At 71.7% G+C, this 50,329-nt stretch carries 37 protein-coding genes and 1 riboswitch; of the genes, 17 read left to right on the top strand and 20 right to left on the bottom strand.

Going from position 1 to position 50,329, the window contains the following annotated elements; genetic code table 11:
• From VGO20_RS04225 to VGO20_RS04215, 3 genes are all read right to left on the bottom strand, one after another.
• Window positions 1-11,940, bottom strand: an 11,940-nt coding sequence (locus tag VGO20_RS04225) for a cadherin-like domain-containing protein (protein WP_327501043.1), incomplete at its 3' end; no start/stop codon positions are given.
• A gap of 446 nt (window positions 11,941-12,386) precedes the next feature.
• Window positions 12,387-14,108 (bottom strand): SpoIIE family protein phosphatase, encoded by a 1,722-nt coding sequence (locus VGO20_RS04220; protein WP_327501042.1) that lies wholly within the window; start codon window positions 14,106-14,108, stop codon window positions 12,387-12,389.
• A gap of 4 nt (window positions 14,109-14,112) precedes the next feature.
• Complete coding sequence (locus VGO20_RS04215; protein ID WP_327501041.1) at window positions 14,113-14,853, bottom strand: substrate-binding periplasmic protein; 741 nt, start codon at window positions 14,851-14,853, stop codon at window positions 14,113-14,115.
• 204 nt (window positions 14,854-15,057) lie between these two features.
• Here VGO20_RS04215 and VGO20_RS04210 point away from each other — a divergent pair, with 204 nt between their 5' ends.
• From VGO20_RS04210 to VGO20_RS04195, 4 genes are read left to right on the top strand one after another with little or no spacing between them, the layout of a single operon-like run.
• Window positions 15,058-16,896, top strand: a complete 1,839-nt coding sequence (locus VGO20_RS04210) for a hybrid sensor histidine kinase/response regulator (protein WP_327501040.1) — start codon at window positions 15,058-15,060, stop codon at window positions 16,894-16,896.
• Window positions 16,897-16,943: 47 nt separating this feature from the next.
• On the top strand, window positions 16,944-17,495 hold the full coding sequence (locus VGO20_RS04205) for a SiaB family protein kinase (RefSeq protein ID WP_327501039.1): 552 nt from the start codon (window positions 16,944-16,946) through the stop codon (window positions 17,493-17,495).
• A gap of 7 nt (window positions 17,496-17,502) precedes the next feature.
• Complete coding sequence (locus VGO20_RS04200; RefSeq protein WP_327501038.1) at window positions 17,503-17,892, top strand: DUF1987 domain-containing protein; 390 nt, start codon at window positions 17,503-17,505, stop codon at window positions 17,890-17,892.
• Window positions 17,893-17,914: 22 nt separating this feature from the next.
• Window positions 17,915-18,958, top strand: a complete 1,044-nt coding sequence (locus VGO20_RS04195) for a sensor histidine kinase (protein WP_327501037.1) — start codon at window positions 17,915-17,917, stop codon at window positions 18,956-18,958.
• Here VGO20_RS04195 and VGO20_RS04190 read toward each other — a convergent pair.
• The gene (locus VGO20_RS04190; RefSeq protein ID WP_327501036.1) at window positions 18,948-19,709 is read right to left on the bottom strand and encodes a response regulator transcription factor; all 762 of its coding nucleotides are present in this window, start codon (window positions 19,707-19,709) and stop codon (window positions 18,948-18,950) included. The two genes, VGO20_RS04195 and VGO20_RS04190, sit on opposite strands and share 11 nt — an antisense overlap.
• 293 nt (window positions 19,710-20,002) lie before the next feature.
• Here VGO20_RS04190 and VGO20_RS04185 point away from each other — a divergent pair, with 293 nt between their 5' ends.
• Together VGO20_RS04185 and VGO20_RS04180 are read left to right on the top strand one after the other, a co-directional pair.
• Complete coding sequence (locus VGO20_RS04185; protein ID WP_327501035.1) at window positions 20,003-20,755, top strand: O-methyltransferase; 753 nt, start codon at window positions 20,003-20,005, stop codon at window positions 20,753-20,755.
• 170 nt (window positions 20,756-20,925) lie between these two features.
• Entirely contained in the window at window positions 20,926-23,172 is a 2,247-nt protein-coding gene (locus VGO20_RS04180) for an esterase-like activity of phytase family protein (protein WP_327501034.1), read from the top strand.
• 50 nt (window positions 23,173-23,222) lie between these two features.
• Here the strand turns inward: VGO20_RS04180 and VGO20_RS04175 are convergent, their stop codons facing one another.
• The 4 genes from VGO20_RS04175 to VGO20_RS04160 form a co-directional block, all read right to left on the bottom strand.
• Window positions 23,223-23,783, bottom strand: coding sequence for a Fic family protein (locus tag VGO20_RS04175; protein WP_327501044.1), 561 nt, complete (start codon window positions 23,781-23,783; stop codon window positions 23,223-23,225).
• Window positions 23,784-23,901: 118 nt separating this feature from the next.
• The gene (locus tag VGO20_RS04170; RefSeq protein WP_327501033.1) at window positions 23,902-24,078 is read right to left on the bottom strand and encodes a hypothetical protein; all 177 of its coding nucleotides are present in this window, start codon (window positions 24,076-24,078) and stop codon (window positions 23,902-23,904) included.
• Window positions 24,079-24,272: 194 nt separating this feature from the next.
• On the bottom strand, window positions 24,273-25,412 hold the full coding sequence (gene zapE / locus VGO20_RS04165) for a cell division protein ZapE (RefSeq protein ID WP_327501032.1): 1,140 nt from the start codon (window positions 25,410-25,412) through the stop codon (window positions 24,273-24,275).
• 85 nt (window positions 25,413-25,497) lie between these two features.
• On the bottom strand, window positions 25,498-26,382 hold the full coding sequence (locus VGO20_RS04160) for a DMT family transporter (RefSeq protein WP_327501031.1): 885 nt from the start codon (window positions 26,380-26,382) through the stop codon (window positions 25,498-25,500).
• Window positions 26,383-26,520: 138 nt separating this feature from the next.
• A riboswitch (TPP riboswitch) is annotated at window positions 26,521-26,617 on the top strand.
• On the opposite strand from VGO20_RS04160, the gene thiO reads away from it, so the two are divergent.
• The 4 genes from thiO to VGO20_RS04140 all read left to right on the top strand — a co-directional run bounded on the left by thiO (window position 26,612) and on the right by VGO20_RS04140 (window position 29,404).
• On the top strand, window positions 26,612-27,781 hold the full coding sequence (thiO, locus tag VGO20_RS04155; protein WP_327501030.1) for a glycine oxidase ThiO: 1,170 nt from the start codon (window positions 26,612-26,614) through the stop codon (window positions 27,779-27,781). It overlaps the preceding riboswitch by 6 nt.
• On the top strand, window positions 27,778-27,984 hold the full coding sequence (thiS, locus tag VGO20_RS04150; RefSeq protein WP_327501029.1) for a sulfur carrier protein ThiS: 207 nt from the start codon (window positions 27,778-27,780) through the stop codon (window positions 27,982-27,984). The genes thiO and thiS overlap by 4 nt, the downstream gene beginning before the upstream one ends.
• Before the next feature lie 23 nt (window positions 27,985-28,007).
• Window positions 28,008-28,778: a thiazole synthase gene (gene thiG, locus VGO20_RS04145; protein ID WP_327501028.1), complete on the top strand. Its 771-nt coding sequence runs from the start codon at window positions 28,008-28,010 to the stop codon at window positions 28,776-28,778.
• Entirely contained in the window at window positions 28,775-29,404 is a 630-nt protein-coding gene (locus VGO20_RS04140; RefSeq protein WP_327501027.1) for a thiamine phosphate synthase, read from the top strand. Before thiG ends, VGO20_RS04140 begins: the two co-directional genes overlap by 4 nt.
• On the opposite strand, the gene VGO20_RS04135 is transcribed toward VGO20_RS04140, so the two are convergent.
• Window positions 29,391-31,064 carry an alpha-amylase family protein gene (locus tag VGO20_RS04135; protein WP_327501026.1) on the bottom strand — a complete coding sequence of 558 codons (1,674 nt, stop codon included), beginning with the start codon at window positions 31,062-31,064 and terminating at the stop codon, window positions 29,391-29,393. The two genes, VGO20_RS04140 and VGO20_RS04135, sit on opposite strands and share 14 nt — an antisense overlap.
• Before the next feature lie 133 nt (window positions 31,065-31,197).
• Here VGO20_RS04135 and VGO20_RS04130 point away from each other — a divergent pair, with 133 nt between their 5' ends.
• Entirely contained in the window at window positions 31,198-31,836 is a 639-nt protein-coding gene (locus VGO20_RS04130) for a gamma carbonic anhydrase family protein (protein WP_327501025.1), read from the top strand.
• On the opposite strand, the gene VGO20_RS04125 is transcribed toward VGO20_RS04130, so the two are convergent.
• The 6 genes from VGO20_RS04125 to VGO20_RS04100 form a co-directional block, all read right to left on the bottom strand.
• Window positions 31,811-32,857, bottom strand: a complete 1,047-nt coding sequence (locus VGO20_RS04125; RefSeq protein ID WP_327501024.1) for a zinc-dependent alcohol dehydrogenase family protein — start codon at window positions 32,855-32,857, stop codon at window positions 31,811-31,813. The two genes, VGO20_RS04130 and VGO20_RS04125, sit on opposite strands and share 26 nt — an antisense overlap.
• Window positions 32,854-33,315: an NUDIX hydrolase gene (locus VGO20_RS04120; RefSeq protein WP_327501023.1), complete on the bottom strand. Its 462-nt coding sequence runs from the start codon at window positions 33,313-33,315 to the stop codon at window positions 32,854-32,856. The genes VGO20_RS04125 and VGO20_RS04120 overlap by 4 nt, the downstream gene beginning before the upstream one ends.
• Window positions 33,312-33,767: a carboxymuconolactone decarboxylase family protein gene (locus VGO20_RS04115; RefSeq protein WP_327501022.1), complete on the bottom strand. Its 456-nt coding sequence runs from the start codon at window positions 33,765-33,767 to the stop codon at window positions 33,312-33,314. The genes VGO20_RS04120 and VGO20_RS04115 overlap by 4 nt, the downstream gene beginning before the upstream one ends.
• Before the next feature lie 24 nt (window positions 33,768-33,791).
• Window positions 33,792-34,514, bottom strand: coding sequence for an acetoacetyl-CoA reductase (phbB, locus tag VGO20_RS04110; RefSeq protein WP_327501021.1), 723 nt, complete (start codon window positions 34,512-34,514; stop codon window positions 33,792-33,794).
• A gap of 198 nt (window positions 34,515-34,712) precedes the next feature.
• The gene (locus VGO20_RS04105) at window positions 34,713-35,888 is read right to left on the bottom strand and encodes an acetyl-CoA C-acetyltransferase (RefSeq protein WP_327501020.1); all 1,176 of its coding nucleotides are present in this window, start codon (window positions 35,886-35,888) and stop codon (window positions 34,713-34,715) included.
• Between the two features lie 172 nt (window positions 35,889-36,060).
• Entirely contained in the window at window positions 36,061-37,317 is a 1,257-nt protein-coding gene (locus VGO20_RS04100; protein ID WP_327501019.1) for an alpha/beta fold hydrolase, read from the bottom strand.
• Window positions 37,318-37,674: 357 nt separating this feature from the next.
• On the opposite strand from VGO20_RS04100, the gene phaR reads away from it, so the two are divergent.
• Window positions 37,675-38,280: a polyhydroxyalkanoate synthesis repressor PhaR gene (phaR, locus tag VGO20_RS04095; RefSeq protein WP_327501018.1), complete on the top strand. Its 606-nt coding sequence runs from the start codon at window positions 37,675-37,677 to the stop codon at window positions 38,278-38,280.
• Window positions 38,281-38,314: 34 nt separating this feature from the next.
• On the opposite strand, the gene VGO20_RS04090 is transcribed toward phaR, so the two are convergent.
• From VGO20_RS04090 to VGO20_RS04070, 5 genes are all read right to left on the bottom strand, one after another.
• Window positions 38,315-39,997, bottom strand: coding sequence for a putative bifunctional diguanylate cyclase/phosphodiesterase (locus VGO20_RS04090; protein ID WP_327501017.1), 1,683 nt, complete (start codon window positions 39,995-39,997; stop codon window positions 38,315-38,317).
• A gap of 91 nt (window positions 39,998-40,088) precedes the next feature.
• The gene (locus tag VGO20_RS04085; protein ID WP_327501016.1) at window positions 40,089-40,754 is read right to left on the bottom strand and encodes a cupin domain-containing protein; all 666 of its coding nucleotides are present in this window, start codon (window positions 40,752-40,754) and stop codon (window positions 40,089-40,091) included.
• Window positions 40,751-41,359: a sigma-70 family RNA polymerase sigma factor gene (locus tag VGO20_RS04080; protein WP_327501015.1), complete on the bottom strand. Its 609-nt coding sequence runs from the start codon at window positions 41,357-41,359 to the stop codon at window positions 40,751-40,753. The genes VGO20_RS04085 and VGO20_RS04080 overlap by 4 nt, the downstream gene beginning before the upstream one ends.
• 63 nt (window positions 41,360-41,422) lie before the next feature.
• On the bottom strand, window positions 41,423-41,788 hold the full coding sequence (locus VGO20_RS04075; protein WP_327501014.1) for a response regulator: 366 nt from the start codon (window positions 41,786-41,788) through the stop codon (window positions 41,423-41,425).
• A gap of 11 nt (window positions 41,789-41,799) precedes the next feature.
• On the bottom strand, window positions 41,800-43,260 hold the full coding sequence (locus VGO20_RS04070; protein ID WP_327501013.1) for an ATPase domain-containing protein: 1,461 nt from the start codon (window positions 43,258-43,260) through the stop codon (window positions 41,800-41,802).
• Between the two features lie 326 nt (window positions 43,261-43,586).
• On the opposite strand from VGO20_RS04070, the gene VGO20_RS04065 reads away from it, so the two are divergent.
• The 5 genes from VGO20_RS04065 to VGO20_RS04045 form a co-directional block, all read left to right on the top strand.
• The gene (locus tag VGO20_RS04065) at window positions 43,587-44,747 is read left to right on the top strand and encodes an efflux RND transporter periplasmic adaptor subunit (RefSeq protein ID WP_327501012.1); all 1,161 of its coding nucleotides are present in this window, start codon (window positions 43,587-43,589) and stop codon (window positions 44,745-44,747) included.
• Window positions 44,748-44,756: 9 nt separating this feature from the next.
• Window positions 44,757-47,906: an efflux RND transporter permease subunit gene (locus tag VGO20_RS04060; protein WP_327501011.1), complete on the top strand. Its 3,150-nt coding sequence runs from the start codon at window positions 44,757-44,759 to the stop codon at window positions 47,904-47,906.
• Window positions 47,907-47,929: 23 nt separating this feature from the next.
• On the top strand, window positions 47,930-49,324 hold the full coding sequence (locus tag VGO20_RS04055; RefSeq protein ID WP_327501010.1) for an efflux transporter outer membrane subunit: 1,395 nt from the start codon (window positions 47,930-47,932) through the stop codon (window positions 49,322-49,324).
• 37 nt (window positions 49,325-49,361) lie between these two features.
• Window positions 49,362-50,051, top strand: coding sequence for a helix-turn-helix transcriptional regulator (locus tag VGO20_RS04050; RefSeq protein ID WP_327501009.1), 690 nt, complete (start codon window positions 49,362-49,364; stop codon window positions 50,049-50,051).
• 63 nt (window positions 50,052-50,114) lie between these two features.
• Window positions 50,115-50,329: VOC family protein (locus VGO20_RS04045; RefSeq protein WP_473964853.1), on the top strand; the 215-nt coding region annotated here is incomplete at its 3' end.

The raw sequence follows: 50,329 nt of genomic DNA, 5'->3' as shown, positions 1-50,329 counted from the left end.
CGTCGCGGTGTCGGCGACCGCCACCGGCGGGCTGTTCGCCCCCTGGATCGTGACCGTCAGCGTCGCCGTCGCCGTGCCGCCGTTGCCATCCGAGATCGTGTAGACGAAGGCGTCCGTCAGCGTCTGCCCGGCCGCCAGCGCCTGCACGGCAGGCTTCGTGTTGTCGACGGCATAGGCATAGGTGCCGTCGGCCTGCTGGGTCAGCGTGCCGTAGGTGCCGGCCAGCCCGGTGCCCACCGTGCCCACCGTGCCGCCCTGGGTCCGGATCGCCGTGACCGTCAGCGTGTCGGCGGTGTCGGTGTCGCTGTCGTTCGCGCGCACCGTGCCGGTCGTGGGAACCGTGGCGCCCTCGACGATCGTCGCGGTGTCGGCGACGGCCGCTGGCCCGTCGTTGGCGCCCTGGATCGTGACCGTCAGCGTCGCCGTCGTCGTGCCGCCGTTGCCGTCCGAGATCGTGTAGACGAAGGCGTCGGTCAGCGTCTGGCCGACCGCCAGCGCCTGCACCTCGGGCTTGGCGTTGTCGATCGCGTAGCTGTAGGTGCCGTTCGCCTGCTGGGTCAGCGTGCCGTAGGTCCCCGCAAGCCCGGTCCCTATCGTGCCGACCGTGCCACCCTGCGTCCGGATGGCCGTGACGGTCAGCGTGTCGGACGTGTCGGGATCGCTGTCGTTCGCCAGCACCGTGCCGGTGGCGGGCGCCACCGCGTCCTCGGCGATCGTCGTGGTGTCGGCGACCGCCACCGGCGTATCGTTGGTGCCCTGGATCGTGACCGTCAGCGTCGCCGTGGCGGTGCCGCCGCTGCCGTCCGAGATCGTGTAGACGAAGGCGTCGGTCAGCGTCTGGCCGACGGCCAGCGCCTGCACCGCCGCATCGGCGTTGTCGATGGCGTAGCTGTAGGTGCCGTCCGCCTGCTGCGTCAGCGTGCCGTAGGTGCCGGAGAGGCCCGTGCCGATCGTGCCCGTCGTGCCGCCCTGGGTGCGGATCGCCGAAACCGACAGCGTCTCGCCGTCGTCGCTGGTCTGGTCGTTCGCAAGTACGGTGCCGGTGGCCGGCGCCGCCGCGTCCTCTGCGATCGTCGCGGTGTCGGCGACCGCCACCGGCGGGCTGTTCGCCCCCTGGATCGTGACCGTCAGCGTCGCCGTCGCCGTGCCGCCGTTGCCATCCGAGATCGTGTAGACGAAGGCGTCCGTCAGCGTCTGGCCGACCGCCAGCGCCTGCACCTCGGGCTTCGTGTTGTCGATCGCGTAGCTGTAGGTGCCGTCGGCCTGCTGGGTCAGCGTGCCGTAGGTGCCGGCCAGCCCGGCGCCCACCGTGCCAACGGTACCGCCCTGGGTGCGGATCGCCGTGACCGTCAGCACCGTGTGATCAAGGTCGCCGTCATTGGTCCGCACGGACCCCGTGACCGGCGCCACCGCGTCCTCGGCGATCGTCGCGGCGTCGTTCGCCGCGGTCGGCAGGTCGTTCTCGCCGACCAGGTCGATATGGCCCGTCAGCGTGTTGGTCGCGTCCCGGCCGGGTGCCGGAGAATTGCCGCCGTCGTTGAAGACGATCTGGAACTCGCGCCGTGTGTCGGCGCCGTAGGCCGTGGGGTTGTCGCCGGTGTTCTCGTAGCGGATGGCCTCCAGGATGGCGCCGAAATTCGCCTGGGTGGCGCCGGCGTCGAGTGTGATGACCAGCTCCGCCGCACCGCCGCCGGCCACCGACGCCACTCCCGTCGGCGTCGAGGCGAGGAACAGCCGGTCGCCGGCCTGGTAGCCGTCCGTGAAGCGGACCCGGATCACCGCGCCCGCGAAGGTGACGGCGTCGGGATCGGTCACGCCGCCGCCGGTGACGAGCTGCACGGCGTTGGTGCCGGTCCCGCTCTCGGTCGCGGTCGGCGTCTGGCCCGTGCCCGACAGTGTCGGCGCGTCGTTGACCGGGGTGATCGCGACCGCGACCGTCTGGGTGACCGAACCGGGGTTGTCGCCGGTGCCCTGGGCATTGCCGGCGTTGCCGTCCGCGAAGGTGACGGCCAGCGTCACCGAGGCCGGGGGCGTGTCGCTGCTGTTGGCGTAGGTGACGTGCCGCAGCACGTCGTTGACGAGGTCCCGCGTCGCCGTCGCCGCCGTGCCGGTGAACTCCACCGTCAGGACGCCGCCCGTCTGGGTATAGGTCGCGAAGGCCTGCCCGCCGGAGGTCAGCGTGCCGCTCGCCGCCGTGCCCGACGCCGCGAACAGCGCCCCGCCGGTGCTGAAGCCTAGCACGTCCTCGGCGTTGGCGCCGCCGGAGCGCTGGATCGAGAGCCGCGTGCCGTTGTAGCTGGCGGTCCCGCCGGTGCCGAGATCGGCATCGGAGATGGTGGCGTTGCCGTCGATCACGACCGCGGGGCCGTCCTCGACGAAGGTGGCGCCGCCGTCGAGGCCGGTGATCGTCGGCGGGTCGTTCACCGCCTCGACCGTGACGGTCGCGGTGTCGGTATCGGTGTCCTGGCCGCCATTGGCGGTGCCGTCGCCGTCGACCAGCGTGAAGGTGACGGTCCGGGCGGTGGTGCCGGGGTTCTGGGAGTCGTTGTAGAAGGTGACGTTCCGGATCAGGGCCGCCACCGCCGCCTGCGACGCGCTTGCGTTGAAGGTGACGGTCATGTCGCGCGAGCCGGCATTAAGGACCGTGCCGATCTCCACGCCCTGGTAGTAGACCTTGCCCCCGGTATGGCCGATCTGGCCGGCGCCGCTGCCCTGGTTGCGGATCGAGAGCTGGTCGCCCGTGGTTGCCGCCGAGACCGGGATCTGGACGCGCAGGCTGCCGCCGTCGAAGTCGGCGCTGTCGTCGTCGGCCAAGGTGACCGACCCGTCGACGTCGATCACCTTGGCGGCGTCACCCTCGCGGAAGGCCAGCGTGTCGCCGAGCCCGTTGGCGCGCGGCGCGTCGTTGACCGGCGTGACTGCGATGGTCGCGGTCGCGGTGTCGGTATCGGCCCCGCCGTCGCCGTCGACGACGGTGAAGGTCGCGGTGCGGTTGCCCCCGGTCGGGTTCTCCGAGGTGTTGGAGAAGGTGACGTTCTCGGCCAGGGCCTTGACCGCGGCGACGGTGGCGTTCGCCGTGTCGAAGGTGATCAGCAGGTCGCTGCCGTTGGCGCCGTTGAACGTGGCATGCACGCTGCCGATCCGGACGCCGCCGTAGAAGACGTCGCTGCCCGCCAGCGTGATGTTGGTTCCTCCAGCCCCCTGGTCGCGGATGGCGAGCTGGTCGGCGGCGGTCGCCGTGCCGCCGAGCGAGACGCGCAGCGAGCCGCCGTTGAAGTCCGGCGAGTCCAGGTCCGTCAGCGTCGTCGACCCGTCGATCACGGTGTGGCCGGCGTTCTCGAGCCAGGAAAGCGTGCCGCCCATGCCGTCGAGCTGCGGCGTGTCGTTGACCGGCTGGATCAGGACCGTCTGGGTCCCGGTGCCGCTCCAGGCACCGTCCTGGTCCTGCACGCGGAAGTCGACCGTCCGGTTCGCGGTGTCGGGAGTGTCGCTGGAATTGGTGTAGGTGACGGCGCGCAGCGCCGCCTGGAACTGGGCGAGCGTCGCGGTCGCCCCGGCGGAGGTCAGGGTCAGCGTCCCGGTCCCGGCGTTCCAGCTCGCGGTGATGTTGCCGAAGGTGGCGGCATTGCCGTTCGTGAAGGCAAGCAGGTCCTGGGCGGCGTTGTAGTTGCCGGTGATGCGCACCTCGGCCTGGGCGAGCGTCGCGTCGTCGACGTCGCCGACCACGATGCCCCCGTCGACCGTGACCGGGGTCGAGGTCACGTTGTTGGCTTCGGTGAAGGTCGTGTTGCCGGCGGTCGCGGTCAGCGTCGGGGCGTCGTTCTCGGCCGTGAAGGTGATGGTGCCGGTGATCGCGGCGGAGGAGAGCGCGCCCGGCGAGCCGACATTGCCGCCGTCGCTGAAGACGATCTCATACGCCCGGTTGAGGTCGGTGCCCTTGGCCGTGGGGTTGTCGGTCGTGTTCTGGTAGCGCAGCGCGTTCACGACCGCGGCGACGGCTGCCGCGTCGGCGCTGGCGGTGAAGGTGATCGTCAGCGCGCCGGCGTCCCCGCCCGAAAACGTGCCGACCGTCGTGCCGCCATAGGTGACGTTGGAGCCCGACACGCCGACCTGGCCGGCGGCCGTCCCGATATTCGCGATGCTGAGGCGGTCGCCGGCCTGATAGGCGTCGGTGAACCGGACCGTCAGGGTCGCGCCCAAGAAGCCGGTCGCATCCCGCGGCACGTCGATGTCGGCCAGGGTCGCGCCGGTGACCAGCGTCAGGACGTCGGTCTGGTTGCCGGTCTCGGTCGCGCTCGGGTTCGCCGCCGTACCGGCCAGCACCGGCGTGTCGTTGACGGCGGTGACCGTGATGGCGGCGGTGGCGGTCGTACCCGAATAGGCGGTGGTCCCCCCGGTCGCGGTCACGCCCTCGGTATGGGCAATCTGCCCAGCCGCCCCTCCGTTCGTCGTCCGGTCCCAGGCCCGGAACGTGATGCCGCCGGTGCTGCCGTCGGCGAGGTTGCCGGAGTTGAAGTGCTGATCGGGAACGAAGCGCACCCGGTCGGTCGCGCGCAGCAGCAGGCCGAAGCCCGCCGTCACCTGGGTCGAGACCCGCGTCCAGGTCGTCCCGTTGGTCGAATACTCGTAGTAGCCGTTGGTGTCGGTCACCGCCGTCACGAGGATGCCGGCGTTCGTATTATCCGCGTCCGTGACCGTGCCGGAGTTCGATGTCAGGATCGCCGACACCAGGGTGCCCGTGCTCGTGGTGTTGTCCTCGGCGATCGAGGTCAGGTTGCGGTTATGGGCGCTCAGCACCGGCGCGTCGTTCTCGCCCACCACGGTGATCGTGCCGGTCAGGCTGGCCGAGGTCAGGGCGCTGCCGCCGACATTGCCGCCGTCCTCGAACGCGATGCTGAAGGTACGCGACGGGGATGCGCCCTTGGCCGTCGGGTCGTCGCCGTCGTGGCGGAAGCGCACCGCCTCGACGATCGCCTGGGCGGCCGCGGCGCTCGAGCTGTTGTTCAGCGTGATCGTCAGCGCATTGCCGCTGCCGCCGGAGATCGTCCCGACCGCCGCCCCGAGATGGGAGATGGTCGAGCCGGACACCGTCACGTCGCCCGCATTCGTGACGATCAGCCGGTCGCCGGACCGGTAGGCGGTGAAGGTGACGAGGATCCTGGCGCCGTTGAAATTGGTGGCGTCGCGCATCACGTCGGGATCGGCGATCGCGATCGCTCCCGCCTGGACGAGGGCCACCTCGTTGGTCGTGCTGGCGCTTTCCGTCACGGTCGGGCTGGCGGCCGTGCCGGTCAGCACGGGCGTGTCGTTGACAGCCGTGACGGTGATGGCGGCGGTGGCGGTCGTGCCCGAATAGGCGGTGGTGCCGCCGGTCGCGGTCACGCCCTCGGTATGGGCGACCTGACCCGCGGCGCCCCCGTTCGTCGACTGGTCCCAGGCCCGGAACGTCAGCCCGCCGGTGCTGCCGTCGGCGAGGTTGCCGGAGTTGAAGTGCTGGTCGGGAACGAAGCGCACCCGGTCGGTCGCGCGCAGCAGCAGGCCGAAGCCCGCCGTCACCTGGGTCGAGACGCGCGTCCAGGTCGTCCCGTCGGTCGAATACTCGTAGTAGCCGTTGGTGTCGGCCACCGCCGTCACGAGGATGCCGACCGCGGCGTCGTCCGCGTCCGTCGCGGTGCCGGAGTTGGAGGTCAGGAGCGCCGATACCAGGGTGCCCGTGCTCGTGATGTTGTCCTCGGCGATCGAGGTCAGGTTGCGGTTATGGGCGCTCAGTACCGGCGCGTCGTTCTCGTTCACCAGCGTGATCGTGCCGGTCAGGACCGTGGCGGCGGCCTTCGGCCCGCCGGCGCCGATATTGCCGCCGTCGTTGAAGACGACGCGGAAGGCGCGCGTGCCGTCGGTCCCCTTGACCAGCGGGTCCTCGCCCGTGTTCCGGAACTGGATCGCCTCGACGACCTCCGCGATCGCGGCGTCGGTCGCCTCTCCGTTGAAGGTCACGACCAGCGATGCCGCATCGCCGCCCGAGACGGTGCCGACGATGGTCCCGCCGTAGCTGATGTCGCTGCCCGAGACGCCGACCTGCCCGGCTCCCGTGCCTTCGTGGGCGATGCTGAGCAGGTCGCCGGGCCGGTACTCGTCGGTGAAGGAGACCGTGACCGTGGCGCCGGAGAAGTTCTTCGTGCCGGCGGTCACGTCGGGATCGGCGACCGCGGCCGAGCCGTCCTGGACCAGGCGCACGTTCGGCGTCCCGGAACCCGACTCGGTGGCGGTCGGCGACGCGGCCGTGCCGGCGAGGGTCGGCTGGTCGTTGACCGGGCGCACCGTGATCGCGATGGTCTTGGTTGCCTGCTGGTCCGTGCCGGTACCGGTCTCGGGCGTCGCGACCGTCTGGCCGTCGAGCGCCTGCCCGGAGCCGGTCAGGCCGGCGAGGACGGACGGGTCGGTACCGGTTCCGCCGAGGTCGCTCACCGTCACCACGAGGTTGTCGGTGCCGCTGAAATCGGTGCCGCCGCGGTAGGTGAGGCCGCCCGACGCCGCGAGCGTCGCGTTGATCGCGGCGACCGTTCCCGACAGGGTGACGGAGCCGCTGGCGTTGTTCGCGACGCCCGCTCCCGTCAGTCCGCCGGCGACGTCGGTGCGCACGGTGAGCACGCCGCTCGCCACGGCCAGCGTCACGGTGACGGTGCCGGAGCTGCCGACGTCGACGTCGGAGACGCTGATCCCGGTGAGGGCCAGGGTCGTGTCCTCGTCGACCGCGTAGCCGTTCGGGGCGGTCAGCACGGGGCTGTCGTTGACGGCCTGCACGTTGATCGTGACGGTGCCGGCGGGCTCGGCGCCGCCGCTGCCGTCCGACACGATGATCCCGAAGCCGTCGGCGTGGTTCTCGCTGCCGTCGTGGATGTATTTCAGGTGGCCGTTGAGCACGTCGGCCATGGTGAAGACGCCGTTAACGCCGAGCGGGCGCACCGTCGTGCCGTTGTCGACCACCAGGCGGCCGTGCTGGACCGCGCTGGTCAGCCGGAACTGCACCAGTTCCGGGCGCTGGGTCAGGGTCGGGTCGGACGGGTTGTAGGTCTCGGGATCGACGGCGCTCAGGATCGTGTCGGTCAGCACGACCGCCTGGCCTTCATAGGCGGCCGAGACCGGGACCACCTGCAGCCCGGCCAGCCCGGGCGCCTCGTTGCCCGGCCGGATGAAGACGCTCACCGTGGCGTCGCCGCTCTCCAACCCCGGGCCGGGCTCGACCGCGCGGACGCGGAAGCTGTCCTCGAACACCTCGTTGCCGAGATGCGTATAGCGGACCTTGCCGTCCACCAGGTCCTGCCGGGTGAAGGTGCCGCCGACCGAAAGCGCCTCGCCGTCGTCGTAGGTGCCGTTGCCGTTGGCGTCGAGCCACAGCCTGGCGGCGGTCGCGCCCGGCCCCTGGGTGACGCGGTAGGTCAGCGTCTCCGGGTCGGTATCGCTGTCGGAGACGTCGATCTCCGTGTCGTAGCCGAGGACGCGGGTGGCCCCTTCCGCGATCGTGAAGCTGCCGCCGCTGGCGCCCGGGGCGTCGTTGACGGGCGTCACGTTGAAGGCGACGGTGGCGTTGGCGCTGGTCGCCTCGCCGCCGCCGGTCGAGCCGCCGTCGACCAGCCGGACCACGACGCGGTCATGGCTCGCGTCGGGCTCCTTGGCGGGATCGTGGAAATAGGCGACGTTGCCGGCCGCAAGCTCGGTCTGGGAGAAGCGGCCGCCGTCGGTGAGGGTCTGCCACGCCCCGCTGCGCCAGACCTTGATGTCCCCGCCGCCCGGCTTGGTGACGACGACGTAGACGTACTGGTCGTTCGAGGTCGTCGCCGACTCGGCGTCCGAGACGCCGAGCACCGCCGTCGTCAGCTTGACGGCGTTCTCGACGCCGGTCAGGTCGAAGGCGGCGGAGTCGCCCGCGGTGCCGCCGTCGTCATGTTCGGCGACGGGCAGCGTGCCGCCGTTGGGAACGATCGCGGGCGCGTCGTTGACCGGCGTCACCAGGATCGAGAAGCTGCGGCCGGCCAGCACGTGGTTGCCGTTGCGGTCGACGACGTCGAAGGTGAACTGGTCGGACGTCGTCTCGCTGCCGTCGTGGTCGTAGCGCAGCTTGCCGTCGTCGATGTCCTTCTGGGTGAAGGTCCCGCCGTTGGCCAGCGCCTCCCCGCCGCCCTGGATGCCGTTCCCGTCCGCGTCGAGCCAGAGGGTGCCGCGGGCCGGCGCCGTCTGGAGGGTGTAGACGACGTCCGCCGGACCGTCCTCCCGGTCGTCGGTATAGAGCAGCGTGCCGCCGATCGCGTTGCCGGTGCTGCCTTCCGCGACCACGAGGGGGGCGTTGGCCGTGACCTCCGGCGCCTGGTCCGTGCCGCCGCTGCCGCCCGAGACGACGTGGATGGTCAGGGTCGGCAGCGCCACCAGGGTCGTCCCGTCGCTGACCGACACGTTCACGGTGAAGGTGCCGGTGGTCCCGGTGGCGTCGTGATAGGTGACGCGGCCGGCGCTCACCTCGGCCTGAGTGAAGGTGGTGACCTCGGTGCCGTCCAGCCGGAAGCTGCCCCGGCCGGCGAGGCCGGTGACGGTGTAGGTCAGGCTGGCCGCGGCGGTGTCGGGATCGGTCGCGAACAGGTTCCAGTCGGAGACGCCGGTGTTCCCGCTGACGCCGACATAGACGTCGCGCGCCGTGGGCACCGGCGCGTCGTCGACCGGCGTCACGAAGATCTCGAAGGTGCCGGCCGAGGAGCCGCCGTGCACGTCCCGGACGACGTAGCCGAAGCTGTCGTCGGCGGTCGCGGGATTTGCGTCCGGCGTGTCGTCCTCGTGGATGTAGCGCACCAGCCCCGCGTCGAGGTCGGCCTGGCTGAAGGTGGAGCCGACGCCGAGCCGGACGCCGTCGCGGTAGAGGCCGCCCTTGGTGGTGGCGGTCGTGATCGTGTAGGTCGCCTCGGCGGTGTTGCTGTCGCTGTCGACCACCGACAGGTGGACCGCCGGCGTCGTGTTGTCGGCGGCACGGTTGAGGACCCGGTTGTCGCCTTCCGTGATGGTCAGCGCCGTCGCCGACGGGTCGTTCGCCGGCGGGTCGTTCCAGGCGGAGATGTTGACGCGGACCGCCTGGGTGTCGGTGCTGCCGCGCCCGTCCGACGCCGTGACGGAGAAGTCCGTGTAGGCGTTGGCGCCGCTCGGCTCGGGGGCGTCGGCCGTCTGGACGAAGCGCAGCTGCAAGGTGGCGAGCTCGGCCGCATCGAAGGTCCGGTCCGCCAGCAGCGACGTCCAGGTCGTTCCGTCCAGGCTGTATTCCAGGCGCCCCAGCGCCGGCTTGTCGACCGGCCCGATGGTGACGCTGCGCGACCCGGCCGCGGCGTCGGCGTCGGTGAAGGACAGCGTGATCGAATGGATCTGGTCGGTGGTCCCCGCAACGTATTCGGTGACCGTGACCGAGCTGGTGGCGACGTCGATCGCGGCGTTGACGTCGGTGACGGTCACGGTCAGGAAGCGCTGCGGGTCGGCCGCCGCGGACGGGTTCTCGTCGCCGAGCACCGCGCCTGCGCCGTCGCGCAGGGTGAAGCGGAACTGCTGGACGGCGTCGGCCGCGAGCTCGGCCCCGGTGTAGCGGTACCGGACATTGCCCGCGGCGACGTCGGCCTGCGTGAAGGTGGAGCCGACCTCCATCGCCACATAGGCGGTGCCGTAGCGCATCAGCAGCTCGCCCCCGGCGGCCAGCGCCTCGACCCGGTAGACGAGCTGCGCCGGGTTCGTGTTGTCGACGTCGGTCGCGCCGAGCATCGTCGCGTCGAGCTGGATGCCGGTGCCCGACCGCGCCGCCGTCTCGGAGACGGTGAGGCCGGACGTGCCGATCACGGGATCGTCGTTGACGGAGGTGACCGGCAGGATCGAGGTGATCTCGCCCGTCGACAGCGGCGCGGTCCCGCCGGTGCCGAGCGTCGCGACCGCCGCGGTCGCGAACGCCGTCCCGGAGGAGGCATCCCACGCCCGGTACGTGATCGTCGCCTCGCCCGAGCTGTCCGGCCCCGGCTTGAACCGGACGAAGGCGCCGCCCGACAGCAGCAGCGCGTTGCCCGCGGCGATCGTCGGGAAATCGGTCCACGTCGTGCCATTGGCGGAATACTGCCACGTCCCGCCGAGGCCGCCGGTCGCGGTGATGGCGACGCCGAGGCTCGCCCCGGTATCGATGTCGGTCACGAGGTCGCCGGTCGCGTCCAGCGACAGCAGCCGCGTCACCGGCATGCCGGCGTTGGAGCCGTCGGCGACGTCCTCGGTGATTGCGGGCAGGATCAGCCCGGTGCCCGACAGGACCGGCGCGTCGTTGACGTCGACGACCTGGATCGTGGCGGTCGCGGTATTGGCGCTGAAGGCGCTGCTGCCGCCCGTGGCGGTGACGTCATGGGTGCCGCCGGAGGCGCCCTCGGTCTTGTCCCACAGCCGGAAGGCGAAGGTCGCCGTGCCCGCGTAGTCGGTGTCCGCCGGGACGAAGCGCACCCGGGTGGAAGCGTCGCTTGCCAGCAGCAGCGCGTTGCCCGCCGCGCGCGGCCCGACGTCCAGCCAGGTCGCCCCGTCGGTCGTGTATTCCCAGGTGCCCCTGGTGGCGTCCGTCAGCACGATCGCGATGCCGATCGCCGTCCCCTGCTCGGCGTCGGTGACGCCGGCCGCGCCGATCAGCGCCGACACCAGCGTCCCGGTGTTGCCGGTGCGCTGCGTTCCCTCGTCGATCGGCGAGAGGGTGACGTTGCCCGGGTCCGACGGGGCGTCGTTGACCTCGGCCACGGTCACGGCGCGGGTGTCGGAGACGGTCTGGTTGGCGGACCCGTCGTTGTAGGTGAACTCGAAGCTCAGCGTGCGCGAGGTGCCGGTGGCGGTCGGGTGGTCGCCGGTGATCTCGAAGGTCACCGCCCGCAGCGCTGCCTGGTAGTCGGCGACCGTCGGCGTCCCGCCGGAATGCGACAGGGTCAGGGTGCCCGTCACGGCGTTCCAGGCGCCGCTGATCCCGTTGGTGGTGGCGAGCTGCAGCCGGTCGCCGGCGCCGAAGCCCGCCGTGATGCGGACCTGCGCGCCGACGGGGTTCGCGGTGCCGGTGCCGGGCGCCGTCAGGGTGAGGGCGGAATCGGCCGCGACCGCGCCGCCGCCTTCGGTATAGGCGAGCGCCGCGTTGGTGGCATCGAAGGCCGGGGCCGCCAGCAGATGGCCGTAGTCGGCGGCAGTCACCGCGAGCCCGGCCTCGATCGTGCCGGTGCGCAGTTCCAGCACCCAGTCGCCGCCAAGCTCCGCAGCGCCCGTCGCGTCCTGCGAGGCCGCGACATCGGCGCCGGTCAGGTCGGCCAGCAGCCCGACGAACGCGCGGCCGGTCTCGCTGCCGGCGACCTCGCAGCCGTACAGGACGATGTCGGCGCCGTCGGCGAGCGCGTCGCCCCAGGCCGCGACCTGGTCCGAACGCGCCATCAGCACGGCGGAGTTCAGGGTTCCCGTGCCGAGCGTCAGCGTCCCCTCGCCGCCATGGGACAGGATGTGCAGCGCCGCGACGTCATGCCGCCCCGCGAGGGTACCGGTGATCTGGTCGACGGCGTCCCGGCCGACATCCAGACGGACGACCTCGACCCAGTCCGGCAGCGCCCCCAGAAGCACGTCCGCGTCGCGCACGCGGCTGTCGACGAAGACGATCTCGCGCACGCCGGAAACGTCCCGGGCGGCGAAGGAACCGTCGGAAGGAGCCGGATCGCCGGCGGCCGGCTCCGGCGGCGCCACCGTGTCGGCGACGGTTTCGGAAGGGGCGTCCTGCTCGACCGCGTCCAGCGCCGTATCCAGCGCGGTGCCGGCGAGGGCCGCGTCGAAGACGAGTCGCGGCTCGAGCGCGATCGCCAGCGGGGTCGCCCCGCGCCTGCGGCCGGCCGGACGTACGCTGGGACCGGACTTCGTCTTGGACATGGAAACCCCCGGGCTTTCGAAAGTGTCGCCTGGCATGCACTATCCCAAAGGACGCGCATATACGATCGGATATCATCCTTCGGTCGCGAAGCATACCACGGTCGATGCTCGGCAAATTGTGACGAATTGTATCTAAGTTTAACCCTTTCGAGAACCCTGGATGACAGGCGTCACATGTCCGTCACATTTCGTGACGCTTCGTCGATTCCCCTGCCCGCCGGCCTGCGCTCTTCTGGTAACGACGCGCCGCCGACCACTGGGAGCGACGATGAGGCTGATACGGCATTGGGTGGGCTATGCCTTCACGGTCGGCCAGAGGGTCGTCTTCGACGACCGCGAGATGGCGGGCCACGTAGGGTACATCGAACGTCTGGTGTCGCCGGAGGTCGCCCGGGTACGGTGGAAGAAGCCGCAGGCGGCGACCTTCTCCGTCCTGCTCCGCGACCTCAGGCCGGCTCCGCTGATCCCGGTTGGGGCGGAGGGGGAGGGAGAGGAAGCAGACCGATGAAGGTCACGTCGTCCCGGACCGCCTCCTCGCTCCTGTAGGCGTCGAAGTCCGCGAAGACGCGCGTCATCCGGTCGTCCATCGCAAGCCCTTCCGAGGCGGCCAGCGCCTGCTGAAGGCGCCGGTAGCCGAAGCTGCGCCGCCCGGCCCCGCCCACCTGGTCGACGATGCCGTCGGTGCACAGGAAGAAGGCCATGCCCGGTTCGAGCGCGACGTCGTGCCGCCGGAAGGCGAAGCCGGGCGCGTCCGACCGGTGCCCCAGCCCGCGGCGGTCGCCGCGCACGCGCGACACGCTCCCCCCCGCCGAGACGTAGAGCGGGATGTTCGCCCCGGCGTAGGAGACGATGCGGCGCCCGCTGTCGACGACGCAGACCGCCGCGTCGAGCCCGTCGTCGGAACCGGCGTCCTGGCGCAGGCTCCCGCGCACCGCGAGGTCCAGCGCCGACAGCATCGCCGCCGGGTCGCTCCAGTCGCATTCCGACAGGACCCGGCCCAGCACGGAGGCGACGATCGCGGTCATGAAGGCGCCGGGCACCCCGTGCCCGGTGCAGTCGACCACGATCGCGAGGCCCAGGCCGTCCCGATGGTCGAGCCAGTAGTAGTCCCCGCCGACGGAATCGCGGGGATGCCAGCCGACGGCCACCTCGTGGACCGTCGGCCCGAGCGCGCCGGGTCGCGGCAGAAGCGACGTCTGGATGCGGCGCGCGTAGCGGATGCTCTCGTCGATGTAGCGGCTCGCCCGGTTCAGTCCGGCGAGCGCGCGCTCGACCTCCTCCTTCTCGCGCGCGAGGTCGTCATGGGCCGTCTCGAGCGCGCGGGTCCGGTCGGCGACCCGGTGCTCCAGGTCGCGGGCGAGCGCCGTCAGCTCCTTCTCCGCCCGGTCGCGCTCGGCGAGGCCGCGGCCGAACGCGCGCAGCAGGTCGTTGAGCGTGCCGACCAGCAGGCCCAGCTCGTCCGTTCGGTGCCGGGCCGGCACCGGGACCGGGCGTTCCGCCGGCCGGGCCGGGTCGACCCGGGTCACGGCGGTCGCGATGCCGAGCAGGGGCCGCGTGATCATCAGGTAGAAGACCAGCACCATGACGGCGCAGATGCCGGCCGCGCGCAGCGTCTCGGCCACCGCCGCCCTGCCCGCGCGGCGCAGGAAGTCCTCCGCCAAGCCCCGCTCGTCGAGCCAGACCTCGATCACGCCGACCGTCCCGGCCGCATCGCCGGTCCCGGCGGGGTCGTGCTGGACCAGGCGGATCGAGTGGTGGGCGATGTCGCCGAACAGGCGCTCGGCGAGCCAGGCGGGCGCCGCGGCGCCGCCCGCCCGCTCGCGCTCGCCGAGCAGCCCGCCGAAGTCGTCCGTCAGCACGACCTTGCGGACCGTCGGCTGCTCGAGCAGGCCGGCGACCACGCGCTCGCCGAGCGTCGGGTTCATCTGGAACGCCGCCTCGGCGGCCGACTCGGAGACCATGGCGAAGGACTGGGCGACCGTGCGCCGGACCTCCTCGCGCGCGGCGTACCAGTCGGAGACGAGGCCGATCGCGCCTGCGAGCAGGCCGAGCGTCAGCGCGACAGCGAGCGTGATCCCGGCCTGCCTGACCGTGAGGCCGGCCCGCACGCGGCGCGGCGCGGCGCCGGGGATCGCGATCCCGGCCGCCTCGGAACCTGCGGAGGCCACCGCGTCACTCCTCCCCGTCGATGCCGAACCGGCGGCGGATCTCCGCGACGCGGCCGGCGTTGGCGGCGAGCCACGCGTCGAACTCCGCGATCACGTCGGGATGCTTCGTGGTCGAGAGATGATAGGCGCCGCGGACATGCGGCAGGTCGGGCGCGAAGACCAGCGCGCCCGGTCGCCCGAGCCGGTCGAGCTGGTGGCGCACGACCGCGACGTTCGCGTAGGCGGCATCGACCCGGCCGTTCAGCACCTGCGCCAGCAGTGCTTCGAAGCTGCCGTTCTCCGACAGGACGGCGCCCCCGGAACCGAGGTCGTCGGCCCAGGCCCAGGGCGTGAAGCCCGCGACCGTGCCGAGCGTGCGGATCTCGTCCTTCGCCGCCGGCTTCCCGGCCGGCACGATCGTGCCGTCGACGTAGTCCGCGACCGGGGCGCTGTAGGCGATCTCGTGGCCCGCCCTCAGCTCCTGGCGCCATTCCGGGGCGTCCGGGAATTTGAAGTCGACGGTGCCGTCCAGGAAACGGGCGTAGAGGCGCTGGATCGGCAGCGGGCGGTACTCGAAGGCGTATCCCCGGTCCGCGGCGAAGGCGTCCAGCACCGCGCGCACGAAGCCGCCGTAGCGCCCGTCCTCGTAGGCATAGTAGGGCATGTAGGCGATGTTCTCGACCCCGACCACGTAGCGCGTCTGGGCGTGGACCGCGGACGCTGCGGCGAGGAGCATCGCGAGGGCCGCACCCAAGGTCCTGAACATCGGGCCTCCTTCGGCGTTGCAGGCGACTGCCCGGCCGGTGTACCTCAGCCGGCACGCGCAATACAAGCACCGGCGCGCCGGGGACGGAACGAAACGTCCGGCACGCCGGTCGTCACATTTGGTCACGAATGGCGGTTTGACCGGGGATCGGGCGTTGTGGCCTGCTATTCGCGAGACCGAAACCGCCGGGGACGCACGAACCGCATGTACCAGAACGGCACTTCCATCGCCGGAACGGACGCGTTCGGCCGGACGGAGCCGACGATCCCGGCCTCCGCCGCGTCGCCCGACGACGATGCCCCGCTTTTCGCGCCGGACGGGCCGGACGACACGTCGCGGGCTCGGGAGGCCGCGGACCCCTGGCTGATCCTGGTCGTCGACGACGACCCGCAGGTGCATGCCATGACGCGGGTGCTGCTGCGCGACTACGCGTTCGAGGGACGGCGTTTCGAGGTCGTCAGCGCACGCTCGGCCCAGGATGCCCATTCCATCCTCGCGGAATGCCCGGACATCCCGGTCACGCTGCTCGACGTCGTGATGGAGGCGGACGATTCCGGCCTCGTCCTGGTGCGCCGCATCCGCGAGGAGCTCGGCAACCGCCGCATCCGCATCATCCTGCGCACCGGGCAGCCCGGCGAAGCGCCCGAGCAGGACGTGGTCGTCGACTACGACATCAACGACTACAAGAGCAAGACCGAGCTCACCTCCCAGAAGCTGTTCACGGCGATCGTGGGGGCGCTGCGCTCCTGGCGCGACATCGTCACGATCGAGCGCCACCGGCTCGGCCTGGAGCGCATCCTGAACGCCTCGGCCCCGCTGTTCGAGAAGCGGTCGATGCGCACGCTGATCGAGGGCATCGCCGGGCAGCTCCACCGCGTGCTCGACAGCGCGGAAAGCTCGGTGCTGGCGTGCCGGGACAGCGACCGGGCGGGCACGCGGCAGATCACGGCCGTCGCGGGGTCGGGCCGGTATGCCGGCCTGGTCGGGCAGCCGGTCGCCTCCGGCCTGCCGGGGGACCTCGCGAGGCAGCTCGAGGAGACCTTCAGGACCCAGAACAGCCGGTACGAGCGCGACCGCTGCATCCTCGCCTTCCGCACCCTGGAGCACGGCACCACGGTCTTCCTGCTCGAGCGGCCCGACCCGTTCACGACCGACGACCACCGGCTGCTGGAGCTTTTCTGCAGCCGCGTCGCGGTCGGCTTCGACAATGTGTGCCTGTACGAGGACCTGACCGCGCTCACCGACACGCTGGAGTGGCGCGTCGCCGCCCGGACCGCGGAGATCGCGGCCAAGCAGCAGGCCCTCGCCGCCGCCAAGGAGCGGACGGAAGTGGCGCTGCAGCGCGAGCTGGAGGCGACCGACAGGCAGCGCCAGTTCCTGTCCATGGTCTCGCACGAGTTCCGCACGCCGCTTGCCGTGATCGACAGCGCGGCGCAGATGCTGGCGCTGCGCATCGACGAGCAGGACCTCGGCACGCGGCCCCGGCTGCAGTCGATCCGGAGCAGCGTGCGCCGGCTGAACGGGCTGATCGAATCCTACCTCGCCGACGACCGGCTGCACACGGGCACGCTGGCCGTCGAGGCGCGGCCGTTCGACCTGGCCGGGCTGCTGGCCTCCCTGGTCGAGAACCACGGCGCCATCTCCCCGGACGCGCGCTTCACGCTCGACGTCGACGGGCTGCCGGAGGCGGTGACGGGCGATCCGGAGCTGCTCTCGCTCGCCTTCAACAACCTGATCGCCAACGCGGTGAAGTATTCGGCCGCGGACGCGCAGGTCGAGATTTCGGCCCGGCCCGACCCCTTCGGCCTCGCGGTCGCGGTGCGCGACCAGGGCATCGGCATCCCGGCGAACGAGCTGCCGCGCGTGTTCGACCGCTTCTTCCGCGGCTCGAACGCCGCCGGCGTCACCGGGACCGGCATCGGCCTCCACCTCGTCCGGCACGTCGTCGAGCTCCATGGCGGCTGGGTCGCGGTCGAAAGCGTCCCCGGCGCCGGCACGACCTTCACCGTGACGCTGCCGCTGCCCGCGGGGACGCGGCAATGACCGGGGCCGCCGGCCCCGCCCCTCTTTCCGGCTTGGAAACACAGACCATGCTCGCCGAGACCTACTCCTCCTTCAAGAAGGCCCTGGATGCCAACGGGATCGTCTTCTCGTTCAGCGGATACGTCTCCGAGGGCATCCTCTACTCGCTGGGCGAGGCGCTGCGGCAGAAGATGGCGCTGGAGGAGGCCGACACCGGGACCGTGAAGCGGGTCTTCTCGGTCTTCGTCGAGCAGGTCCAGAACATCATCCGCTACTCCGCGGACAAGGTCAGCGGCAGCCTCGACCGCGAGGTGGAGCTGAGCGCCGGGATGGTGACGATCGGCATCGAGGGCGGCCGGTTCTTCATCGTGTGCGGCAACGCCGTGCGCGAGTCCGAGGTGCCGAAGCTGGAAGCCCGGCTCAAGCACCTGCGCAGCCTCGACAAGGACGGGATCAAGGCCTACTACCGGGAGCAGCTCCGCGCCGCTCCCGACGACGACAGCCGGGGAGCGACGATCGGGCTGATCGAGATCGCGCGACGCGCGAGCGAGCCCATCGAGTACGATTTCGCCCCCGCCGGCGACGGCAGGGTCTTCTTCTGCCTGAAAGCATGCATCTGAGGACGGTATGAGCGCGATGAGGATTGCGGCGACCGAGCGGTCGCCCGAAGTCGATTTCGACTTCGAGACGGGCGAACTGACGCTGCGGGGCGAATCCTATCCCGAGGACGCCGCCAGCTTCTTCGGGCCCGTCGTCGCCGAGCTGCGCGGGTTCCTGGAGCGTCGGGACGGCCCCCCCGTCCGCCTGACGGTGGAGCTGATCTACTTCAACAGCAGCACGGCCAAGGTGCTGATGAACCTGCTGCAGATGCTGGAGGCCGAGGCGGCCCGCGGCCGGCCCGTGCGGGTCGACTGGCGCTACGCGCCGGGCGACGATACGATGCAGGAGTTCGGCGAGGACTTCTCCGAGGATCTCGACCATGTCGATTTCCGGCTGGCCGAGGTCCCGCCGGCCTGACCGGCCGGGAGCATCCTTCGCGATGACCTTCAACCTCTTCGACACGGAGGAGCGCGTCCTCGACGAGGCGAGGCTGCTGAGAGGCAGGCTGGCCGATGCCGACCCGGCGGTGAGGGACGGCGTCGAGGCGCTGATCGGCGCCTACGAGCGCGGCTACCGCGAGCAGCGGCGCCTCGTGCGGGTCAGCGACCGCCTCCAGGAGCAGCTCGCGACCGTCAACCAGGAGCTTGCGAACCGCCGCCGCGAGGCCGAGGACGCGCTGAAGCGCCTGGAGGAGGCCCAGGAGACGCTGGTCCAGTCCGAGAAGCTCGCCTCGTTGGGAGCCCTCGTCGCCGGGGTCGCGCACGAGGTCAACACCCCGGTCGGCATCGCCCTGTCCTGCGCCTCCCACCTCTCCGACGCGACCGACCGGCTCCGGCGCTCGGTCGAGGCGGGCGGCCCGGGGCGCCAGGAGTTCCGCCGCTACCTGGAGACCGCGGGCGATACGGCCGACCTGATCCTCGCCAACTGCCGCCGCGCGGCCGAGCTGATCCAGGGCTTCAAGCAGGTGGCGGTCGACCGCGTCAGCGCGGAGCGGCGGCGCTTCGACCTGCGCTCCTACCTCCAGGAGGTCCTGCTCAGCCTGCAGCCCCGGCTGCGCCAGGCCGGGCACGCGGTCCGCGTCGAATGCCCGGAGGGCCTGAAGGTCGACGGCGATCCCGGAGCCCTGTCCCAGATCGTCACCAACCTGACCTTGAACTCGCTGCTCCACGCCTACGGCGAAGGCGACCGGGGCACGATCGCGATCACCGTCGACCGCCCCTCGCCGGACATGGTCCGGCTGGTCCACCGCGACGACGGCAGGGGGATCGCGCCGGAATGCCTCCCCCATGTCTTCGACCCGTTCTTCACGACGCGGCGCGGCAGCGGCGGGACGGGCCTGGGGCTGCACATCGCCTACAACCTCGCGACCGGGCCGCTCGGCGGCAGGCTGAGCCTGGACAGCACGCCCGGCCAGGGCACGGCCGTGACGCTCGTGTTTTCCGAGACGGCGCCGGGGGGCGCGGACGGGGAGGTCAGCGCATGACGACGGGGGCGGTGAAGGCGTAGCCGATCGCGTGGACGGACTGGACCGGCAGGTCCTCGCCGGTCTGCCGCTCGACCTTGGCGCGCAGCCGGCGGACGAGCGAGTCGACCGAGCGGTCCCCCGCCTCCCACTGGCGCTTGCCCAGCATCCGGAACACTTCCGCGCGCGAGACCGGCTGGGCCGGATGGCGGGTCAGGAGGGCCAGGAACTGCCTTTCGGCCGCGGTGAGCCGGACGGCGGCGCCCGACGGGGCGACGAGGCGCCAGGTCACCGGCTCGAACGTCCAGCCCGGCACCGGGGACGCGGCGGCATCCGGCACGCCGGAGGAACGGACCCGGCGCAGCAGCGTCCTCGCCTGGGCCTCGAGCTCGCGCAGTTCGACCGGCTTGACCATGTAGGCGTCGGCCCCGATCTCGAGGCCGGAGATGCGGTCGGCCGACTGGCCGCGCGCGGTCAGCATCACGATGCCGATCCCGGAGCGCTCGCGCAGGCGGCGCGCGATCGCGAAACCGTCCTCGCCCGGCAGGCCGACGTCCAGGATCGCGAGGTCGAAGGCGCTGCGCCCGAGCAACTCGTCCAGCACGGCGCCGCTGGGCACCCCGACCGCGAAATGGCCGCAGTGGCGCAGGTACTCGACGAGGTCCTCGCGCAGCGCCGTCTCGTCCTCGACGACCACGATCCGCGCCCCGCCGGAGACCGATGCCCCGGCGCCGCCGGGCTGCGGCGAATGCCATTGACCGAGGAGCCCCATCCCCATTCCTCGTGCCGGCGCGGGAGGCGGCCCGCTCGCGCGGCCCCTGCCCGTCTTGGAGGTTCGAACTCTAATGCATAGAACTGAATGGTTGACGAGAGATTAATAGGGCGGGATGGCGGGCGACCGGAACGGGTACGGCAGCCATCATCGCGGGAAGTCCGATTTGCGAGGATGAAACATCCTCCGACCCTGTTAGCACAGAGCAAGCCGGGCGGACATACCGTCGCCGGCATGAGGCACCCCGGGCCGGGAGCATTGCTCGGATGATGAGCTTTGGCATATTCGCTTTCATGTCCGTCGGCCTGGCGGGCCTGGCCATGCTCGGCTGGCTGGCGTTCAAGGTCCGCAGGATCCATCTGAAGACGTTCGAGATCGAGAATCGGACGACGCTGACGCTGAAGCGGATCAAGAACGAATCGGCTCACCAGTTCCAGCAGACGCAATCGTTGCGACTGCTGGAACACACGCTGGGGGTGGATCGCCCGCTGCCGCCGATGCGGGGCTGGGCGGCCTCGCCGGACATTCTCCTGGCTCTCGTCAAGCACGTGCTCGAACGGCGGCCGGAGTGCATCGTGGAATGCGGCAGCGGGGTTTCCACGCTGGTGCTCGCCCTGGCCTGCCGCAAGGTCGGCCGCGGGCGGATCGTCAGCATCGACCACGCGCCCGAATTCGCGGCCAGGACCAGGGCAATGCTCGAAGAATGGGGCGTCGGCGACCGCACCGAGGTGCTCGGCACGCCCATCGTGGAACGCTGGGTGGAGGGGCGGACGGCGCCCTGGTACGGCGAGGTCTCCTTGCCGGACCGGATCGACCTGCTGTTCGTCGATGGCCCGCCCGCCCGGACCGGACCCGAGGCGCGCTGGCCGGCGGGGCCGTTGTTGATCCCGCGGCTTGGTCCCGGAGGGGCCGTCTACGTGGACGACGGCGACCGACCGGACGAGCAGGCAATGATCCGGGACTGGATGGACCGGTTTCCTCACCTGACGCTGGAGGATCTCCACTGCGAGAAGGGCGGATACCGCCTCTCCGCCCCACCGGGCTGATGGCGCATGTCGCTCAACCTTCCCTGAAGCGTCACGAAAGGGTCACGGGAGCCGATGCACCTTTCGGCCGCCTCGCCGCATGCGGCGCTGCCTGAAACGAGGCGCGGCCCGTGCGCCCGCCCATGGCCGGCCGCGGCATCGGGGTTCATCCGGGATGGAGCCTCGAAACCATGAAACCCTTCCTCGGCCTGATGGCCTTTTCCCTGGCGCTCGGCGTCGCCGGTCGCCCGACACTCGACGCCCCTGGCGGCGCGCAGGCGGCGCAAGCTCCGTATTTCGACCGCATCGCCACGCTTCCGGTTCACGAGACGCTGCCCGAGGGCACCGATCGCGCGACCGAGACCGTCGCCGAGATCGTCTCCGTCACCGGAGACGGCATGACGCTCGTGCACACCGACAGCCCCGGCGCGGCGATCGCGTTCGTCGACATCGCCGATCCCTCGGACCCGCGCCCGCTGGGCCGCACCGCGCTCGACGGCGAGCCGACCTCGGTGACGGTCGTGGGCGGCCACGCGCTGGTCGGGGTCGTCACGAGCGCATCCCATGCCGAGCCGTCCGGCCACGTTGCGGTGGTGGATGTCGCGAGCCGCGAGGTTGTCGCCCGCTGCGACGTCGGCGGCCAGCTGGACTCGCTCGCCGCCGGCCCCGACGGCCGCTTCCTTGCGGTCGCCGTCGAGAACGAGCGCGACGAGGACCTGGACGGCGGCGCCCTGCCGCAACCGCCGGCCGGGTATCTGGCCGTGTTCCGCCTCGGCGGGGACGGTATGCCGGCCGACTGCGGCGGGCCCGCGAAAATCGCGCTGACCGGGCTGGCCGAGGTGGCGCCGGAGGACCCGGAGCCGGAATTCGTCTCGATCAACGCCGACAACGTCGCGGTCGTGACCCTGCAGGAGAACAACCATCTCACGCTCGTCGACCTCGAGGCGGGCGCGGTGACCGGCCATTTCTCCGCCGGCACCGCGAGCCTGTCGGCGATCCCGACCGCCGAGGGGCGGCGGGTCGACGGCACCGGCAGCCTCGCCGACGTCCGGCGCGAGCCGGACGCGGTGGCGTGGCTCGACGGCGCACGCTTCGTGACCGCCGACGAGGGCGACTACCAGGGCGGCTCGCGCGGTTTCACGATCTGGACCGCCGGGGGCGAGGTGGCATACGAGAGCGGCGCCTTGATGGAGCACCTGGCGATGGCGCATGGCCACTACCCCGCCAAGCGCGCGGCCAGGAAGGGCGTGGAGCCGGAAGGCGTGGCGGCCGGCGTCTATGGCGGCACGCCGCTGTTCTTCGTGAACGCCGAGCGCGCCGGCCTCGTCGCCGTGTTCGAGGACCGCGGCGCCGGCGTAGCACCGGAGCTGCTCCAGGTCCTGCCGACCGGCACCGGCCCCGAGGGCGTCCTCGCGATCCCGTCGCGCGACCTGCTGGTGGTCGCCTCCGAGGAGGACGACGCCGAGGAGGGCGTGCGCGCCACCATCGGCATCTACCGGCGCACCGCCGCCGCCCCCGCCTACCCGACCATCGTCTCGCAGGCCGATCCGGCGACCGGCGCCCCGATCGGCTGGGGCGCGCTGTCCGGCCTCGCCGCCGACCCGCGCGACGCGAACCGGCTGTACGCGGTCAGCGACAGCTTCTACGACGTCGCCCGCATCTTCACGATCGACGCGGCGCACACGCCGGCGCGCATCGTCTCCCATGTCGACGTGACCGGTGGTGCCGCCGGGAAATACGACCTGGAAGGCATCGCGGTGGCCGCCGACGGCGGCTTCTGGCTCGCCAGCGAGGGCAACCCGGACAAGGGCATGGACAACCGCCTGCTCAAGGTCCGCGCCGACGGCACGGTGGTCGAGGAGGTGCCGCTGCCCGAGCCCGTGGCCGCCGCGGCCAGCCGCTTCGGCTTCGAGGGGGTCAGCGAATACGTCGATGCCGGCGGCACGACCCGCGTCGTCCTCGCCGTGCAGCGGTCGTGGAAGGACGACGCCAAGGGCATGGTGAAGCTGGCCGTCTACACCCCGGCCGACGGCGCCTGGGGCTTCGTCGCCTACCCGCTCGACGCGCCGAAGAGCCCGGCCGGCGGCTGGGTCGGCCTGTCGGAGATCACCCATCTCGGCAAGGGCGAGTTCGCGGTGCTCGAGCGCGACAACCGCGGCGGCCCCGACGCCGCGCTGAAGATGGTCTACCGCGTCTCGCTGGCGGACGTCGCGCCGGCCCCGGCCGGCGAGCCGGCGCCCAGAGTGGAGAAGGCGGCGATGCTCGACCTGCTGCCGGCGATGGCGGCGGCCAAGGGCTGGACTCCGGACAAGGTCGAGGGCTTCGCCGTGACCGCCGACGGCACCATGGTCGCGGTCACCGACAACGACGGCGTCGACGGCGCGGTCAGCGAGACCCAGTTCCTGCGCCTGGGCCCGGTGCGAACCGCGGCGAAGTGAGGAGCGGGGAGCGGCCGCCGCGAGGCGGCCGCTCTCCGAAGTGCCCGTACCTATTCTTCCTTTTTCAAGTCGATGCTTTGACCGTATGCCCGCTCAACCACGTGCAGTAGCTGAGCCGCCAACATGTCGGCGAGAAGCTTTTCCATTGCAGAGATATCAGGAACACCGGTTTCAGCGAAGCTCGCATCGGCAGCTTCCAACGCCGTGTAATAAGGCTTGCGGTTGCTGACAATTTGATCCGGGATTGTCGGCTCGCCTGGAGGACGGAAGCCCAGTCTCGTACACAGCACTAGATAGGCGACTGCTCTAGCAGTGCGGCCATTTCCGTCGTCAAAAGGGTGGATCCAATTCAGCCGCCACATGACGTAGCTGGCCAAATGTATGGCTGGGCGATCCCAGTGACTATTGACATAGTCGCAGAGTTCTTCAATGAGCCCCGCCACGAGGTGAGCTCCAGGCGGGTTATGACGACTGCCATGGATATCGACACCACCTGGGCGCCATAATCCAGCAAATAAGCTAAGCCCGTCCAACGCAGGCCTATGAAGCTGTAAGATCCGCGAAGGGCGCAACTGGAAGATACGACCCGGCTGCAACCATTCGTCGATCATCTCGTACAAGACGCGAACCTGCCCAACGCCATTGAGCGATTCACGCTCGGCTCGTTGATGCGGGTCGGTGATTAGATCAGGAGTACGGCCCTCGCTGTGGCGGTCTCCCTCCCTCCCTTCAGTTGCCATGGCTCCGCAAGGTTTCCGCAGCACGGTCTATCATCTCGCGCGTGACGAGGGGATTCTCAAACGCCACATTCCCATATGCGAAGCTTCGCCGCTGCGACTCTTCCTGCTCCGGAGTCATTTTCACCCGGCGCGCCATTTCAACCAGCGTGTCAAGTGAATATTCCATCTACATGTTCCTCCACAATTCTTAGCTGCATCCGGCATGCCGACACGAGCAGTTAAATCTACCGGATATAAAGTCCGATAGCCACATCCTAGTGAACAAGCCGGCACTTGCGAAGTCACGAGAGCCGGATAGAATTCCCCGCTTCCTCCAGCATCCCCTGAGCACGTCGTAGATCGCGCCCCGCGTTGCTATCCTCACGTCAGGTGCTGCGCCTCGATGTAGTCCTCGCTCTGCATCTCCATCAGGCGGCTGACGGTGCGCTGGAACTCGAAGGCGTGGGTGCCTTCTTCGTAGATCCGCTCGGGCGGGACCTCGGCGGCGATCACGGTCTTGACCTTGTGCTCGTAGAGCGCGTCGATCAGGGTCATGAAGCGCTTGGCCTCGTTGCGCTGGGCCGCCTTCAGGCGCGGCACGCCGTCGACCAGCACCGTGCCGTAATGGGTCGCGATCGCGATGTAGTCGGCCGCCCCCAGGGGACGCGAGCACAGCTCCTCGAAGGAGAACCAGGCGACCGAGCCCGAGGCGCGCCGCACCTCCACCTTGCGGCCCTGCGTCCACAGCGCCGCCGGCTTCGGCTCCCTGCCGTCCGACAGCCGGGCGAAGACGTCCGCCATCGCCTGCCGGCTCGCCGGGCCGAGCGGGTGGAAATAGACCGCCTGCCCCTTCAGACGCTCCAGCCGGTAGTCGACCGGCCCCGACAGCTCGACCACGTCCATCCGCTCCTTCAGCAGCGCGATGAACGGCAGGAACAGGTGGCGCTGGAGGCCGTCCTTGTAGAGGTCGTCCGGCGGCCAGTTCGAGGTCGCGACGACGACCACGCCGCGCTCGAACAGCGCCGTGAACAGCCGGCCCAGGATCATCGCGTCGGCGATGTCGGTGACGTGGAACTCGTCGAAGCACAGCAGCCACGCCTCCTCCGAGAGCTGGCGCGCCAGTTCGGGCAGGCTCTCGTCGACGCTGCGGTCGGCCTTGCCGGCGCGCGCGTTGCGCATCTCGTGCAGGCGGCGGTGGACCTCCAGCATGAAGGCGTGGAAATGCACCCGGCGCTTGCGCTCGACCGTGGACGCCTCGAAGAACAGGTCCATCAGCATGGACTTGCCGCGCCCGACGTCGCCGTAGATGTACAGGCCCTGGGGCGGCTCCGGCTCCGCTTGGCGGCGGCCGAGGCCGAAGCGCTCGCGCCAGCCGGCCTTGCCGGTCGAGGGCCGGTATTCCTTCAGCGCGGCGTGCAGGCTCTGCAGCCGTTCGGCCGCGTATTCCTGCGCGGCGTCCGCCTTGAGCGTGCCGGTGCCCCGGCGTTCGCGGTAGAGGGCCAGGGGGCCTTGGCTGGGCATGGGCTGGATCTGGTGCGGTCGTTCGCGGGCGGCCATTGGTAGCGCAAACCCGGCGGCCGTGCAAAGACCGCGGCCAAGCCGGGCCTCAGCTGCGCGTGCCCAGGCGGACCCCGAGGGCGGCAAGCGCGAAGCCGGCCACCGTCGCGAGGCCGGGCATCTCGGCGAGGACGACGGAGGCCATCAGCGCCGTCATCGGCGGGATCAGGTAGAACAGGCTCGCGACCCTGGTCGCCTCGCCGCGCCTGATCATCACGAACAGCAGGCTGACCGCCCCGATCGAGTTCATCACCGCGAGCCAGGCGAGCGAGCCGACGAAGCCGGCGGTCCAGCGGATCTCCATCGTCTCCGCCATGCCCGCGAGGACGAGCAACGCGAGGGCGCCCACCGCCATCTGGATGAACCCGCCGGTCCGCAGGTCCATGCCGGCGCAGAACTTCTTCTGGTACAGCGTCCCGGCCGTGATGCCGAACAGGGCCAGCCCGACGAGCAGGAACCCGCCGGCGTCCCCGCCCGCGGTGAGGCGGTCGCCGACGACGGCGACGACGCCCGCCAGCCCCAGGCAGAGGCCGAACCACTGCCGCCGGGATACCCGCTCGCCCAGGAACCAGCCGGCACCCAGCGCGGTGAGGATCGGCATCAGCCCCACGATCAGCGCCGACACCCCCGCCGAGACGCCGGCGTTCATCCCGGAATACAGGCCGCCGAACTGGACCGCCTGGATCAGCAGGCCGACCACCGCGATGTGTCCCGCCTCGCGCCGGCTCGCCGGCCACGGCGCCCGGGTCGCGACCGCGATCAGCAGCAGCAGGACACCGGCGAGCGCGAAGCGCAGGAACGTCATCGTGAACGGCTCGGCGTAGTTCAGGCCGACGGCGCCGCCGATGTAGCCGGAACTCCAGAGGACGACGAACGAGAAGGGAAGCGGGACGCCCGGGGCCATCCCGGGCTTTGCGATGCTGTGACAGGCCATGCGACCTCCTGATCGAGGAGGCCACGCTGGCGGATGGGCCTGCGAAAAGACAATGAAATGTTCCGATCGGTCCCACTCGCGTTCCTTATGGGAAGCGCGCCCGAATCCCCTTGCGCGCCGGCCCGCGGCGCGCGAAGGTGGCCTCGGCTGGGGTGCCGCGCGGTCGCGCGGCTGAGATCAGACCCATCGAACCTGCCTGGATAATGCCAGCGAAGGAAGCCCGGAACCGGTGACGCCCTCCCCTCTCTTTCCTCCTCCAGCACCAGGCGCGCGCCCGCGCGTCGCGATCGTCGGCGCCGGCGTGATCGGGCTCGGCATCGCGTGGCGGCTCGCGGCCGCGGGATGCGCGGTCGCGGTGTTCGACCGGGGTGCTGCCGGCGCCGGGGCGAGCCACGCGGCGGCGGGCATGCTCGCCGCCGGGGTCGAGACGGAGCCCGGCGAGGACGCCCTGCTGCGCCTCAACCTGCTGAGCCGCTCGCTCTGGCCCGGTTTCGCCGCCGAGGTCGAGGCCGCGTCCGGAATCGGCGTCCAGCTCCGGACGGAGGGGACGCTGGTCGTGGCGCTGACCGCCGACGACGTCGGCCGGCTGCGCTTCAACCACCGCCTCCAGCAGGACGCCGGGGTCGAGACCCATTGGCTGACCGGCGGCGAGGTCCGCCGGCGCGAACCCTATCTGAGCCCCTCGGTCTCGGCGGCGCTGTACAGCCCGCACGACCATCAGGTCGAGAACCGCCTGCTGGCCGCGGCGCTGCGCCGGGCGGCCGAGGCGGCCGGCGCGCGCGTCCACGAGCACGCGGAGGTCGGCCGCGTCCTGGTCGAAGGCGGCCGGGCGCGCGGCGTCGCCGTCGGCGCGCAGGCGCACGCCGCTGACGTCGTCGTGCTGGCGGCCGGCGCCTGGTCGCGCCGCATCGAGGGCGTGCCCGACGAGGCCCGGCCGCCGGTGCGGCCGATCAAGGGCCAGATGCTGGCGCTGCGGATGCATGAGGGCGAGCCGCTGCTGCGCCACGTCGTGTGGACGCCGGGCGTCTACCTCGTGCCGCGCCTGGACGGGCGGCTGCTGGTCGGCGCGACGGTCGAGGAGCGCGGCTTCGACACCACCATTACCGCGGGCGGCATGCTGGCGTTGCTGGAAGGGGCCTGGCGCACGCTGCCGGGCATCGAGGAACTGGCGATCGAGGAGACCTGGGTCGGCTTCCGCCCGGGATCGCGCGACGACGCGCCGGTGCTGGGGCCGACCCCGGTCGAGGGGCTCGTGCTCGCCACCGGCCATCATCGCAACGGCATCCTGCTGACGCCGGTCACGGTCGACGCGGTCAGCCGGCTGGTCCTGGACGGGACGGTGCCGGACGGGATCGCGGGGTTCGGCCTCGACCGTTTCGCAACCGGAGGAACGAGATGAACGCAGACATCCGGGTCAACGGCCAGCCCGAGCCGCTGTCGGCGGCGACCGTGGCCGAGCTGCTGCGCAGCCGGGGCGTCACGGCGCCCAAGGGCGTCGCCGTCGCCGTCAACGGCGAGGTGGTGCCGTCGTCGCGCTGGGAGGAGCACCGCCTCGGCGCCGGCGACGAGATCGAGATCGTCCGCCCGTTCCAGGGTGGCTGAGCCGGCGGATGGAGGAGAAGGACATGGCCGACGAATTCACGCTCGCCGGGCAGGCGCTCGGCTCGCGCCTGCTGATCGGGACCTCGGGCTATCCCAACCGCAAGGTCATGCTCGACGCGATATCCGCGAGCGGCGCGGAGGTCGTGACCGTGTCGATCCGGCGGATCAGCCTCGAATCCTACGCCGAGAGCATGGTCGACCTGCTGGGCGGGCGCTGGCGGCTGCTGCCCAACACCGCCGGCTGCGCCACCGCGCGCGACGCCGTGCTGACGGCGAAGCTGGCGCGCGAGGCGCTCGGTACGGACTGGATCAAGGTCGAGGTGATCGGCGACCGCGAGACGCTGCATCCCGACGTCGAGCAGTTGCTGCGCGCGACCGAGGAGCTGGTCGCGGACGGCTTCACCGTCCTGCCCTACTGCAACGACGACCCCGTGACCTGCCGCAAGCTCGCCGACGCCGGCGCGGCGGCGGTGATGCCGCTGGGCGCTCCCATCGGCTCCGGCCTCGGGATCTGCAACCCGCGGGCGATCGAGCACATCTGCGCGCGCAGCTCGGTACCGGTGATCCTGGACGCCGGGATCGGCACGGCCTCCGATGCGGCGCTGGCGATGGAGCTCGGCTGCTCGGCCGTGCTGCTGAACACGGCCGTGGCACGCGCGGGCGACCCGGTCGCGATGGCGGCGGCGATGAGGGCGGCGGTCGATGGCGGGCGGCTGGCCCGGCTCGCCGGGCGCATCCCCCGCGTCACCCATGCCGAACCGTCGAGCCCGCAGCTCGGCCTGATCGGGACGTGAGGCGGCTGCCCGCCCCGCTTCTCGTCGTCACCGACCGCAAGCAGGCGGCGGCGGCGCTGGAGCGGGTGGCCGAGGCCGCCTTCGCGGGCGGCTGCCGGTGGCTCAGCGTGCGCGAGAAGGACTTGGCGCCCGAGGACCTCGCGGCACTCGCCCGCACCGTCGCGGCCCTGGGCCGCCCAATGGGCGCGACGGTCACGCTCCATGGCGAGGCCGCGGCGGGCCTGGCCGCCGGCCTGGACGGCGTCCACCTGCCGGCCGGCGGCGACGTCGCCTCGGCGCGGGCGCTGCTGGGGCCGGGCGCCCTGGTCGGCCGCTCGGTCCATGCGGCCGTCGAGGCCGCCTCGGCTGCGGCGGCAGGCGCGGACTACGTGATCGTCGGCCCGGTGTTCGCGACCGCCAGCAAGCCCGGCTACGGCCCGGCACTCGGCCTCGAAGGGCTCGGGGCGGCGGCGCGCGCGTGCCCCGTGCCCGTCGTCGCGATCGGCGGCGTCGATGCCGCCAATGCCGCCGCCTGCCTCGCCGCCGGGGCCGCGGCCGTGGCGGTGATGGGCGGGGTGATGCGGGCACCCGACCCGGCGGCGGCGGTCGCGGCGCTGCTCGCCGCGATGCGGCCTACAGCAGCATGACCTCGTCCTCCCGCCGGACCCGGAACCAGCGGCAGCCGTAGCTCTCCAGCTCGACCGTCACCGTGCCGTCCTTCTTCAGCGAGAAGGCGCCCCGCCCGAACAGGTCGATCAGCCCTTTCCACCCGGCGGCCTCCCCGACCTCGAAGGACAGGCTGCACGGCGCCTCGGCGAGGTTGTGGACGATGATGACGGTCCGCGGCCCCCAGTCGTAGCGCATCGCCAGCACGGTCGCCTCGCGCACCGGCAGCAGGCTCCAGGCGCCGCAGGCGATCTCCGGCGTCTCCCGCCGGCGGCGGATCAGGCGCTCCATCCAGTTCAGGAGCGAATCGTCGTCGCGGCGTTGCGCCGCCACGTTGACGGCTGCCGGCCCCCACCGCTTGCCCTCGACCATGGGGCGGCGCAGCCGGTCGGAGGGCGCGGTCGAGAAGCCGCCATTGTGCTCGTTCGACCACTGCATCGGCGCGCGCACGCTCATCCGGCCCGGGATGTCGAGGTTCTCCGCCATGCCGATCTCCTCGCCGTAGAACAGCACCGGCGCGCCCGGCAGGGCGAACATGAGGCTGTAGACCATCCGCATCCGGGCCTGATCGCCGTCCAGCATGGTGGGCAGCCTCCGGCGCAGCCCGCGGCCGAAGATCTGCATCTCCGGCTTCGGACCGAAGGCGCGGAACACCTCCTGACGCTCGGCCTCGGTCAGCTTGTCGAGCGTCCATTCGTCGTGGTTGCGCAGGAAGTTCCCCCACTGGGCGTCGGCCGGCAGCGACGGCAACGCGCGCAGCCCGTGGACCAGCGCCCCCGCGTCCTCGCGCACCAGCGTCAGCGCCAGGGACTGGTTCAGGTTGAAGTTGAGGCACATGTGCAGCTCGTCGCCGCTCTGGCCGCCGAAATACCGGCGCACCTGCTCCGGCTCCAGGTTCACCTCGCCCAGCAGCAGCGCGTCGCCCCGCCGCCGGCCGAGGAAGGAGCGCAGGTCGCGCAGCCAGTCGTGCGGCGCGAAGCCTTCCGGCTCGCGAGCGCCCCCGATCTCGAGCAGGAACGGCACCGCGTCGACGCGGAACCCCGAGACGCCGAGCTGCAGCCAGAAGCCGACGATCTTGCGGATCTCGTCGCGCACGGCCGGGTTGGTCACGTTGAGGTCGGGCTGGTGCTTGTAGAAGCGGTGCAGGTAGTAGCGCCCGGCGACCTCGTCCCATTCCCAGTTGCTCTCCTCCTGGTCGGGGAAGACCAGGCCGTCGGGGCCGTGCTCCGGGATCTCGTCGCTCCACACGTACCAGTCGCGATAGGGCGAGTCCGGGTCCGAGCGGGCCGACTGGAACCACGGGTGCTCGCAAGACGTGTGGTTGACCACGAGGTCGACGATGATGCGTATCCCGCGGTCGTGCGCGGTGCGCACGAACTCGACGAAGTCGCCGAGGCTGCCGAGCCGGGGATCGATCGTGTAGTAGTCGGTGACGTCGTATCCGTCGTCGCGGTTCGGCGAGGGGTAGAACGGCATCAGCCACAGGCAGCTCACGCCCAGCCCGGCCAGGTAGTCGATCCGCTGGATCAGTCCGGCGAAGTCGCCGATCCCGTCGCCGTCGCCGTCCTGGAAGGTCTCGACGTCGAGGCAATAGAAGACCGCGTTCATCCACCAGGCGTCGCTGGTCCGGGTGATGTCCATGGCGCCCCTTCTCCTTCCGGCCGTTGTGCCCGGCCAACACCCCCGCGACCGAAATCGTTGCGTGCCGCACCGCGGCGTTTGACGCGCAAGGCCGGCCGTCGGAAGCTCTCCGTCCCGTCGAGGAGGGATCGCCATGCATTTCGAACGCCGCGGCGGCCGACCGGTCGTCGACCCGTCGAGCCGGATCGCCCCCAACGCCGTGCTGTGCGGCGACGTCACCATCGGCGCCAACTGCTCGGTCGGCTTCGGCGCCGTGATCGTCGCCGAAAGCGGGCCGGTCCGCATCGCGGATAACTGCGTCGTCATGGACACGGCCGTCATCCGCGGCGTGCGCGGTGCCCCCGTCACGATCGGCAGCAACGTGCTGGTCGGCCCGCGCGCCTGCCTGACCGGCTGCACCGTCGAGGACGAGGTGTTCCTCGCGACCGGCGCCACCGTGTTCAACGGCGCGCGGATCGGCGCCCGGACGGTGGTCCGCATCAACGGGATCGTCCATCTGCGCACCGTGCTGCCCGCGGGGTCGGTGGTGCCGATGAACTGGGTCGCGGTCGGCGACCCGGCCAGCATCCTGCCGCCCGACCGGCATGACGAGATCTCGCGGCTCCTGAAGCCGCTCGACTTCTTCGGCACCGTGTTCGGGGTCGAGCGGCCCCCGCCGGGAGAGACGGTCATGCCCGCGCTGACGGCGCGCTACGCCGCGTTCCTGCGCAGCCACGGCGAGGACGTGCCGCTGGCGGAGAACGACCCTAGCGGAACCGGTCGATCACCGTGATCCCCGCGCCGGCGTACCGGTCCATCGCCGCCAGCGCCGCGCCCGCCTCCTCGATCGCGATCCGCCGCGTCACGAGCCGCGCGGGGTCGAGGCGCCCGGCCGCGATCATCTCCAGCAGGGCCGGGAAGCGGTTCGCCGCCATGCCGCGCGTCCCCATCAGCGAGATCTGCCGGGAATAGACGAGGTCGAGCAGCGGCAGCGCCGGCTCGGCATGGCGGCCGAGCGGCATGCCGATCTGGACGTGGCGGCCCAGCTTGCGCAGGCCGCGGATGGAGTTGTGGAAGGTCTCGGTGATGCCGAGCGCGTCCACCGACACCTGCGCCCCGCCGCCGGTCAGCTCGCGCACCGCCTCGCCGACGTCGCCTACGGCGCCGGCGTTCAGCGTGAGGGTGGCGCCGAGTGCCCGCGCCATGTCGAGCGCCTCGTCGTTGACGTCGACCGCCAGCACCGCGGCGCCGAGCGCAGCACCGATCGCCACCGCCGACAGGCCGACCCCGCCGCAGCCGTGGACGGCCAGCCATTCCCCCGGCCGCAGATGCGCGCGGTCCGCCAGGGCGCGGAACGACGTCGTGACCCGGCAGCCCATGCCCGCCGCTTCGACGGCGCCGACGGCGTCGGGCAGGCGCACGAGGTTGAAGTCGGCATGCGGGACCGCCAGGAACTCGGCGAAGGCGCCCCAGGCCGAGAAGCCGACGACGTGCTGGTTCGCGCACACCGTGGGTTCGCCGCCGAGGCAGTCCGGGCAGGCGCCGCAGGCCAGGATGAACGGGGCCGTGACCCGGTCGCCGACCCGGACGCGCCGGCACTCCGGCCCGACCGCCTCGACGACGCCCGCGAACTCGTGGCCGGGGACATGGGGTGCCGCGACGTCGGGATCGGCACCCTTCCAGGCGTGCCAGTCCGACCGGCAGACCCCGCAGGCCTCGACGCGGACGACCGCGCCGTCGGCGGGGCAATCGGGGTCGGCCACCTCGACGATCTCGAGCGGCGCTTCGAAGCGGTTGAAGATCGCGGCCTTCATCGTGGGGGGCTTCCTTCCTCGGGAGCGGACCGGAGGGCGAGCGCGATCACGCGCAGCGTCTCGCCCCATTCGACGAGGGAGGCGGCCTCCTCCGGCGTCGCCCAGCGCACGGCGTCGACGTCGTCGCCCGCGACCGGTTCGCCGTCCGGAGCGTCGGCCGCGACCTCGACCAGCGTATAGTGATAGAGCACCGCGCCCTCGGCATCGCGGGTGATGCCGTCGACGACGGTCACGACGCCGGCCGGGACCACGTCCAGGCCCGTCTCCTCGCGCACTTCCCGGACCGCGGCCTCGGCCACGGTCTCGCCGAGATGCTGGGCGCCGCCGGGCAGGCCCCACTGGCCGAGCCGCGGCGGACGCCCGCGCCGGACGAGCAGCACGCGCCCCTGCCGGCGCACGACGACGCCGACGCCGACCCAGGGACGGTCGGGATACTCCCGGCGCGAAGCGTGGCTCATCCCGTGCGCGGCCAGGGTTCGCCCTCGAAGGCGGCGTCGACGGGCACCCGCAGGGCGGCGGCGAGGCGGTTGGTCTCGTTGGCCATGCCGACGACCGCCATCAGCTCGCCCAGCATGTCGTCGGTGGCGCCCTTGGCGCGCGCGGCGGCCGAATGGCTCGCGATGCAGTATTCGCAGGAATTGGTCATGCTGACCGCGAGGTAGACCAGTTCCTTGGTCAGCGGGTCGAGCGCCCCGGCCCCCATCACCTCGCGCAGGTCGCGCCATGTCCGCGCCAATGTCGGCGGATGATGCGCGAGCGCCTTCCAGAAATTGTTGACCCGGTCGGTCCGGCGCGTCGCCATGATGTCGTCGTAGACGGCGCGGACCTCGGGTGAAGCGTCCTCGTACTCGATCACGGATGCCCCCGGCGTTCGTCGCGGATCGGCAAGGGCCGGGATGCGCGGCGGCATCCCGGAACCCTCGACGAGCACGCCTCAGTACATGTGCTGGCCGCCGTTGATCGACAGGGTCGAGCCGGTCACGAAGCCGGCATCGTCGCCGACCAGGAACAGGACGCCGCGCGCGATCTCGTCGGCGCGGCCGAGGCGGCCGACCGGGATCCTGGCGACGATCTTCTCGAGCACGTTCGCCGGCACCGCGCGCACCATGTCGGTGTCGATGTAGCCGGGGGCGATCGCGTTGACGGTGATGCCCTTGGCCGCACCCTCCTGGGCCAGGGCCTTGGTGAAGCCGTGGATGCCGGACTTGGCCGCCGCGTAGTTGACCTGCCCGTACTGGCCGGCCTGGCCGTTGATCGAGCCGATGTTGACGATGCGGCCGAAATTGCGCTCGCGCATGCCGTCGATGACCGTACGGCACATGTTGAAGCAGGAGGTGAGGTTGGTCTGGATCACCTCGTTCCACTGCTCGAACGTCATGCGGTGCATCACGGAGTCCCGCGTGATGCCGGCATTGTTGACCAGCACCTCGACCGGACCGAGATCGGCCTCGACGCGGGCGACGCCGTCGCGGCAGCCGTCGAACTGGCTGACGTCCCATTTGTAGGCGGCGATGCCCGTGCGCTCGGTGAAATCGCGCGCCCTCTCGTCGTTGCCGGCGTAGACGGCGGCGACCTTGTAGCCGGCGTCCTTGAGACCGACAGAGATCGCCTCGCCGATGCCCCGGGTTCCGCCGGTAACGATTGCAACTCGTGCCATCACTCCCTCCCTGTAGCGCCACGGTGTTGTTTCGACGATGCAGATACCCCTACCGATGGCCGTCCACCCTCGGGGCGATACCCGCGCTGCGCGAGCGGCACGTCGCCACTTCCATCGTCGACGAGCGATCACCTGGGTTTCGACGGACCCGGATCAAGGATCGGCACGACGGATGCGGCGAGGTGCCGCGGCGCGACGTCAGTCGCGGGCGACGCACATGGCGATGCCCATGCCGCCGCCGATGCACAGGGTGGCGAGGCCCTTGCCCGCGTCCCGCCGGATCATCTCGTGCAGCAGGGTCGTGAGCACACGGGCCCCCGAGGCGCCGATCGGATGGCCGAGCGCGATCGCGCCGCCGTTGACGTTGACCTTCGACGGGTCCCAGGCGAGGTCCTTGCCGACCGCGCAGGCCTGGGCGGCGAACGCCTCGTTCGCCTCGATCAGGTCGACGTCGTCGATCGTCCAGCCAGCGCGCTCCAGCGCCTTGCGGCTGGCCGGGATCGGCCCGACGCCCATGATGGAGGGATCGACCCCGGCGGTCGCCCAGGATACGATCCGCGCCAGCGGCTTGATCCCGCGCCGCGCCGCGTCCGCATCGCCCATCAGCACGAGGGCGGCCGCGCCGTCGTTGATGCCGGACGCGTTGCCGGCGGTCACGGTGCCCTCCTTGGAGAAGGCCGGGCGCAGCTTGGACAGGGTCTCGAAGGTGGTGTCCGGCTTCGGGTACTCGTCGGCGTCGACGACGGTCTCGCCCTTGCGGGTCTTGATCGTGACGGGGACGATCTCGTCGCGGAAGCGGCCGGACCGCTGGGCCTCGCCCGCCTTGCGCTGGGAGTCCGCGGCGAAGCGGTCCTGGTCCTCGCGCGTGATCTGCCACTGCTGGGCGACGTTCTCGGCGGTGCTGCCCATGTGGTAGCCGTTGAAGGCGTCCCACAGCCCGTCGCGGATCATGGTGTCGATCATCTGCGTGTCGCCCATCTTGACGCCGTTGCGCAGATGCATGCAGTGCGGCGCCTGGCTCATGCTCTCCTGGCCGCCGGCGACGACGACCGACGCGTCGCCGAGCCGGATCGCCTGGAAGCCGAGCGCGACCGTGCGCAGGCCGGAGCCGCAGAGCTGGTTGATGCCGTAGGCCGTCCGCTCGACCGGGATGCCGGCGTTGATCGCGGCCTGGCGGGCTGGGTTCTGGCCCTGGCCGGCGGTCAGGATCTGGCCCATCACGACCTCGTCGACCTCTCCGGCCTCGACCCCGGCCCGCTCGAGCGCGGCGCGGATCGCCACCTCGCCCAGGGCGTGGGCCGTCTGGGAACTCAACGTTCCATTGAAGGAACCGATGGGCGTCCGAGCGGCGCTGGCGATAACGACCTCGGTCATGGGTGCGCTCCTTGGCTGATGGCCGTCGCGCCGCTCGCGCGTCGCTCGCGCGAGCCGGGGCGGCCATATCTCGTGGGCTTCGTCTGGGTGCTTCAACCCTAGCCGCGCCCCGAAGGTCGCGCAACACGCGAAACGGCGGTTTTCCGCCCCGTCCGCCCGCGCGGGGCGCAGCCTACCCCGAAGGAGGTAGGCTGCGCAGCCAGTCCAGCAGCGGCTCCCAGACCAGCCGCTCGGCCTCGCCCGAAACGACGAGGCCGATATGGCCGAGCGGCGGCTCCAGCGCCTGCGCGCCCGGCACCGCGGCGGCCAGCGCCCTGGCCGAGCCCGGCGGGACGATGCGGTCGCGCCCGGGGATCACCGCCAGTGCCGGCATCGCGAGCCGGGCCGGCTCGACCGCGCGGCCGGCGACCCGCCAGCACCCGCGGCCGGGCTCGTTGCGCCCGTACCAGCCGGCGATGCACTCGCGGGCGACGGGTGCGGCGAGCGGCACGCCGTCGTTGAGCCAGTCCTCGAGCGCCACGAAGGCGCGGGCCTGCGCCCCGTCCGGATCCAGCTCCGCGAACCGCGCGAACTTGCGCGCGGCGAGCATCGGGTCGACGGCGGCGAACATGGCCTGCAGCCAGTCGACCGGCATCTCGCCCCAGGCCGCGAGCGCCGGCTCCAGGGGTTCCAGCATCGCCGCCGCCCGGCGGGCTGCCGACGCGTCGGCGGCATGGAAGTCCCAGGGCACGGCCAGCAGGCCGAGGCCCCGGACCAGGTCGGGCCGGCGCCCGGCCAGTGCCGCGGCGAGCAGGCCGCCCATGCAGTAGCCGACGACCGCGACCGGGCCGCCGGCGATCCCGGCGGCGGCCGTCACCGCCGCCTCCAGGCGCCCGGCCACGTAGTCCGTCAGCCCGAAGCCGCGCTCGGCCGGCCCGGGCCGGCCCCAGTCCAGCAGCAGCGGGCGCACTCCCCGGGCCGCGAGCCAGCGCATCAGGCTGCGCTCGGCGGAGAGGTCGAGCACGTAGTGCCGGTTGACCAGCGACGGCACGAACAGGGCGGTCACCGCCCCGCCTCCGGACGCATGGTCCAGCAGCCGCGACCCGCCCTCGTTCCATGCGGCCGGCGGGTCCGGCAGGTCGCGGCGGTAGGGATGGCGGCGGTAGCGCTCGACGCCGGTCAGGACGGCGTCGGCCCGCCGGCGCATCTCACGGTCGACCGCCTCCCGGAGTGCTGCCGGCGCGGCCGCGGCCACCTCGCGCGCGAGGTCCGCCGCGCGGTCCCGGAGCGCCGGACTCCAGTTCGGCCAGCCGCTGCTCAAGAGCGCCAACCCGGCCGGAGAGCTCAGCAACGGCGTCAGCGACGCCGCGAGATGAAGCGCCAGCGGCCTCGGCCCCAGTCGGCGCGGCGGGCCGGGATCGGGTTCCCGCCCCGGGGGGGTGCCCTTCATCGGCATGCTCCGTTACGGCTCGCAGGAAAGCCTCCGCCGCGCCCGTGCCGCTGCCCATCAGCCGGAACAGGCGGGCGAACGCCTCGGCCGCTTCCGGATCGGCCGCCGTCGCCGCCCACTGGTCCTGCCAGAGGTCCACGCACCGGCGGGCGAGCTCCTCGATCGAGGGCGGTTCGGAAGAGGTCTGTTCGGCCATGGGTACTACTATAGGAGCGTCCGCGGGTGTCTGGCCAGTTCCGGAACCGGCCGCCGAAACCGTTGGCTGCGGCAGAATGCTTGCATAGCGGATGGCGCTTCGCGTACTCCTAATGTGCCGAAAATACTCGCGACGCAGCCACCGTGTTGAAAGCAGCGCAGATGCCCGAGAAAGACGACGCCAAGGCCGCTCCGATCACGATCAAGAAGTATGCCAACCGGCGCCTCTACAACACTGCGACCAGCAGCTACGTCACGCTGGACCACCTGTGCCAGATGGTGAAGAACGGGCAGGACTTCGTCGTCTACGACGCGAAGACGGGCGAGGACATCACGCGCTCCGTGCTGACCCAGATCATCGTCGAGGAGGAGAGCAAAGGCCAGAACCTGCTGCCGATCAGCTTCCTGCGCCAACTCATCGGCTTTTACGGCGACAGCATGCAGTGGGTGGTTCCGCGCTACCTCGAGTACAGCATGCAGTCATTTTCGCGCAACCAGGACCAGATGCGCGACTACTTCCAGAACGCCTTCGGCGGCATGTTCCCCTTCGGCACGCTCGAGGAGGTGGGCAAGCAGAACCTCGCGATGTTCGAGCGCGCGATGCGCATGTTCGCCCCCCTCTCCCCGGAGGGCAGGCCCGGCGAAGCCGGCCAGCCCGAGGCGATGCGCCCGCGCGCCGACAACGACCGCGCGCTGGAGGAGATGCAGCGCAAGCTCGAGGAGCTGCAACGCCAGCTCGTGACCATCAGCAAGTCCAAGGGCGAGTGAGGCTGGCTCCGAGTGAGGCTCCGGGCGCCGGAGCCTACTCCGCCAGCTCGGCGAGCGGCATCGGCAGCCAGGGACGATGGGTGGTCGGGCGGCCGAAATGCCAGCCCTGGAGCATCGTGATGCCCTCCCGGCGCAGCAGGGCCGCGTCGGCAGCGTCCTCCACGCATTCGGCGACGGTCTCCAGCCCGAAGCTCTGGGCCAGCGAGATCAGGCTGCGGATGAAGACGAGGTTGTCCGGCCGGGCCGGCAGGCCGCGCACGAAGGAGCCGTCGATCTTGACGATGTCCACCGTCAGCGACTTCAGGTGCCGGAACGAGATGTAGCCGGCGCCGAAATCGTCGAGCGCGACCTTGCAGCCGAGGTCGCGCGCGCTGGCGACGAAGCGGGCCGTCTCCTCCAGGTCCTGGATCGCCGCCGTCTCGGTGATCTCGATGACGAGCCGGCGGGCGACCGCGGGCGCGTCCCGCAGCAGGGCCACCAGGGTGCGCAGCCAGGCCCGGTCGGTCGCGGTGATGCCCGAGATGTTCATGGCGAGCGTGATGTCGGGTGTGCGCGCCAGCTCCTCGACCACCATCTCCAGCACCCGCCGGTCGATCAGCCGGGTCATGCCCAGGCGCTCGGCCACCGGGATGAACTCTCCGGCGCTCGCGAGCCCGCCGTCCGACCGCACGATCCTGAGCAGGCATTCGTGGAAGCGCACGCCAGCCGTGCCGGCGTCCACGACCGGCTGGTAGGCGAGCACGAGCTCGTCGCGCTTGAGCGCCCTCTTCACGCTCTCGCCGACCTTCAGCATGCGCCGGTGGTCGGCCTGCTCGGCCTCGCTCATGCGGTAGCGCACGAACCGGTTCTGGCCGAGACGCTTCGCCTCCGCGAGCGCGGCCTCGGCCTTGCCGATCGCCTCGGTCGGGGTCTTCACGTATTCGGGGTAGGAGACGCCGCCGATCGACACGGTCACCGGCACCGGCCCGAGGGACGTGCGCAGGGGCTCGTCGCGGAACTGGGCCACCAGGGCGTTGGCGACCGCGTCCAGCTCCTTCTCGCCGCACTGGTCGAGGGTGACGCCGAACACGTCGCCGCCGATGCGCCCGACCGTGTCGCTGGCGCCCACCGCCCTCTCGATCCGCTGGGCCGCCGCGACGATCACCGCATCGGCGGTGGCGTAGCCGTAGGCGTCGTTGACCTCGCCCAGCCGGTCGACGTCGATGAGCAGGAAGCCGCCCGTCCCGGAATAGCGCATCGCGTGGGTGATGCTCTGCTGGAGGGCGTCGCGCAGCCGCGCCCGGTTGAACTGGCCGGTCAGGTCGTCGAAATTGGCGGACAGCTCCAGCCGCGTCTCGTAGGCCTTGCGCCGGTCGATGCGGCGCAGGACGCCGCGCAGCAGCAGCGGCCTGCCGTCGTGCGAGAACTCCGCCTGCGCCCGGTCGTGCACCCAGCAGAACGAGCCGTCGGGCCGGCGGACCCGGTATTCGAGGTCGTAGGGCTCGCGCGTGCGGTAGTACCGGTCGAGCGCCTTCAGGCGCCCCGGCAGGTCCTCCGCGTTGATGCGGCCGTTGAAGCCGTCGCCGCTCGCCACCCGGTGGCGGCCCGGCCCGAACAGGGCGGCGCAATCTCCGACCCAGGCGACGGCGTCGGTCACGAGGTTCCATTCGTAGCCGACATCGCCCGCCGCGGCCAGAATCGCGGAGATCCGTGTCACGTCGCTCGGTTCAACCGTCATGCACGGCGCTGCCCGTCCGGAATCCGAAAAGGTACCCGACAGTTGAGTACCAATAATCTTTACGGATCCTTAACCCGCCAGAAAGAGGTGCTCAACCCAGGAATACGATATCGCCGTCGAGCATGAACAGACAGACGCAGGTCGCGTCCGGCCCCCCGGCGGCGTGGTGCTCGGTTCCGCCCCGATAGGCCGCGACGTCGCCGAGCCCGTAGGTGCCGTACTCGTCCACGAAGGAACCGGTCAGGACGAGCAGCAGTTCCTCCGCCGTGTGGCGGTGCGCCGGCACGGGGGCGCCCGGTTCCATGCGCAGCAGGCAGGCGCGGGTCCCGGCGGCCTCGACCGTCCATTCGGACAGGGCAACGCCGGGCGCGATCCAGTTCCAGGCCCGCTCGCCGCACGGGAAGCCGCGCCAGCCGCGAAGCGGCAGCGGCACGTCCCCCGCCGGGGCGGGACCGGCCGGGGCCGGCTCCGGCGCCGCCTCGTCCAGCAGGGCGAGCACCCGGTCCAGCATCGCGTCCAGCCGCGAGCCGCCCGCCCCGCCTCCCCCGCCGGTCCCGGTCCCGGTCCCGGTCCCGGCCTCGGGCAGCGCCTCCAGCAGGCGCCCGCAATGGGCCTCGAAGCCGGCGACGACGGACCGGCAGGCCGGGCAGAAGGCGAGATGGGTCGCGACGAACGCCGCCTTGGCCTCGCGCAGACCGCCTCCGGCATAGCCCAGCAGCATGTCGGGGTCGGGGTGATGGGTGGGCAGCGCGGTCACGCCGTCTCTCCGATCGTTCGTCTCAGCCTGGTCAGGGCGAGGCGGATACGTGTCTTGACAGTCCCCAGGGGTATGCCGAGGACTTCGGCCACCTCCGAGTGGCTCCTCCATTCGAAATACGACAGCCGCAGGATTTCGGATTGGTCCGGCGGCAGGGTTTCGATCGCGGACAGGAGGAAGCGGCGGCTCTGCTCCTCGACGGCCGCCTCCTCCGGCGTGCCCTGCGGCGGCCGCCGGAACAGTGGGTCCTCGGGGTCCGGCTCCGGCCGCGCCTCGCGGCGGATGCGGTCGATGAAGCCGTTGCGGGCGATCGCGAAGACCCAGGCTGCCGCCGGTGCTATGGCCGGGTCGAACTGGTGGGCCCGCCGCCAGACCGCCAGCATGGCCTCCTGGACGGTCTCCTCGGCGACCTGCCGCGAGGCGCCGAGGCGCAGGCAGTAGGCTTCGACCCTGGGCGCGAAGTACCGGAAGAGTTCGGTGAACGCGGCGCGGTCCCGGTCGCGCGCGACCGCCGCGATCAATCCCTCCAGGCCACCGCCTGCCGGGGCCGTATTCTCTTCGCCGCCGGGCGCCGCCATGCCTTCGAGCCCCGAACCCTCGTCCACCCCCGCTACCTACCACTGCGACGGCCCGGAGGCCAGCCGGAACGCGCGGCCATGTCCGTCCGGTCAGGCCCTGGCGTCGAGGAGGGCGTTCAGCGTGGCCGTCACCTCGTCGAGATCGTAGGGCTTCTGGAAGAACGCGGCGAAGACGCCGGGATGACGCAGGACGACGTCGCCCGGGACGGCGCTGGTCAGCACCACCGGGATGGCGTCGCGCCCCTGGCGCGCCCGGATCTCCAGCGCCAGGTCGAGGCCGTTGAGCCGCGGCATCATGTAGTCCGTCACCACGACGTCGATCCTCGTGGTGCCCAGGATCTCGAGCGCATGGCGGCCGTCATAGGCCTCGATCACCGAGAATCCCGCGTCGTCGAGGGCGCTGGCGACCATCATCGCCACCAGCGGCTCATCGTCTACCACCAGGGCCACCTTCATGACGACGCCTGCTACCGTGGTGCCGGGTCGGACGGTCCCGGCAGGTTGGCATAACCCGACAGCAAGGCCTCCGCGCTCTCGCCGGTGTCGGAGACCTCGACGCCCCCGGCGCCGATCGTGAACTCCATCAGGCGCGGATCGTAGCCGCTGTCGCGGACCTTCAGGATCGCCAGCAAACGGTGGACCCGCGCCCGGACCTCCGCGAACCGGAGCAGAAGCAGGTTCTCGACGATGCTGGAGATCTCCGGGACCGGGGCGTCGACCGCCCCGCCGAAGAGCCGCGGCGTCTCCCACGACGCGAGCATCGTCACGCCGCGGGTCCGCAGTTCGTTCAGCAGCGCCGTGGTGAAGGTCATCAGCCGCGCCGGATCGGCCGCCGCGCGCTCGAGGCCGCCGACCCCGTCGAGGAACACGCGCCGCGCGCCGCGCCGCTCCACCGCGTCGAGCAGGCGGTGCCCGAGCTCGTCGAGCAGGTTCTCGGTCGGCGGGAACCAGAGCACGTCGAGCGCGCCGGACCGCGTCAGGCGGTCCAGGTCGACGCCGACCGACGCCGCCTTCAGCGCGAGGCGTGCCGGCGTCTCGTAGAACCCGAAATGCAGCCCCGGCGCCTCCGGCGTCGAGCATCCGAGGAACTGGAGCCCGAGAGTCGTCTTGCCGGTGCCGGACGCGCCGAGCAGCAGGGTGGCCGAGCGCGCCGGAAGCCCGCCGCCCAGCATCGCGTCCAGGCGCCCGCTGCCGATCGACGCCCTTTCGACGTCGGCCGCGTCGTCGCGGGACGGCTGCGCGTACTGCGCTTCCAGCCGCGCGAAGACGACGACGCCGCGCCTGGTGATGTCGAACTGGTGGAGGCCGCGCAGATGCGCGCTGCCGCGCAGCTTGCGGATCTGCAGGCGCCGGACCGCCCGCGCCCCCATCAGTTCGTCGGTCAGCCCGATGATGCCGTCTACCATGGTGTGTTCCGGGCTGACCTCGTCCAGGCCCGCGCTCGTCAGCATCAGGAGGGTGCAGCCCACGAACTCGGCCTGGCCCTGGAGTGCCTGCAGGCAGCGCTTCAGGTCGATGTCGGAGTCCGCGGTCTCGCGGACGTTCAGCAGGCCGTCCAGCACCAGGAGCGAGGCGCGCTGGCGCTTCATTTCGGCCCGCAGCAGCCCGATCAGGCCGTCGAGCCCATCCTCCGACAGCGCCCGGTTGGCATTCACGTAGTAGACGCCGTCGCCGATGGCGCTCCTGTCGAAATACTCCAGCGTGCCGAGGTTCTGGAACATGTGGGTGTGGCTCTCGGCCAGCAGGGTGACGTAGAGGACCCGCCCGCCCCGGCGCACGTGATGGAAGCAGACCTGGTTGGTGAGGATCGTCTTGCCCGTGCCGGGACGCCCCTGGATGACGTAGGCACCGCCGCGGACGAAACCTCCCCCCAGGATCAGGTCGAGCCCTTCGATCCCCGTCGTAACCCGCTCCAACGCGTCCACCATGCCCAAGTCTCCGAAGCTCCGGTCGTAAGGTCCGCCGAAGGCGGGCACTTGTCAAACATCCACGCCATCCGCCGCCGGACCGGCCTCGCGGCCATGCTATCGGCACTTTCCGCGGTTCTACTTCTTCCGCGGCGGACGCGGACCGGGTTCGAACGCGCCGGCCGGCTCCTCCAGATATGTAGAAAACAGTTGGTTTCCGAGGCTTTTCCGGCAACCGTCTGAAAGAATGGCGGACCGGGCCTCGCCCGGAAGACGAGGACGGCTCATATGATGGTTCCGACCGGCCTCCGGCGCGGGGCCCGGCATGGGGTACGCAGGAAACGGGGATGACCGTCCTGAAGCAGATCGTCGTGATCGCCGTCCTGGCCCTGGCCGGGACGGCGGCCTGGTTCGCCTGGCCCGGGTCCGAGGACCCGACCGTCGGCGCGGCGGGCGCGGTCGCGCCCGGGCGCGGCGGGGGCGGCCCCGCGCCCGTGGTCCTGGCGCCCGTGGCGGCCGGAACGGCCGAGACCCGCATCCGCGCGGTCGGGACCGGGCAGGCGGTGCAGGCGGTCACGCTGCATCCCGAGGCCGCCGGCACCGTGCGGGAGATCCTGTTCTCCCCGGGCGACCGGGTCGAGGCCGGCTCCGTGCTGGTGCGCCTCGACGAGGAGGACCAGCGCCTCGCCGTGGACCTGGCCCGCAGCGAGCTGGCCAACGCCGAGCGCTCGCTGGACCGTTTCGAGCAGCTCCGCCCCTCGGGTGCGGCTTCCGCGATCGAGCTCGACACCGCGCGCTCGGCGCTCGTGACGGCGCGCAACCGGCTCGCCGCCGCCGAGCTGGCGCTGACCCGCCGCGTCGTGCGGGCGCCGTTCGCCGGCGTGGTCGGCCTGACCGATGCCGAGATCGGCGCCCAGGTGACCGCGTCCTCGCCCCTGACGACGCTGGACGACCGCTCCTCGGTCCTCGTGACCTTCGAGCTTCCCGAACGCTACGCCGGCCGGATCGCGCCGGGCCAGCCCGTCGCCGCCACCACGGCCGCCTTCGCGAACGAGCGCTTCGGCGGCGTGGTCCATGCCGTGGACAGCCGGGTCGGCGCCGCGACGCGTACGTTGACGGTCCGGGCCAGGATACCCAACCCCGACGACCGCCTGCGTCCCGGCATGGCGTTCGCGGTGACGCTGGAATTCGCGGGGCTGGAGTACCCGGCGGTTCCCGAACTGGCGATACAGTGGGACAATAGGGGCTCGTTCGTGTGGAGGGTGTCGGATGGCACGGCCGGGAGGGTTCCGGTGACGATCATCGAGCGCCATGACGGGACGACCCTGGTCGAGGGCGACCTTGCCGCGGGCGAGCGCGTCGTCGTCGAGGGCGTGCAGAGGATGCGCGACGGCGCGGCCGTGGCGCCCGCGGGCGCGGCCCGCCCGGGGGCGGGTCCGCCAGCCGGGGCCGATGCCGGGGCCGATGCCGGAGCCGATGCAGGGCGGGCCGCCCGCCCGAGCAGCTGAGGCGCCGAGATGCAGACACCGTCCAGCGACATCGCCTCCCTGTGCGTCCGCCGCCCCGTCCTCGCGATCGTCCTCAGCCTGCTGATCGTCGTCGCCGGCGCCGCGGCGATCCTGGGCGTCGAGGTCCGCGAGCTGCCCAACGTGGACCGGCCGGTGATCACGGTCCGCACGGACTACGCCGGGGCGGCGCCGGAAACCATGGACGTCCAGGTCACCAGCGTCGTCGAGGGGGCGGCCGCGCGCGTGCCGGGGGCCACGTCGATCTCCTCGTCGAGCAGCTACGGCGAGAGCCGGGTCAGGATCCAGTTCGACCCGTCCATCGACCTGCAGGCCGCGGCGAACGACGTCCGCGACGCCGTCGCCCGGATCGCCGGCCGGCTGCCCGAGGACGCCGAGGACCCGATCGTCGTCAAGGCCGACGCCGACGCCCAGGCGGTGATGCGCCTCGCCGTCACCTCCGCCACGCGCCCGATCGAGGACCTGACGGACCTCGTCGAGGAGCAGGTCGTGGACCGGATCGCCGCGGTCGGGGGCGTGGCGGACGTGCAGACCTACGGCCTGCGCCAGCAGGTGATCCGCGTCGTCGTCGACCCGGTGGCGCTGGCGAGCCGCGGGATCTCCGCGACCGACGTCCGCGACGCGCTGCGCGACGCGGCGTCCGACGCCCCGGCGGGCACGCTGTCGACGCGCAACCAGGAACTGATCCTGCGCGCCGACGCGCGGGTGACCTCGGCCGAGGAGGTGGCACGGCTCGCCATCGGCCCGACCACGCGCCTTTCCGACATAGCGACCGTGATCTCGGGACCGGCGGTCCCGCAATCCTCCATCCGCTTCGACGGGCGCAACGGCGTCGGGCTCGGCATCATCCGCCAGGCCCAGTCCAACACGCTGTCGATCTCCGCGGACGTGCGCGCCGCGGTCGCGACGCTCGAACGCACGCTGCCCGACGACGTCCGGATCGTCGTCACCTCCGACGACGCGACCTTCATCGAGGGGTCGGTGCGCGAGGTGGCGCTGACGCTGCTGCTCTCGACCGCGATCGTCGTCGCGATCATCTTCGCCTTCCTGCGGTCCTGGCGCACGACCCTGATCCCCGCCGTCACGGTGCCGGTGGCGCTGATCGGGACCGTCGCCGCGATCTGGCTGGCCGGCTTCTCGATCAACATCCTGACCCTGCTGGCGCTGGTTCTGGCGACGGGCATGGTGGTCGACGACGCCATCGTCGTGCTCGAGAACATCGAGCGGCGCCGCGCCGAGGGCATCGGGCCGCGCGCGGCCGCCGTGCTCGGAACCCGCCAGGTCTTCTTCGCCGTCATCGCCACGACGGCGACGCTGGCGTCGGTGTTCGTCCCGATCTCGTTCCTGCCGGGCACGGCGGGCCGGCTGTTCACGGAATTCGGATACGTCCTGGCGGTCGCGGTCCTGCTCTCCTCCTTCGTCGCCCTGACGCTGTGCCCGATGCTGGCTTCGCGCCTCGTCGGCGGCGGAACCGGGGGCCACGCGGCGGGGCCGGGCGAGCCCGCGCGGGAGGGGGTCGGCCAGCGGCTGTACCGCGTGCTGCTCGACGCGGCGCTGGGGGCGCCGCTGGTGGCGCTGGCGCTGGCCGTCGGCTTCGCCGTCCTGGCCGCCGGCACCTTGCGCAGCCTGCCCCAGGAGCTGACGCCGGCGGAGGACCGCGGCTCGGTCCTGATCCGCGTCTCGGCGCCCGAAGGGGTCAACCTCGACTACACCAACCGCCAGATGCTGGAGATCGAGGAGATCGTGGCCCCGCTCCTGGCCTCCGGCGAGGCCGTGCGCTCCTTCGCGATCGCGGGCTCGGGCGGTTCGGCGAATTCCGGCTTCTTCATCGTCACGCTGGCCCCCTGGCATGAGCGCGCGCGCAGCCAGCAGGAGATCGTGCGCGAGTTGACGGACCAGTTCTCGGCCATGCCCGGCGCCCGGGTCATGATCTTCGGCGGCAACAGCCTGGGCATCCGGGGCGGCGGTTCCGGCCTGCAGTTCGCGCTGACGGGATCGGACTACGGCCGGCTCCAGCAGGCGGCGGAAGAGCTGATCGTGGCGATGCAGGAGAGGCTGCCGCAACTGGACTCGCCCCGCCTCGGCTACGAGACGACCCAGCCCCAGATCTCGGTCCGCATCGACCGCGAGCGGGCGGCCGACCTCGGCATCGCGGTGGCCGACATCTCCGCGACCCTGCAGATCATGATGGGCAGCCGCGACGTCGCCGAGCTGCGCGCCGGAAGCGACATCATCCCGATTCTCCTCGAGGCGCCGGCCGGGACCGTCGACGATCCCGGCGACATCGAGAACCTGTACGTGACGACGAACGACGGCCGGGTGCTCCCGCTGTCCTCGCTGGTGACCCTGGAGGAAGTCGCGGTGGCCTCCGAGCTGGAGCGCGAGGCTCAGCTGCGGGCCATGCCGGTGACCGCCGGCTTGGCCGACGGCTACGCGATGGGCCAGGCGGTCGAGGACGTCAGGGCGCTCGCCGACGAGGTCCTTCCGCCCGACATCGGCCTGCTGCTGACAGGCGAGGCGGCGACGCTGGAGGAGACGTCGGGCAGCATGGCCTGGACCTTCGCCTTCGCGATCCTGGTCGTCCTGCTGGTGCTGGCCGCCCAGTTCGAGAGCTTCGTCAGCGCCGTGGTCATCGTGCTGACGGTGCCGTTCGGGCTGGCCGCGGCCGTGCTGGCGATCTGGCTCTCGGGCGGCTCGCTCAACATCTACAGCCAGATCGGCCTCGTGATGCTGGTCGGGCTGATGGCGAAGAACGGCATCCTGATCGTCGAGTTCGCCAACCAGCTCCGCGATGAGGGATACCGGGTGCACGACGCGATCCGCGAGGCGGCCCTGGTCCGCCTGCGGCCGGTGCTGATGACGATGATCTCGACCGTGCTCGGCGGCCTGCCGCTCGTGCTCGCCAGCGGGGCCGGGGCCGAGGCGCGCGAGGCGCTCGGCTGGATCGTCGTCGGCGGCCTCGGCATCTCGACGCTGTTCACCCTGTTCCTGACCCCGGTCGCCTTCCTGCTGCTCGCCGGGCTGTCGAAGCCGCGCGCGGCCGAGGAACGCCGGCTCGACCGCGAGCTCGGCGAGGCCGAAGGGCGCCCGCGGATCGCCAACGATCCGCCCGACGGCCCACGGGCGGCGGCGGCCGAATGACCCCTGCGCAGGGAAGCCTCCCCATGGCCCGGCAGCCGTCCCGCCCGCGCGTCCCCGCGGCCCTGCCCGGACTCCTGCTCGCGCTCCTGCTCGCCGGCTGCGCCGCGCTGCCGGCGGCCGAGCGGCCCGACGTCCCGGTCCCGGCCAACTGGAGCCGCCCGGCCGGGCAGCCGGGGCCCGCCGCGGCCGAAGGCGCCGACTGGTGGGACAGCTTCGGCTCGCGGGAGCTGAGCCGCCTCGTCGCCGCGGCGTACGGCGCCAACCCGGACCTGGCGGCCGCCGCGTACCGCATCGCCCAGGCGTCCGCCCTGGTCCGCGTCGCCGGCGCCGACCTCTACCCGAGCGTCGAGGGGGCCGGGTCGGGATCGCGGAGCTGGCGCGGCGAGGGCGGCAACCGGACGACCGACAGCTTCCGCGGCACCTTCGACGCGAGCTACGAGGTCGATCTCTGGGGACGCAACCGCCTCGGCGCCGAAGCCGCCCTGGCCGAGCGGATCGCCAGCGAGTACGACCGCGAGGCGGTGGCGCTCAGCCTGTCGGCGGAGGTCGCGACGGCCTATTTCCAGTACCTGTCGCTGGGCGACCGCATCGAGCGGACCCGCCGCATCCTCGCCACGGCCGAGCGCGTCCTGGCGCTGGTGGAGCAGCAGGAGGCGCTGGGCGTCGCCTCGGCGCTCGAGCTGGCCCAGCAGCGCGCCGCCGTCGCGGCGCTGCGCGCCACGCTGCCGCAGCTCGAACAGCGGCGCGCGGAGACCCGGAACGCGCTCGCCACCCTGCTGGGCCGGCCTCCGGGCGACCTGCGGATCGAGGCCTCGACGCTCGCCACCGTCGAGCTGCCGCGCGTCGCCGCCGACCTGCCCGCCGACCTGCTCGAGCGCCGGCCGGACCTGCGCAGCAGGGAGGCGGCGCTGGCGGCCGCGAGCGCCGATGTCGGCGCCGCGCGCGCGGCGATGCTGCCCTCGATCCGGCTGACCGGCAGCACCGGCTTCGCGAGCGACGCCCTGTCCGAGCTCTTCTCCCCCGCCGGCCTGCTGGCCAACCTCGCCTCCGGCCTGGTCGCGCCGGTCTTCGACGCCGGCCGCCTGGCGGGCCAGCGCGACTTCAGCGAGGCGCGCCGGGCCGAACTGGTGCAAGCCTATCGCGGAGCGGTGCTCGCGGCGTTCCGCGACGTCGAGGACGCCCTGGCCGCGATCGAGTTCCTAGCCGCGACCGAGGAGGCCCAGCGCGCCGCCGCCGCAGCCGCCCGCCGCGCCTACGAGCTGGCGGAGGCGCGCTACCGCGCGGGCGTGGTCAGCTTCCTGACCGTGCTGGAGACGCAGCGTACCCTGTTCCAGCAGGAGGACACGCTGGAGCAGACGCGCCTCGCCCGCCTCAACGCGGCGGTGAGCCTCTACCGCGCGCTCGGCGGCGGGTGGTGAGCGGCGGCCGGCGGGAACTGGAGACGGAGCCATCCGCATGGGACGATCCCAACGCCTGCTCGACCTGATCCAGGTTCTCCGCCGTCACCGCCTTCCGGTGAGCGGCCGGACGCTGGCGGGCGAACTGGGCGTCAGCCTGCGCACGATCTACCGGGACGTGGCGACGCTGCAGGGCATGGGCGCGCCGGTCGACGGCGAGGCCGGACTGGGCTACGTGCTGCGCCCGGGCTTCGTGCTGCCGCCGCTGATGTTCACGGACGAGGAGATCCAGGCGATCGTGCTCGGGTCGCGCTGGGTGGCGAAGCAACCCGACCATGCCCTGTCGGCGGCGGCGCTGGACGCGCTGGCCAAGATCGCCGCCGTGCTGCCGGACGACCTGCGCGACGACCTGGAGGGCAGCACCCTCCTCGTCGGGCCCCGCCCGCCGACGGCGGAGAGCATCGACCTCGCGGCCGTCCGCAAGGCGATCCGAAGGGAGCGGAAGCTGCGGATCGTCTACGGCGACGCCAACGCCGCCGTGTCGGAGCGCGTCGTCTGGCCCTTCGCCCTCGCCTTCTTCGACCGGACGCGCCTTCTCGCCGCCTGGTGCGAAGCGAGGCAGGATTTCCGTCATTTCCGGACCGACCGCCTGATCGAACTCTCCGAGACCGGCGAACGCTACCCGCGGCGCCGCGCCGCACTCCTGAAGGAATGGCGCCGCAAGGACGGGCACGGCGCGGAGATGTGAGGCTGCTGCCGCTTTCTGGCAGCAGCGCCGCCTAGGCTGGTCCGGCAACAAGGGAGACGGACCATGGACCATCGAATGCCGAACCTGCTGATCCTCTACGTGGAAAACCCGACGCAAAGCGCCGCCTTCTATTCCAGGCTCCTCGGGCGCGAGCCCGTGTTCGCCGTACCGGACTACGTCGCCTTCGACCTGGGGACGGGCTTCATGCTGGGGCTCCTGTCGCGCACCTCGCCCGATGCCGTGTCCAAGGAAGGCTTCGAACTCGCCTTCATGGTCGG

Origin of the sequence: Arenibaculum sp., assembly GCF_035998295.1 — a bacterium.
Lineage (GTDB): Bacteria > Pseudomonadota > Alphaproteobacteria > Azospirillales > Azospirillaceae > DASYHS01.
Note: the sequence above shows the minus strand (reverse complement) of the source record. Positions and strands in the feature narration are given on the sequence as shown.

Bases quoted from the DNA above. Each gene is read 5' to 3' on its own strand.
- VGO20_RS04215 (WP_327501041.1), bottom strand. From the start codon at position 14,853: ATGTTCAGGACCTTGGGTGCGGCCCTCGCGATGCTCCTCGCCGCAGCG.
- VGO20_RS04210 (WP_327501040.1), top strand. From the start codon at position 15,058: ATGTACCAGAACGGCACTTCCATCGCCGGAACGGACGCGTTCGGCCGG.
- VGO20_RS04205 (WP_327501039.1), top strand. From the start codon at position 16,944: ATGCTCGCCGAGACCTACTCCTCCTTCAAGAAGGCCCTGGATGCCAAC.
- VGO20_RS04200 (WP_327501038.1), top strand. From the start codon at position 17,503: ATGAGCGCGATGAGGATTGCGGCGACCGAGCGGTCGCCCGAAGTCGAT.
- VGO20_RS04195 (WP_327501037.1), top strand. From the start codon at position 17,915: ATGACCTTCAACCTCTTCGACACGGAGGAGCGCGTCCTCGACGAGGCG.
- VGO20_RS04190 (WP_327501036.1), bottom strand. From the start codon at position 19,709: ATGGGGCTCCTCGGTCAATGGCATTCGCCGCAGCCCGGCGGCGCCGGG.
- VGO20_RS04185 (WP_327501035.1), top strand. From the start codon at position 20,003: ATGTCCGTCGGCCTGGCGGGCCTGGCCATGCTCGGCTGGCTGGCGTTC.
- VGO20_RS04180 (WP_327501034.1), top strand. From the start codon at position 20,926: ATGAAACCCTTCCTCGGCCTGATGGCCTTTTCCCTGGCGCTCGGCGTC.
- VGO20_RS04175 (WP_327501044.1), bottom strand. From the start codon at position 23,783: ATGATCGACGAATGGTTGCAGCCGGGTCGTATCTTCCAGTTGCGCCCT.
- VGO20_RS04170 (WP_327501033.1), bottom strand. From the start codon at position 24,078: ATGGAATATTCACTTGACACGCTGGTTGAAATGGCGCGCCGGGTGAAA.
- zapE (WP_327501032.1), bottom strand. From the start codon at position 25,412: ATGCCCAGCCAAGGCCCCCTGGCCCTCTACCGCGAACGCCGGGGCACC.
- VGO20_RS04160 (WP_327501031.1), bottom strand. From the start codon at position 26,382: ATGGCCTGTCACAGCATCGCAAAGCCCGGGATGGCCCCGGGCGTCCCG.
- thiS (WP_327501029.1), top strand. From the start codon at position 27,778: ATGAACGCAGACATCCGGGTCAACGGCCAGCCCGAGCCGCTGTCGGCG.
- thiG (WP_327501028.1), top strand. From the start codon at position 28,008: ATGGCCGACGAATTCACGCTCGCCGGGCAGGCGCTCGGCTCGCGCCTG.
- VGO20_RS04135 (WP_327501026.1), bottom strand. From the start codon at position 31,064: ATGGACATCACCCGGACCAGCGACGCCTGGTGGATGAACGCGGTCTTC.
- VGO20_RS04130 (WP_327501025.1), top strand. From the start codon at position 31,198: ATGCATTTCGAACGCCGCGGCGGCCGACCGGTCGTCGACCCGTCGAGC.
- VGO20_RS04125 (WP_327501024.1), bottom strand. From the start codon at position 32,857: ATGAAGGCCGCGATCTTCAACCGCTTCGAAGCGCCGCTCGAGATCGTC.
- VGO20_RS04120 (WP_327501023.1), bottom strand. From the start codon at position 33,315: ATGAGCCACGCTTCGCGCCGGGAGTATCCCGACCGTCCCTGGGTCGGC.
- VGO20_RS04115 (WP_327501022.1), bottom strand. From the start codon at position 33,767: ATGCCGCCGCGCATCCCGGCCCTTGCCGATCCGCGACGAACGCCGGGG.
- phbB (WP_327501021.1), bottom strand. From the start codon at position 34,514: ATGGCACGAGTTGCAATCGTTACCGGCGGAACCCGGGGCATCGGCGAG.
- VGO20_RS04105 (WP_327501020.1), bottom strand. From the start codon at position 35,888: ATGACCGAGGTCGTTATCGCCAGCGCCGCTCGGACGCCCATCGGTTCC.
- VGO20_RS04100 (WP_327501019.1), bottom strand. From the start codon at position 37,317: ATGAAGGGCACCCCCCCGGGGCGGGAACCCGATCCCGGCCCGCCGCGC.
- phaR (WP_327501018.1), top strand. From the start codon at position 37,675: ATGCCCGAGAAAGACGACGCCAAGGCCGCTCCGATCACGATCAAGAAG.
- VGO20_RS04090 (WP_327501017.1), bottom strand. From the start codon at position 39,997: ATGACGGTTGAACCGAGCGACGTGACACGGATCTCCGCGATTCTGGCC.
- VGO20_RS04075 (WP_327501014.1), bottom strand. From the start codon at position 41,788: ATGAAGGTGGCCCTGGTGGTAGACGATGAGCCGCTGGTGGCGATGATG.
- VGO20_RS04070 (WP_327501013.1), bottom strand. From the start codon at position 43,260: ATGGTGGACGCGTTGGAGCGGGTTACGACGGGGATCGAAGGGCTCGAC.
- VGO20_RS04065 (WP_327501012.1), top strand. From the start codon at position 43,587: ATGACCGTCCTGAAGCAGATCGTCGTGATCGCCGTCCTGGCCCTGGCC.
- VGO20_RS04060 (WP_327501011.1), top strand. From the start codon at position 44,757: ATGCAGACACCGTCCAGCGACATCGCCTCCCTGTGCGTCCGCCGCCCC.
- VGO20_RS04055 (WP_327501010.1), top strand. From the start codon at position 47,930: ATGGCCCGGCAGCCGTCCCGCCCGCGCGTCCCCGCGGCCCTGCCCGGA.
- VGO20_RS04050 (WP_327501009.1), top strand. From the start codon at position 49,362: ATGGGACGATCCCAACGCCTGCTCGACCTGATCCAGGTTCTCCGCCGT.